Source organism: Thermofilum sp., assembly GCF_038871435.1.
Taxonomy (GTDB): Archaea; Thermoproteota; Thermoprotei; order Thermofilales; family Thermofilaceae; genus Thermofilum; species Thermofilum adornatum.
In genome coordinates this window covers 56,476-113,727 of record NZ_JAVZIC010000006.1, presented here as the reverse complement: position 1 = coordinate 113,727, position 57,252 = coordinate 56,476, and the positions used below count along the sequence as shown (strand labels likewise).

General features: G+C 45.7%; 61 protein-coding genes (2 of these 61 cut by a window edge). 38 read left to right on the top strand and 23 right to left on the bottom strand.

The window, feature by feature from the left end; genetic code table 11:
- On the bottom strand, positions 1-356 hold the start of the coding sequence (locus QXT17_RS08075) for a Clp1/GlmU family protein (RefSeq protein WP_342783796.1). The gene continues 922 nt to the left of window position 1, outside the view; the window shows 356 of its 1,278 coding nt (coding positions 1-356); it begins with the start codon at positions 354-356; its stop codon lies beyond the left edge, outside the window.
- A 45-nt stretch (positions 357-401) separates the two neighbouring features.
- Here QXT17_RS08075 and QXT17_RS08070 point away from each other — a divergent pair, with 45 nt between their 5' ends.
- A complete protein-coding gene (locus tag QXT17_RS08070) occupies positions 402-971 on the top strand; it encodes an ADP-ribose-binding protein (RefSeq protein WP_020962060.1) in 570 nt (189 codons plus the stop codon).
- On the opposite strand, the gene QXT17_RS08065 is transcribed toward QXT17_RS08070, so the two are convergent.
- Entirely contained in the window at positions 950-1,375 is a 426-nt protein-coding gene (locus QXT17_RS08065) for a phosphate-starvation-inducible PsiE family protein (RefSeq protein ID WP_187147039.1), read from the bottom strand. The two genes, QXT17_RS08070 and QXT17_RS08065, sit on opposite strands and share 22 nt — an antisense overlap.
- A 74-nt stretch (positions 1,376-1,449) precedes the next feature.
- Between QXT17_RS08065 and QXT17_RS08060 the strand changes: the two genes are divergently transcribed.
- Complete coding sequence (locus QXT17_RS08060; protein ID WP_020962058.1) at positions 1,450-2,088, top strand: molybdenum cofactor guanylyltransferase; 639 nt, start codon at positions 1,450-1,452, stop codon at positions 2,086-2,088.
- 6 nt (positions 2,089-2,094) lie between these two features.
- On the opposite strand, the gene QXT17_RS08055 is transcribed toward QXT17_RS08060, so the two are convergent.
- The gene (locus tag QXT17_RS08055; protein WP_020962057.1) at positions 2,095-3,114 is read right to left on the bottom strand and encodes a M42 family metallopeptidase; all 1,020 of its coding nucleotides are present in this window, start codon (positions 3,112-3,114) and stop codon (positions 2,095-2,097) included.
- A 116-nt stretch (positions 3,115-3,230) separates the two neighbouring features.
- Here QXT17_RS08055 and QXT17_RS08050 point away from each other — a divergent pair, with 116 nt between their 5' ends.
- The 6 genes from QXT17_RS08050 to QXT17_RS08025 all read left to right on the top strand — a co-directional run bounded on the left by QXT17_RS08050 (position 3,231) and on the right by QXT17_RS08025 (position 8,932).
- Positions 3,231-5,081, top strand: a complete 1,851-nt coding sequence (locus QXT17_RS08050) for an aldehyde ferredoxin oxidoreductase family protein (RefSeq protein WP_020962056.1) — start codon at positions 3,231-3,233, stop codon at positions 5,079-5,081.
- Between the two features lie 80 nt (positions 5,082-5,161).
- Positions 5,162-5,434, top strand: a complete 273-nt coding sequence (locus tag QXT17_RS08045) for a MoaD family protein (protein WP_020962055.1) — start codon at positions 5,162-5,164, stop codon at positions 5,432-5,434.
- A gap of 41 nt (positions 5,435-5,475) precedes the next feature.
- Entirely contained in the window at positions 5,476-5,772 is a 297-nt protein-coding gene (locus QXT17_RS08040; protein ID WP_020962054.1) for a winged helix-turn-helix domain-containing protein, read from the top strand.
- 127 nt (positions 5,773-5,899) lie between these two features.
- A complete protein-coding gene (arcC, locus tag QXT17_RS08035) occupies positions 5,900-6,826 on the top strand; it encodes a carbamate kinase (protein WP_020962053.1) in 927 nt (308 codons plus the stop codon).
- 62 nt (positions 6,827-6,888) lie between these two features.
- Positions 6,889-7,872 (top strand): transglutaminase-like domain-containing protein, encoded by a 984-nt coding sequence (locus QXT17_RS08030; RefSeq protein ID WP_020962052.1) that lies wholly within the window; start codon positions 6,889-6,891, stop codon positions 7,870-7,872.
- 1 nt (position 7,873) lies between these two features.
- Positions 7,874-8,932, top strand: coding sequence for a hypothetical protein (locus QXT17_RS08025; RefSeq protein ID WP_020962051.1), 1,059 nt, complete (start codon positions 7,874-7,876; stop codon positions 8,930-8,932).
- Here QXT17_RS08025 and QXT17_RS08020 read toward each other — a convergent pair whose 3' ends face one another.
- Positions 8,933-10,273: a TldD/PmbA family protein gene (locus QXT17_RS08020; protein WP_020962050.1), complete on the bottom strand. Its 1,341-nt coding sequence runs from the start codon at positions 10,271-10,273 to the stop codon at positions 8,933-8,935.
- The gene (locus QXT17_RS08015) at positions 10,270-11,715 is read right to left on the bottom strand and encodes a TldD/PmbA family protein (protein WP_020962049.1); all 1,446 of its coding nucleotides are present in this window, start codon (positions 11,713-11,715) and stop codon (positions 10,270-10,272) included. The genes QXT17_RS08020 and QXT17_RS08015 overlap by 4 nt, the downstream gene beginning before the upstream one ends.
- Positions 11,716-11,850: 135 nt before the next feature.
- Here QXT17_RS08015 and QXT17_RS08010 point away from each other — a divergent pair, with 135 nt between their 5' ends.
- A complete protein-coding gene (locus QXT17_RS08010) occupies positions 11,851-12,492 on the top strand; it encodes an adenylate kinase (RefSeq protein WP_020962048.1) in 642 nt (213 codons plus the stop codon).
- On the opposite strand, the gene QXT17_RS08005 is transcribed toward QXT17_RS08010, so the two are convergent.
- The 8 genes from QXT17_RS08005 to QXT17_RS07970 all read right to left on the bottom strand — a co-directional run bounded on the left by QXT17_RS08005 (position 12,489) and on the right by QXT17_RS07970 (position 18,033).
- Positions 12,489-12,971, bottom strand: coding sequence for a hypothetical protein (locus QXT17_RS08005; protein ID WP_148681967.1), 483 nt, complete (start codon positions 12,969-12,971; stop codon positions 12,489-12,491). The genes QXT17_RS08010 and QXT17_RS08005 overlap by 4 nt on opposite strands.
- Complete coding sequence (locus QXT17_RS08000) at positions 12,958-14,220, bottom strand: DUF58 domain-containing protein (RefSeq protein WP_020962046.1); 1,263 nt, start codon at positions 14,218-14,220, stop codon at positions 12,958-12,960. Before QXT17_RS08000 ends, QXT17_RS08005 begins: the two co-directional genes overlap by 14 nt.
- Positions 14,217-15,176, bottom strand: a complete 960-nt coding sequence (locus QXT17_RS07995; RefSeq protein WP_020962045.1) for a MoxR family ATPase — start codon at positions 15,174-15,176, stop codon at positions 14,217-14,219. The genes QXT17_RS08000 and QXT17_RS07995 overlap by 4 nt, the downstream gene beginning before the upstream one ends.
- Before the next feature lie 16 nt (positions 15,177-15,192).
- Positions 15,193-15,480: a hypothetical protein gene (locus QXT17_RS07990; RefSeq protein ID WP_020962044.1), complete on the bottom strand. Its 288-nt coding sequence runs from the start codon at positions 15,478-15,480 to the stop codon at positions 15,193-15,195.
- Positions 15,480-16,382: a DUF4129 domain-containing protein gene (locus QXT17_RS07985; RefSeq protein ID WP_020962043.1), complete on the bottom strand. Its 903-nt coding sequence runs from the start codon at positions 16,380-16,382 to the stop codon at positions 15,480-15,482. Before QXT17_RS07985 ends, QXT17_RS07990 begins: the two co-directional genes overlap by 1 nt.
- An 82-nt stretch (positions 16,383-16,464) precedes the next feature.
- On the bottom strand, positions 16,465-17,355 hold the full coding sequence (locus QXT17_RS07980) for an ArsA-related P-loop ATPase (protein ID WP_020962042.1): 891 nt from the start codon (positions 17,353-17,355) through the stop codon (positions 16,465-16,467).
- Positions 17,345-17,815, bottom strand: coding sequence for a methylated-DNA--[protein]-cysteine S-methyltransferase (locus QXT17_RS07975; RefSeq protein WP_020962041.1), 471 nt, complete (start codon positions 17,813-17,815; stop codon positions 17,345-17,347). The genes QXT17_RS07980 and QXT17_RS07975 overlap by 11 nt, the downstream gene beginning before the upstream one ends.
- Positions 17,815-18,033: a hypothetical protein gene (locus tag QXT17_RS07970; protein WP_020962040.1), complete on the bottom strand. Its 219-nt coding sequence runs from the start codon at positions 18,031-18,033 to the stop codon at positions 17,815-17,817. The genes QXT17_RS07975 and QXT17_RS07970 overlap by 1 nt, the downstream gene beginning before the upstream one ends.
- Positions 18,034-18,096: 63 nt before the next feature.
- Here QXT17_RS07970 and QXT17_RS07965 point away from each other — a divergent pair, with 63 nt between their 5' ends.
- From QXT17_RS07965 to QXT17_RS07890, 16 genes are all read left to right on the top strand, one after another.
- Positions 18,097-19,248 (top strand): glycosyltransferase family 2 protein, encoded by a 1,152-nt coding sequence (locus QXT17_RS07965; RefSeq protein ID WP_020962039.1) that lies wholly within the window; start codon positions 18,097-18,099, stop codon positions 19,246-19,248.
- A 93-nt stretch (positions 19,249-19,341) separates the two neighbouring features.
- Positions 19,342-19,908: a hypothetical protein gene (locus tag QXT17_RS07960; RefSeq protein ID WP_020962038.1), complete on the top strand. Its 567-nt coding sequence runs from the start codon at positions 19,342-19,344 to the stop codon at positions 19,906-19,908.
- Positions 19,909-19,927: 19 nt separating this feature from the next.
- The gene (locus QXT17_RS07955) at positions 19,928-21,469 is read left to right on the top strand and encodes an acyl-CoA carboxylase subunit beta (protein ID WP_020962037.1); all 1,542 of its coding nucleotides are present in this window, start codon (positions 19,928-19,930) and stop codon (positions 21,467-21,469) included.
- An 8-nt stretch (positions 21,470-21,477) separates the two neighbouring features.
- Positions 21,478-21,645 carry a hypothetical protein gene (locus QXT17_RS07950; protein ID WP_187147038.1) on the top strand — a complete coding sequence of 56 codons (168 nt, stop codon included), beginning with the start codon at positions 21,478-21,480 and terminating at the stop codon, positions 21,643-21,645.
- Between the two features lie 56 nt (positions 21,646-21,701).
- Positions 21,702-22,013 carry an acetyl-CoA carboxylase biotin carboxyl carrier protein subunit gene (locus tag QXT17_RS07945; protein ID WP_020962035.1) on the top strand — a complete coding sequence of 104 codons (312 nt, stop codon included), beginning with the start codon at positions 21,702-21,704 and terminating at the stop codon, positions 22,011-22,013.
- 40 nt (positions 22,014-22,053) lie between these two features.
- The gene (locus QXT17_RS07940) at positions 22,054-22,698 is read left to right on the top strand and encodes an MBL fold metallo-hydrolase (protein ID WP_020962034.1); all 645 of its coding nucleotides are present in this window, start codon (positions 22,054-22,056) and stop codon (positions 22,696-22,698) included.
- Between the two features lie 21 nt (positions 22,699-22,719).
- Positions 22,720-23,781: a phosphoadenosine phosphosulfate reductase family protein gene (locus QXT17_RS07935; RefSeq protein WP_020962033.1), complete on the top strand. Its 1,062-nt coding sequence runs from the start codon at positions 22,720-22,722 to the stop codon at positions 23,779-23,781.
- On the top strand, positions 23,774-24,388 hold the full coding sequence (locus QXT17_RS07930) for a restriction endonuclease (RefSeq protein ID WP_020962032.1): 615 nt from the start codon (positions 23,774-23,776) through the stop codon (positions 24,386-24,388). The genes QXT17_RS07935 and QXT17_RS07930 overlap by 8 nt, the downstream gene beginning before the upstream one ends.
- 38 nt (positions 24,389-24,426) lie before the next feature.
- The gene (locus QXT17_RS07925) at positions 24,427-25,857 is read left to right on the top strand and encodes a delta-60 repeat domain-containing protein (protein WP_020962031.1); all 1,431 of its coding nucleotides are present in this window, start codon (positions 24,427-24,429) and stop codon (positions 25,855-25,857) included.
- 133 nt (positions 25,858-25,990) lie between these two features.
- The gene (locus QXT17_RS07920) at positions 25,991-26,410 is read left to right on the top strand and encodes an Lrp/AsnC family transcriptional regulator (RefSeq protein ID WP_020962030.1); all 420 of its coding nucleotides are present in this window, start codon (positions 25,991-25,993) and stop codon (positions 26,408-26,410) included.
- 172 nt (positions 26,411-26,582) lie between these two features.
- Entirely contained in the window at positions 26,583-29,276 is a 2,694-nt protein-coding gene (locus QXT17_RS07915; protein WP_020962029.1) for an ABC transporter substrate-binding protein, read from the top strand.
- Between the two features lie 112 nt (positions 29,277-29,388).
- Positions 29,389-30,453 carry an ABC transporter permease gene (locus QXT17_RS07910; RefSeq protein ID WP_020962028.1) on the top strand — a complete coding sequence of 355 codons (1,065 nt, stop codon included), beginning with the start codon at positions 29,389-29,391 and terminating at the stop codon, positions 30,451-30,453.
- Positions 30,454-30,465: 12 nt separating this feature from the next.
- Positions 30,466-31,893, top strand: a complete 1,428-nt coding sequence (locus tag QXT17_RS07905) for an ABC transporter permease (protein WP_240366746.1) — start codon at positions 30,466-30,468, stop codon at positions 31,891-31,893.
- An 11-nt stretch (positions 31,894-31,904) separates the two neighbouring features.
- The gene (locus tag QXT17_RS07900) at positions 31,905-32,873 is read left to right on the top strand and encodes an ABC transporter ATP-binding protein (RefSeq protein ID WP_052885615.1); all 969 of its coding nucleotides are present in this window, start codon (positions 31,905-31,907) and stop codon (positions 32,871-32,873) included.
- Between the two features lie 5 nt (positions 32,874-32,878).
- Positions 32,879-33,871, top strand: a complete 993-nt coding sequence (locus tag QXT17_RS07895; protein WP_020962025.1) for an ABC transporter ATP-binding protein — start codon at positions 32,879-32,881, stop codon at positions 33,869-33,871.
- Positions 33,872-33,896: 25 nt separating this feature from the next.
- A complete protein-coding gene (locus tag QXT17_RS07890) occupies positions 33,897-34,451 on the top strand; it encodes a hypothetical protein (protein ID WP_020962024.1) in 555 nt (184 codons plus the stop codon).
- 10 nt (positions 34,452-34,461) lie between these two features.
- On the opposite strand, the gene QXT17_RS07885 is transcribed toward QXT17_RS07890, so the two are convergent.
- A complete protein-coding gene (locus QXT17_RS07885) occupies positions 34,462-35,805 on the bottom strand; it encodes an FAD-dependent oxidoreductase (protein WP_020962023.1) in 1,344 nt (447 codons plus the stop codon).
- A 13-nt stretch (positions 35,806-35,818) separates the two neighbouring features.
- The gene (surE, locus tag QXT17_RS07880) at positions 35,819-36,598 is read right to left on the bottom strand and encodes a 5'/3'-nucleotidase SurE (protein WP_148681963.1); all 780 of its coding nucleotides are present in this window, start codon (positions 36,596-36,598) and stop codon (positions 35,819-35,821) included.
- A gap of 85 nt (positions 36,599-36,683) precedes the next feature.
- Here surE and nth point away from each other — a divergent pair, with 85 nt between their 5' ends.
- The 3 genes from nth to QXT17_RS07865 all read left to right on the top strand — a co-directional run bounded on the left by nth (position 36,684) and on the right by QXT17_RS07865 (position 38,563).
- Complete coding sequence (nth, locus tag QXT17_RS07875; RefSeq protein WP_020962021.1) at positions 36,684-37,337, top strand: endonuclease III; 654 nt, start codon at positions 36,684-36,686, stop codon at positions 37,335-37,337.
- A 76-nt stretch (positions 37,338-37,413) separates the two neighbouring features.
- Positions 37,414-37,929, top strand: coding sequence for a dCTP deaminase (gene dcd, locus QXT17_RS07870; protein WP_020962020.1), 516 nt, complete (start codon positions 37,414-37,416; stop codon positions 37,927-37,929).
- A gap of 43 nt (positions 37,930-37,972) precedes the next feature.
- On the top strand, positions 37,973-38,563 hold the full coding sequence (locus QXT17_RS07865) for a DUF429 domain-containing protein (RefSeq protein WP_020962019.1): 591 nt from the start codon (positions 37,973-37,975) through the stop codon (positions 38,561-38,563).
- On the opposite strand, the gene QXT17_RS07860 is transcribed toward QXT17_RS07865, so the two are convergent.
- On the bottom strand, positions 38,560-39,717 hold the full coding sequence (locus QXT17_RS07860; RefSeq protein ID WP_342814493.1) for a DUF72 domain-containing protein: 1,158 nt from the start codon (positions 39,715-39,717) through the stop codon (positions 38,560-38,562). The two genes, QXT17_RS07865 and QXT17_RS07860, sit on opposite strands and share 4 nt — an antisense overlap.
- Before the next feature lie 110 nt (positions 39,718-39,827).
- Between QXT17_RS07860 and QXT17_RS07855 the strand changes: the two genes are divergently transcribed.
- From QXT17_RS07855 to QXT17_RS07840, 4 genes are all read left to right on the top strand, one after another.
- On the top strand, positions 39,828-41,402 hold the full coding sequence (locus QXT17_RS07855; RefSeq protein WP_020962017.1) for a GTPBP1 family GTP-binding protein: 1,575 nt from the start codon (positions 39,828-39,830) through the stop codon (positions 41,400-41,402).
- Between the two features lie 69 nt (positions 41,403-41,471).
- On the top strand, positions 41,472-42,002 hold the full coding sequence (gene ppa / locus QXT17_RS07850) for an inorganic diphosphatase (protein ID WP_342814492.1): 531 nt from the start codon (positions 41,472-41,474) through the stop codon (positions 42,000-42,002).
- Positions 42,003-42,076: 74 nt separating this feature from the next.
- Complete coding sequence (locus tag QXT17_RS07845) at positions 42,077-43,615, top strand: glycoside hydrolase family 57 protein (RefSeq protein ID WP_020962015.1); 1,539 nt, start codon at positions 42,077-42,079, stop codon at positions 43,613-43,615.
- Positions 43,608-43,889 (top strand): hypothetical protein, encoded by a 282-nt coding sequence (locus tag QXT17_RS07840; RefSeq protein WP_020962014.1) that lies wholly within the window; start codon positions 43,608-43,610, stop codon positions 43,887-43,889. Before QXT17_RS07845 ends, QXT17_RS07840 begins: the two co-directional genes overlap by 8 nt.
- Here QXT17_RS07840 and QXT17_RS07835 read toward each other — a convergent pair.
- Together QXT17_RS07835 and QXT17_RS07830 are read right to left on the bottom strand one after the other, a co-directional pair.
- Entirely contained in the window at positions 43,872-45,095 is a 1,224-nt protein-coding gene (locus tag QXT17_RS07835; RefSeq protein ID WP_342783026.1) for a cytochrome c biogenesis protein CcdA, read from the bottom strand. The genes QXT17_RS07840 and QXT17_RS07835 overlap by 18 nt on opposite strands.
- Before the next feature lie 40 nt (positions 45,096-45,135).
- Complete coding sequence (locus QXT17_RS07830) at positions 45,136-46,866, bottom strand: carboxypeptidase regulatory-like domain-containing protein (protein WP_020962012.1); 1,731 nt, start codon at positions 46,864-46,866, stop codon at positions 45,136-45,138.
- Between the two features lie 50 nt (positions 46,867-46,916).
- Here QXT17_RS07830 and QXT17_RS07825 point away from each other — a divergent pair, with 50 nt between their 5' ends.
- Positions 46,917-47,627, top strand: a complete 711-nt coding sequence (locus QXT17_RS07825; RefSeq protein ID WP_020962011.1) for a DUF72 domain-containing protein — start codon at positions 46,917-46,919, stop codon at positions 47,625-47,627.
- On the opposite strand, the gene ileS is transcribed toward QXT17_RS07825, so the two are convergent.
- Positions 47,624-50,809 (bottom strand): isoleucine--tRNA ligase, encoded by a 3,186-nt coding sequence (ileS, locus tag QXT17_RS07820; protein ID WP_020962010.1) that lies wholly within the window; start codon positions 50,807-50,809, stop codon positions 47,624-47,626. The two genes, QXT17_RS07825 and ileS, sit on opposite strands and share 4 nt — an antisense overlap.
- Positions 50,810-51,030: 221 nt before the next feature.
- Between ileS and QXT17_RS07815 the strand changes: the two genes are divergently transcribed.
- The gene (locus tag QXT17_RS07815; protein ID WP_020962009.1) at positions 51,031-51,270 is read left to right on the top strand and encodes a ferredoxin; all 240 of its coding nucleotides are present in this window, start codon (positions 51,031-51,033) and stop codon (positions 51,268-51,270) included.
- Positions 51,271-51,294: 24 nt separating this feature from the next.
- On the opposite strand, the gene QXT17_RS07810 is transcribed toward QXT17_RS07815, so the two are convergent.
- The gene (locus QXT17_RS07810; protein WP_342783027.1) at positions 51,295-52,788 is read right to left on the bottom strand and encodes a hypothetical protein; all 1,494 of its coding nucleotides are present in this window, start codon (positions 52,786-52,788) and stop codon (positions 51,295-51,297) included.
- 138 nt (positions 52,789-52,926) lie between these two features.
- On the opposite strand from QXT17_RS07810, the gene QXT17_RS07805 reads away from it, so the two are divergent.
- From QXT17_RS07805 to QXT17_RS07795, 3 genes are read left to right on the top strand one after another with little or no spacing between them, the layout of a single operon-like run.
- On the top strand, positions 52,927-53,550 hold the full coding sequence (locus QXT17_RS07805) for a hypothetical protein (RefSeq protein ID WP_342783795.1): 624 nt from the start codon (positions 52,927-52,929) through the stop codon (positions 53,548-53,550).
- Entirely contained in the window at positions 53,547-54,278 is a 732-nt protein-coding gene (locus QXT17_RS07800) for a purine-nucleoside phosphorylase (RefSeq protein WP_148681959.1), read from the top strand. The genes QXT17_RS07805 and QXT17_RS07800 overlap by 4 nt, the downstream gene beginning before the upstream one ends.
- Positions 54,275-54,868: a tRNA-wybutosine modification methyltransferase TYW3 gene (locus tag QXT17_RS07795; protein ID WP_148681958.1), complete on the top strand. Its 594-nt coding sequence runs from the start codon at positions 54,275-54,277 to the stop codon at positions 54,866-54,868. Before QXT17_RS07800 ends, QXT17_RS07795 begins: the two co-directional genes overlap by 4 nt.
- 3 nt (positions 54,869-54,871) lie before the next feature.
- Here the strand turns inward: QXT17_RS07795 and QXT17_RS07790 are convergent, their stop codons facing one another.
- From QXT17_RS07790 to QXT17_RS07780, 3 genes are read right to left on the bottom strand one after another with little or no spacing between them, the layout of a single operon-like run.
- Positions 54,872-55,261, bottom strand: coding sequence for a CopG family ribbon-helix-helix protein (locus QXT17_RS07790; protein ID WP_020962003.1), 390 nt, complete (start codon positions 55,259-55,261; stop codon positions 54,872-54,874).
- Positions 55,258-56,082 (bottom strand): metal ABC transporter permease, encoded by an 825-nt coding sequence (locus tag QXT17_RS07785; protein ID WP_020962002.1) that lies wholly within the window; start codon positions 56,080-56,082, stop codon positions 55,258-55,260. Before QXT17_RS07785 ends, QXT17_RS07790 begins: the two co-directional genes overlap by 4 nt.
- Complete coding sequence (locus QXT17_RS07780; protein WP_020962001.1) at positions 56,069-56,830, bottom strand: metal ABC transporter ATP-binding protein; 762 nt, start codon at positions 56,828-56,830, stop codon at positions 56,069-56,071. The genes QXT17_RS07785 and QXT17_RS07780 overlap by 14 nt, the downstream gene beginning before the upstream one ends.
- A gap of 100 nt (positions 56,831-56,930) precedes the next feature.
- Here QXT17_RS07780 and QXT17_RS07775 point away from each other — a divergent pair, with 100 nt between their 5' ends.
- On the top strand, positions 56,931-57,252 hold the start of the coding sequence (locus QXT17_RS07775) for a metal ABC transporter solute-binding protein, Zn/Mn family (RefSeq protein WP_020962000.1). Its footprint extends 596 nt past the window's final position; 322 of the gene's 918 nt are visible here — the first part of the coding sequence; its start codon is at positions 56,931-56,933; the stop codon falls past the right edge of the window.

Here is a 57,252-nt window from a genome sequence, read left to right as displayed (position 1 = left end):
ACTTTTTCGCCTTTCTCGGCGAACTTGTTTGCGAGGAAAGTAGCCACGGAAGTTTTCCCTGAGTCTAGTCCGCCAACTATCATTATCTTCTTGGCGTCTTTTTCGAGAATACGGAAGACTTCCTCACGCGAAGGCGGGACAGTGTCCCCCTTAACAAAGGATACTCTGCCAGTATACAGGTCTATCTCTGAATCCTTCAATGCGTAGAGTGGAACAGCTCTTAGCGGCTCCACGGTGTATTCGCGGTCCGCCTCAAGTATTGATCCATAGGCTCTAAGCTCTCCGCCTAGAACCCTAAAAGAAGACTCGCCCTCAACTATGAGCGTGTAGCCCTCAGGAATAGTAATCTTCGGCATTGGTTCTCCAATAACCTTTTTATCTCCAGTGAAATATTTTTTGTCGTGGTTCAAACCCGTTTTAAGATAGGAAATGTTACTGTGAGGCTTATCCAAGGAGACATCACCGAGCAAGACGTAGATGTCATTGTCAATGCGGCTAACAGCTATCTCAAGCACGGGGGCGGAGTCGCGTTAGCCATAGTCCGCAAGGGTGGAGAAATAATACAGAAAGAGAGCGATGAATGGGTGAAAAGGAACGGCCCTGTCCCAGAAGGCGAAGTAGCCGTGACCACTGCTGGGAAACTCAAGGCCAAATACGTTGTCCACGCGGTTGGCCCTAAGTTTGGCGACCCCGAGGGCGACGTCAAGCTCAGAAATGCTATACGCAACTCTATCCTCAAGGCCGAGGAGCTGGGACAATCGAGCATAGCCCTTCCAGCAATATCTACTGGCATCTATGGATACCCCTACGAGCGATGTGCACAAATAATGGCCGACATAGTCAAGGAGCTTTCGCCAAGCCTAAATAACTTGAAAGAGATAAGAGTTGTCTTGTGGGGGCAAGAAGCATTCGAGACGTTTAGAAGGATTTTCCACGAGAAGCTGTCGGGCTATACCTCGTCCTGTGACTGAATCCCTACCTGCCTTCTTCCAATTAGCCAAGCTACAAAAAGGGCCCCGAAAACAACTACATAGATGAGAAGCCTTGTTTCAGACACATCGCGGAGCTCCATGGTTATAATTTCCCTCACGATGAAAATGAGGGCGGCTTCTATGACGATGATCACGGAGATGTGTTTTTCCTGTATACCCGTTATCAGGGTGCGCATAAGGTCAATTGACACGATCATTAAGAGTGCCTCGTCTAGAAAGGTGACGAAGTGTTGGCGCTGAAAGGTAGATGTAACAGCAAGGTCGACGGCTTCTCCTGCAAGCTTGAAGAGGGACAGTAGAACGCTGACACCAAGCAAGATTGCTATTGCGAGTTCCAGGATAGATATGAAGTAATGGGAAATCCGCGCTATGCTATGACTCATAAGCACTAGCTTGCTCTTAAAAATATATGTTTTTTCCATAACCAATCATTACAAAACAAAAGTGGTGCACAGGGTTGCTTGAGGTAGCGATACTTGCGGGCGGCGAGGGAAAAAGACTGGGAAACAGCTACAAGCCACTACTACGCATATGTGGAAAACCAATACTCATGAACATGATAGAAAAACTCGAAAAACTAGAGCCAAGCATAATAATTGTTGTCCATACAGAGGAACAAGAAAACATGCTTAAAGTGGAGCTCGAAGCCCTGAAGCAAAGGACAAACATTAGAATAATAAGAGACGCGATAAACAGCCAAGCATCCCTTATAGGCCTCTATACTGCACTTACCAGTTCAACGGGTGACGCGGTCATAGTTATTCCCAGCGACACGCCTTTCCTTGAAGCCTCCTCGCTCCTTAGGCTTAGAGCAAAACTCCAGGATTTCGACGCGGCGATACCTATCTGGCCTAGCGGCTATATAGAGCCACTCATAGCAATATACAGGGTCGCACCAGCACTAGAAGCAGTAAAAGAATCATTGTCCAAGAACATGCTACAAATATCCAGCACTCTGAAAAGGCTGAGAATAAACTATGTCCCAGTAGACCAGGTATTCTCGAGACCAGAAATAGAGACATTCAATATCAACACGTATGAGGACATGGAAAGGGCAGAAAAAATCTGCAGAGAAAAATATGCCATCAATGAGTGACCCACGTCACGGGAACGGGTCTTCTATCAATAGTTGCAAAAGCTTAGTCGTGTTTTCGATGTCCCTCTTGCTGGCTAGAGACGCTGGCGAGTGGATATACCTGACTGGTACGGAGACTGCAGAGACAGTCGCACCGTGAACCAGGAAGCTTCCGGCATCGGTCCCGCTGTATGGAGATATCTGTAGCTGGTACGGCAAAGAGTTCTGCTCCGCGAGCGTCCTGATATGACGGAAGAACTCTACACCAGCAACCATACTCCTATCCATAATTCTGATAGCTGGGCCAGCACCCAGCCTAGTAACGTATTTTTCGGGCGGCACGCCTGGCACGTCGTTTGCAAGAGTACCTTCAACAGCAACAGCATAGTTGGGCTCAAGTTCTTTTGCAAGGACAGATGCCCCCCTCAGCCCCAGCTCCTCCTGGACCGTGAAGGCTACAATGACGCTGCCCCTTCTAGGCTTGGCCCCCTCTTCCAGTGCCTTTAGCAACGCGTAGCATCCAACCCTGTCGTCTAGGGCCTTGCTTATTATGATGTCTCCGAGGTCTCTAAAGTTTCCCTGGAAACTTATAGGTGTCCCTACCTCGACGCCCCTTTCTTCTGCCTCCTTCCTCGTGGAAACACCTATATCAACATATAGGTCATCAATTGAGAGCTCCTTCGAGGGCCCCGTCCTTAGATGCGGAGGAGTACTCCCTATCACGCCCTCTACGGTGCCCCTCGCTGTTAACACTTCCACGACCTGTCCCGGAAGCCCCTCTGGAGTAACCCCGCCTAGAGGCGTGACCCTAAGGAAACCATTATCTGTAATAAAAGACGTCAAAAGTCCAACCTCGTCCATGTGTGCCGCAAGCAGAAGGCTTGGCCTTTCCTCGCCCAACACGACGTACACGTTTCCAATATTATCTGTAACAGGCTCATAGCCGAGCTCGGTGAGCCTCTCGGCGATGATTTCCCGAACGTTCTTCTCGAAGCCCGAAGGTGCAAGAGCATTGGCTAAACTTGAAAGCAGGCCTGTGTCTATCACGCGGGTTTTTACATTTGGACAATTTTAAAATTTTCTAGGTAAAATTTTTGATATTCATGTTTAAAAATAACGGAGAATATAAATATTTCTAAGAAAAAAATAATACTTGACCAAAAATGAAAGCCGGCTACGTAAACAGGATTTTAACGGTAAACCTTTCTGACAATACCATTAAAGAGGAACCAATTGACCCACAAGTAGCAGAAAAATACATTGGCGGCAAGGGCTACGCCCTATACGTATTCTATCACAGATATCTCAAGGAGTACATGGCTAAGGGCATCTCTCCAAAGGACATTGACCCGCTAGGACCAGAAAACGTTCTAGCCTTTACAACGGGACCAATAACGGGCATAGCCGGAGTCCCATCTCCAGGCAGACACCACGTGATGGCTCTCAAGTCTCCACTCACAGGCTCTATTGCTAGTGCAAACTCTGGAGGAGAATTCGGCGCATACATGAAGTTTGCAGGCTACGACATGATCTTTATCGAGGGCGCCGCAGAGAAACCAGTCTATCTAGAAATAGTCAATGGACACGTAGAGATAAAAGACGCTTCTGACCTCTGGGGCAGAAACGTTTTCGACACTACACGTATACTGAAGAGCAGGGTCAAAGGCGAAAACGTCAGCGTTGCATGTATCGGGCCCGCAGGCGAAAACCTCGTTCTCTTTGCGAACATCATGAACGACGAGCACAGGGCAGCTGGCAGGACAGGAGTAGGCGCAATAATGGGAAGCAAGAAGTTAAAAGCAATAGTCGTCTCAGGAAACCAAAAACCACAAATCGCTAATCCAGAAGGGTTCCGCGAACTCTCAAAGAACCTAATAGAGAGGATCAGGAAGAACCCAGTTACCGGAGGAGGACTGCCAAAATACGGTACAGCCGTACTAGTAAACATTATCAACCAGGCGGGGATGCTCCCCTACAAGAACTGGCAATTCGGCTACAACCCAGAAGCCGACAAGATAAGCGGAGAGACACTTGAAAAGACATACCTAATAAAGAGGAGGCCATGCTGGGGCTGCCAGATAGGGTGCGGGAGAGTCGTGAAGGTTCCATTTGGACCGTACCAGATAATGTACAGCGAGGGACCAGAATACGAGTCCATCTGGGCGCTAGGCAATGATACAGGAGTAATGGATCTAGCCGCAGTCATCAAGGCAAACCACCTCTGCGACGAGCTAGGTCTCGACACAATCACTATGGGTAGCACCATTGCAACTGCGATGGAGCTGTACGAGAAGGGTTACATACCAGAGGAAGACCTGCAAGGCATGGACATGAAGTTTGGAAACGCCGCGGCAGTTGTTGAAGCTGTTTGGCGCACGGCCTACAAGGCAGGCTTCGGCGCAAAACTCGCCCTGGGAAGCAAGAGGCTAGCAGAAATGTACGGTGCACCAGAATTATCAATGAGCGTAAAGGGCCTCGAAATGCCAGCCTACGACCCAAGAGGCTCGAAAGGCATAGGGCTAAACTATGCAACCGCTAACAGGGGAGGATGCCACGTAACAGGCTACACAATCTCTCCCGAGATACTTGGACTACCGCAGAAGATCGACCCATTGACACCTGAAGGAAAAGCCCAGTGGGTCAAAATCTTCCAGGACCTTACAAGCGTCGTCAACTCAGCTGTAAACTGTCTCTTCACAACCTTCGAGATAGGGGCCAAAGACTATGCAGACCTCTTCAACACCATTGCAGGCTTTAACTTCACTGACAGCGATGTGTTGAAGATAGGTGAAAGGATCTATAACCTAGAAAGATACATAATGTCCCTCTACGGCTTTAGCGCCAAAGACGACACCTTGCCTCCAAGACTAACAAAGGAGCCAATGCCCGAGGGACCCGTCAAAGGCCAAGTGGTAGAGCTCGACAAGATGCTCGCGGAGTACTACAAGCTGAGAGGCTGGGTCGACGGAGTTCCAACAAAGGAGAAGCTCAAAGAGCTAGGCATAGAGCTCTAAAAAATTATTTTTCTTTTTTTCTTTTAGTCCTTCGGGGTAAAACTTTTTATTCCTTTTTTTTTAGATAGAAAGAGGGGAAAATGGTAAAGGTAAAATTTCTACTGTTTGCAACCCTGAGAGAAACATACAATACAAAAGAAATTGAGGTTGAATGCGACGGGACACTGAAGGATGCAGTTGTTAAGGCTTCTGAGAAGCTGGGAAAAGAATTCTACAATGAGATATTCGAGGACGGCTCCTACAGAAAAGACCGTATAATCCTTATCAATGGCCGGCACATACAGTTTGTAACAACACAGGAACTAAAGGATGGAGACACAATTGCGGTCTTCCCTCCAATAGCTGGTGGGTAGGCACGACACTAAAAGACTTCGGGATAGAAGTAAACTACAAAGTGTGGTTTACAAAAAACGGTAAACCAGTTCTGGGCAAAGGTGGCGTAGACCTTCTATTAGCAATAGATGAGGCGGGCTCGTTGCAAGCCGCAGCCCAAAAACTTGGATATTCATACAGCTTTGCATGGTCATACTTGAAAAAGCTCGAGGACAGCCTTGGAATTAGACTCGTAGAGCTCCATAGAGGTGGGGCCACAAAGGGCTGGGCTAGGCTAACAAAGGAAGGCAGAGAGCTTCTAGAACTATACAAGAAGATAGAGAACGAGATAGACAAGACTGTGAAAAGTTTTGAATAGTTTTCCTATATTATATAGTTCCCCATTTTTTGCCTGGTATTAATTATTGTATATCCTATTTTCCCAAATTATTTTTCTTCATAAATTTTCTGCTAAATATTTTTAAAAACTTCCCGCATATATTCATGTGAGCAAAGAACTAGTCGTAATTGCCCTAGGAGGTAACGCACTAATAAGGGCAGGACAGAGAGGCACTTTCGAGGAGCAGCTCTCCAACCTCTCTAAGATAGCTACCTACATTGTCCAGTTGGCCGAGAAGTATAGCCTTATAATAACACATGGAAATGGCCCCCAAGTTGGGAACTTGTACCTCCAGCAGGAGACAACAAAGGACGTGCCGCCCATGCCACTACATGCATGTGGAGCGATGACCCAGAGCCTCATAGGCTACATGATACAACAGGCCATTTCGACTGCTGATCCAAGCCTAGACGTGGCCGTTGTAACTACACGTGTAGAAGTTGACCCAAACGACCCAGCGTTTAGGTCTCCCTCCAAGCCTATAGGCCCATTTTATCCAGAAGACAGGCTCGAGGAACTGAAAAAGAAGGGATGGGATCTTGTACATGTACCAGGCAAAGGATGGAGAAGGGTTGTCCCCTCGCCGTTGCCGCGGAGAATACTCGAACTAAACGTTATAAGGAGGCTTATAGGAAACTCTGACATAGTAGTCGCCGTGGGGGGCGGCGGCATACCTGTTATAAAGCGTGGAGAGGGCTATGAGGGAGTAGACGCCGTTATAGACAAAGACTTAGCTTCCTCACTCCTCGCCTCCGAGCTTAACGCCTCCAGGTTCGTGATCCTAACTGACGTCGACGGGGTGTACCTCGACTATGGAAAGCCGACGCAGCGGGTGCTCCCGGAGCTTTGTGCAGGAGAAGCTCTCCAAATGGTTGGAAACGGCATGTTCCCTAGGGGGAGCATGGGGCCAAAAGTTGAAGCAGCAGCCCTCTACACACAGAAGACTGGGAAAGTGTCTGTGATCTCGCATCTAGACAAGATCCTCGACGCCGTAGATTTAAGGTTTGGAACTAGGATACTTCCATGTAAATAATTTGTCCAGGGAAGCAAAACATTTTTTAACACCTAAAATTCTCCATGAAATAGTGATACAAATTGAAGAAAGCATTATCCATTTTGCTTCTAATCCTATTGTCAAGCTTCATCACAGTCACGCATGAGGAAACTAGGGGCGTTATAATCACGGGACGTGTTACCTATACCATTACTGGAGGCTTCCTACTAAAAAACGACTATAATACGACTATTCGCGACTATGTCTACGTTTCCGTGCCTCAAAACACGTCCTACCAACAGAGCTTCGTTGTATCAATGAATCCCGCTCCTATCAGGTACGTGGTAGACGAGGATGGAAATACGTATGCGGTTGTATTCGTAGAGGCGGTTCCTGGCAGGAAATACTGGATAAATGTCACATACAGGGTTACAGTTTACAGCTATCAAGTAGACGAGTCTGCACATAAAGGCGCTTGGCCCCCCTTCGGCCTCGTCAAGAAATACACTACTACCTCTGGCTACTGGGACATATATAACCTAACCTTGATTGAGATAGCAAGAGAGGTTGCCTCAGCAAATACCCCCCTCGAGACAGTCACAAAACTGGCAAAATGGGTAGTCCAGAGAGTGAACTACCAAGTATATATGGGAAGGGCTGGTAGCGACCACGCATTAACGCGTACATGGATGGGCTACGCTATAACAGGAGACTGTGTGGAGGTTGCTGATGTCTACGTAACCCTAGCAAGGATTCTCGGGATACCCTCGAGGACAGCGTTCGGCATCATATTGGAAAAATACAACCAGGACATGTGGCTAAACTTCTCCACAATAGAAACTGAGGGGGAAAATCTTCTCCTCCACTGGGGAGGCCATATGTGGCCACAAGTATACGTCGACCCCTATGGATGGATAGACGTCGACATGCTTGACGGCCTCGTACCAAACGTCGGGATATACAGTGCGAGGCACATACTGTTTGGTGTCGAGGAAACCAAGTACTATGGGTCTTCTCTGTCTAGCACGGCGATACCAAGCTACCTTACACTCGAATATGTGGAGTACCACTTTAGAGGTGAATAATGTGAGGAAGCTCGGGGCAATACTGGCAACAGTCTTCATTTTGAGCCTGACGTTGCAGGCCATCAATATCCGGGCCCAGCCACGGTACTGGATAGGGCTCAACTTCCGTCTAACTTTTAACTCTGACGGAACCGTGACCGTAGACCAGAAGCTTCATCCATTCACGGTAGACGGGAAAAGCCTTCTCAACGATCCGGATGTGGCAAGAGACATGAATCAGTCTATTGCTCGGATGATAAGCTATTCGCTACTACTGTTTAGCGACAATCCAAAGCTTCTCAAGTACCAGGTATTAAAGTCGCTTGAGAAGAGGTATGGAGAGACGGTGCTATGTGACGTTACGGGCACGGGAAGAATGCAGGAGTTCCCAGGAGCCTATATTATCTCCGTAAAGATATGGCTAAACACGAGCAACTACGTGAGGCAACTCAATGGTTCACTTTTTGAAGTTAAGGTAAGGGACAGTTTTACGAGCACCGACCCGCGTAGCTGGCTGGACGTCCTGGAGGTCTATTTCAACGGGACAGTCTTGCAGGGCTATAGATGGGAGCCTCCCTACGCGCATGGTCCGCAGGAAACCCAGGGAAGGCTCGTGTGGGTAAACCATAACGAGCAAGAGGCGCCAGACTTCTATGTGTTTCAGCTAGTTATACCGGGTCTTGTAAAGGTGGGCGAGCCGCCGGAGGTTAAAGCAAAAATAGTTTCTGCAGAGGTTCTCGGCGACGGTCTGCATGTAGTGGTACAGAACGTTGGCACAACGAGTGGCTATGTTTACGTTAGGGCTCTTACGACCCCAGACCAGGCCAGGAAGGTATACCTCTATGTAAACGAGAAACAGGAACTGGTGTTTCCGGATGTGAGAAACGCCCCAGTGGAGGTTGAGCTCTACTCGGGGGACAGCATGCTTGACCGGGCAACCGCTACTAGGAGACAAGAAGTGTTTATTCCACCGGCTTGGCGTCCATACCTAATCATAATAATGGCCTTTGTAGCCGCCTTGCTAGTTTTTATCGTAATATTTTTTCTTCGTGAAGAAAAAGAGAGAAAAAGTAGTTTATAATTAGGCTGTGTGTTTAGAGGTGCCGACCTCCTTTACTAGGATGTATGGTGTCCTAGTGGGGGTCTCTACTTCCCACCAGTACATGTCATATGTTTCTTTTCCAAGTGCAACTATGTTTTGTAGTATTCTTGGGAAACTGTCCGCTATCCTAAGCTTTTTAGCGGCTCCAACTATTTCGCCGTTTTTGACTATGAGTATGGCGTCCCTGAGTATGGTGCTGAATGTTCCCTCTATGTAGTTCTGTAGCCTGGTGTACCAGTTGTTCGTGACTACGAGTCCCTCCTTCATCTCTGCGAGTAGCTCTTCGAAGCTGTGGTCTCCTGGATGTATATTTATGTTCCATACACGTGGGAATATCATGCCGGCGTTTCCGGTAGATTTGCCACCCATCTTGGACGCTGTCTTCGTGTTGTGGAGTATATTGCTCAATACGCCTTTCTCGATTATGGGTTTGCTGTAGGTTCTCAGGCCCTCGTCGTCAAACGAGGTGGAGCCTGGCAGTTCAGGGTTCCTTGGGTCGTCTAACAGCGTCAGTTTTTCTGTGGCCACTCTTTCGCCGGGCTTCTTGTTCATGAATATCGAGAAGCCCATCATTATGGAAGAAGCTGTAGCCATGTCGGCGATATAGTTAAAGAAGTTCCCGGCAACCATTGGTGAAAGCAGGATGTTTGTTTTGCCGGGTGGGTATTCTTCCTGCCTCCTAGACTCATATGCAAATCTGGAAGCGGTCTCGGCGACTTCTTCTATCTTCTTCATGTCTAGGCGCCTTGAGCCAAGGCTCCACTGTCCAGAACCATCTCCGGCAAAAGACCTTAGGTAGACCTTTAGGTATGTAGAGTCCTCTACGAGTTGTGCGTCTTTACTGTTTACTAGGCATTTTTGTTCATACGTGAGTTGTACCATGCCGGCGAAGGTGTCGATCTTGTACCTGTTGGCAGACTCGACAATGGCCTCTGAGACGGGCGACGGGTCTTCTATTGCCTTCAATAGCTTCTGGTCTACTAGTCCTGGTAGTGGTTCATGCTTTTCTGGGCTAGGCAACGGAGCGTAGAGCATCGAGGGCGGGATTTTTTCATGCATAGTCAACAGCGAGTCTATGGTCTTGTAGACCTGGTCGAGGTTGTGTATAGGGATGTCTGTTCCCAGTATCCTCTGGCCCTTGACAAGGTATACTCCAGCTACACGGTCTGTCCAGTTCTGGACAACGCTTGGCTCCCCGTTTGCAAACTTTACCATTACGCTTTCTCGGCTATACGTCATTACGGCTACTTCTTCGAAGCCAGCCTTCAATGCATGTTGCTTTATCTTTTCTCCAATCTCTATCAACATTTCCCTGCTCATCCTATCACCCTCAACTTAATGTTTCTTACACGAACATTTGGGCCACCAAACCAGACAGGTACACCCTGCATTGGCTCTCCTTTGCCGCATGTCCCCGCATAGAAGGCTAGGTTTTTGTCTGCGGCGTCCACGTTCGAGTAAAATGTCTTTGTTGTTAGTTCGAGCACGGGGTTCCTGACGAGCCCCTTTAGCTCTCCGTTCTCGATTAGGTATGCCTCCAGCCCACCGTACCGCTGGCTCCACCGCTCGTCGTCGATGTTCCACTCCATATAGCTCTTGATGTACACCCCGAACTTAATGTCCTCGATTAGTTCTTCAAACGTGTGGTCGCCGGGGGCAAAGTAGGTGTTAGCCATTCTAACAATCGGTTCTCCCTCGTGGCTCATAGCTCTTGCCGCCGCATTGCTGTGTGTATTGAAGATGGAGGCCGTCCACCTATTGTGCAGGAACTCGTTGATGATGCCGTTCTTGCAGAGGTACCTTGGCCTAGCTGGAACCCCCTCGTCGTCGTAGAGGTAGAAGCCGTTGCTCCCGGGAATAGTTGGGTCATCAATTACTGTTGCATATTCGCTTCCGATCCTTTCGCCCAGCATGTTAGGCTTTATGAAGCTTTTTCCAGCCTGTGCAGCTTCTCTGCCAAGTATCCTGTCTGCCTCGCTGGGGTGTCCACAGCTCTCGTGTACCATTAGCCCAACTATCTCGCTTCCAACAACGACGTCGACAGGCGTGTCTACTGGTGGCTTAGTTGCCTCTAGCAGTATTTTTTCAAATGTTTTAACGTCTTCTGGCAGATAGCCGTGTACATTCCACTGATTTATAAGTTCATATCCACCGGAGGCTGCATGCGAGAAGAATCTCTGTATCACGCCCTTGCTCGGCAAGGACACTACGACGTTGTATCCTAGGGAGAGCCTGGGTATCCTGCTCTTTATGTATGCCCCATCTGTGTTAACGATTATTTTTTCTTCGAGGCTTTCACCGTAAAAAGACGTCATGGTTGCGACTTTGGCCTGGCTGATAGCTGTGCTTACATTTTTCCAGAGTTCCTTGTGATAGTTGCTTTTCTCCTGGAAGTCGACGTCTTCAGGTTTAACCTTGGCAGTCGCCTCGTATGTGACTCTTCCAAGCCTTTCCTCGCTAAACACGATTGGCTTCTTCTGTAGCTTTGAATGAGACTTCGCCTTCTTGTATGCTTTTTCTACTGTTGCCAAGACGTCTTCCTGTGTAAGTGAGCTCGTAGAAGCAAAACCCAGCGAGCCATCAACAATTACTCTTACAGCTATTCCCTGGGAAAAAGACTTCTCTGCCCCTATAATCTCCCCGTTGCGGGCCGAGAGCCCACTCCTCGAAATAGAGTGGTAACGCGCCTCGACGTAGGTTGCGCCTAGCTTTTCGCCGTGAGAAACAGCTTTTACAACTAGGTCTTCAAAGTTCCAGGTCATTTTGTTCAAGAAAGTAAAATGCAAAAAACATATTTGTCTTTCCATGTTTTACACAAAGGAAAGCCTACAGCTGACATGTTATATCACACTTGTATATAGAAAAGTTAAAGAACATGGTCAACTCGCAAAACAGGTATGAAACTGGTCTTCATTGGTCCTCCCGGCGTGGGTAAAGGCACATATGCAAAAGCTGTCTCAGAAAAATTCGGGATACCCCATATTTCTACTGGCGACATCTTCAGAGAAGAAATAAAGAAAGGGTCTGAGCTCGGAAAAAGGGTAAAAGAATTTCTAGACAAGGGTCTACTCGTCCCAGACGACATAGTGATCGAGGTTGTAAAGCAACGCCTCTCTATGGACGACTGTAGGAAGGGCTTTATCCTTGACGGGTTCCCGAGAACACTTCAGCAAGCAGAAGCCCTTGAACAGTTTGCCAGTCCGGAGTGGGCTTTCCTTTTCCAGGCCAGGGACGAAACTATACTAGAAAGGCTGGGCGGGAGAAGGGTATGCCCAAAATGTGGCGCTATTTACCACATAAAGTACATGCCGCCAAAGGTTCCAGGGATATGCGACAAGTGTGGAACTCCACTCATCCAACGCAAAGACGATACCCCAGAAGTCATAATGGAGCGTCTAAAAATCTACAGGGAGCAATTTACACCAATAATCTTGTTCTATAAGGAGCGTGGAAGACTAGTCGAGATAGACGCCAACGAGCAAGCAGATAAAGTAGTCCCTGTAGTCATAGAGAGGCTCAGAAAACTATACAACGTCTAGTCCAGCCTCCTAAGGCTACGGACAGCGTAGATATAGATGAGGGCAATACCAACTGTAGCCACGACAATTGCCTGAATTGGAAGCCTTTTTGAAAGTTCTTGACTAATCGAGACCCAGAGGTAGAAGATAAGGATAATGACGGAGTAAAATGGCAAATAGTACCTTGCAAGATAGTAGACTCCCCGGACCTCACTGTACATGAGAATCTCAAAGAAGTCTCTAATAATCAGTATGGTGATTATTTGGGCAAAAAGAACCCCAGCCGGATAGTTTAATGCGCCTAGAAGCGCCAAAAATATACAGTAAGCGCTAGTAAACACGTTTAGCAGAAGAGGACTTTTATAAAAATAGGAAATTAAAGTCCCAGTAAATATTAGGATAAGTATAAGCTGAATCACCAGCGATGGAACAAGCACCACTGTCTCTAGGGCCACAATAGAGAAAATAGCTATAGCGGTGAAAAGTTCACGCATATGCACTTAACATCGCCTCAACCAATCTGAGCAACTGGAAGTCAATCTTCAGATCTCTACCTGAGCCAATTACTCCAATTATTCCTTTCTCCCAGACCTCGCTTAGTCTACTGACTACTTGTTTCTTCTCGCCCTTGCAGTATTTTTCAACGATCCTAAATGGATTAATAGCGATAGGTACAACTGTATAGCCCCTGGAAACCGCCTCTCTCAAAACACCGTTGCCGGAAGGCTCGGTGAAGGCCGAAACAACGAAGATCAGGGATCCACTCTTAGTTAGAAACGGGGAAGTAAGCTGAAAGACTTCAGAAAAGTCTACGAGCGGTTTAAACTCAAGGCACTTGACGTCAGCAAGTGAATGAAGAATCCTGAGCATGTGTCTCTTACCGAAGCCTGGCCTGACCCAGTCACGGTAGCTACCAGTCACGAGCAGGGATACCCTGTTCCCCCTCTTTGTCAAATAGTTTACAAGTGTGGCTGTCAGCTCCACCATCTTGTCTACAACTACGTTTGTCAATTCTTTGCCAAGCAATCTATTGCTTGGCACATCCAAGACAACTAGGCATTCCAGAGACTTCTCTACACGATATGTATTCACGAAAGGCTTTCTAGACTTTGCGACGGCCTTCCAGTTTATTCTTTTACCTGTCAGCTCATGCGCTTCTGCTACTTCCTGGAACTCGAAGCCCTCGCCCGGCGTATTTGAGGGTACCTCTCCAGCCATGTGGGTTGTCCGCGCATATGGCATTTTCAGATAGCTAACTCTATGCATACGGGGCAGGAAACCCACAGTCTCCGGTGGCACTTCTAAAACCTTTCTCCGAGTGACAAGAAACGGGTCCAACTGCCAGACCTCTAGGGGCCCCACTGGGAAATGGCCTCTCAGATCAGAAGACAAAGCGTAGACAAACGCGAACTCTTGGTGGGGCTTTAAAGCTATCAACACGTGGGGAAGCTTCTCGTCAACTTTTAAATTGATGGATAACTTTTCTTCGAGCTCGAGGAGGACGTCTCGTCCCGAAAGATTTTTCACAGCGATTTTTACCCTTATGGTGTCCCCTACAAATGTTGTGCTCGGAGTAATTTCACGACGAACTTGTAAAAGAGAAGGGTCTATGGGAGTCTGATAGATGGCTAGGAGAACGGGTAAGAATAACGGAATAGAAAGAAAAGACACAAACCATTTCTGGAGTATAATTGAAACGGTAAGGATTACAAGGCCTGTGAAAACAAGGAAAAACCCCTTGGGAGTCAAGCTTTTCCACCAAAGTCCCTTGGCACTTCAACCCTCTGCAGGACTCTATCGATAAGAATCTCGGGGGTCAGCCCTCTTACTAGCGACTCGGACTTCATGACTAGCCTGTGGGCCAGAACGCTGGGAGCTATCTCTTTAACGTCATCTGGCAAAACATAGTCGCGTCCCCTAATGAAGGCCAGTGCTCTACTTGCTTTTAGAAGGCTCTCGGTTCCCCTAGGGCTTACCCCTACCTCTACCTCTTTTAGTTCGCGGGTTGCCCGACAAATATTGACAATATATGTGAATATTGTGTCGTCCACGTATACATCCTCCACCTTCTTTACCAGCTCTAAAATGTCGTTTTTGCTTAGAACCTTTTCAACATCTGCCTGATCCTTCTTTCTCTCAACACGTTTCTTGAGGATCAAAACTTCCTCCTCATATGATGGGTACCCCATCCTTATTTTAAGGAGAAACCTATCAAGCTGTGCTTCTGGCAACGGGTACGTCCCCTCGTACTCAATGGGGTTAAGTGTAGCAATAACCATGAAAGGTGTCTCTAGCTGGAAGGTTACACCGTCGACCGTTACTTGTCTCTCTTGCATGGCTTCGAGAAGTGCGCTCTGTGTTTTTGGAGGAGCTCTATTGATCTCGTCGGCTAAAAGAAGATTGGTAAAGATTGGCCCCCGTCTAAACTTAAAAGTAGAACTATGCATATCGAAGATGTGGCTACCAGTGATATCTGCAGGCAGAAGGTCTGGAGTGAACTGTATTCTCCGAAACTCCAGGTCCAAAACCCTCGCGAAAGTAGATGCGAGAAGCGTCTTTGCTAGACCCGGATAGTCCTCGATTAGGACATGTCCGCCTGAGAGAAGAGCGACCAGCAATTTTTCGACCACGTTCCTCTTTCCGATGACAGCTTTTTCTATCTCGGTGAAGACTTTTTCCAATTTCTGTTTTTCGGGCGACGACATTTATTTCACTTTTCGTCTATTCTGTTTGAAAAACAAATTTAAGAAGTTTTGTCTCGTCTTCGACACTAATCTTTCCCTCTAAGATTTTGTCGATAAGCGAACTCTCTTTTTCTTCTACCTCGGGAATCATGCTGGGAGAATACTTGAGATATGGCGCTAGAAATTCGAAAAACACAAATGACAAAGCTAAAGCAGACATTAACCATAGGACAGTCCCCGGGAAATTGTCTATGAAAAAGCTAACGCCGCTAAGTCCTAGAAGAATTGCTATGTAAGCTGTCATTATTTTTTCTCGTTTTTTCATTAGATAGACACCCCTTCTGGGACATTTAACGTTGAATATATTCTACGGAGAGCGCTCAAGGCAAGAGCTCGATGCTGCTCACCTAGCGGGTAATTGCTGTACAGTGCCAATTCAAAGAGGCCTGTAAGCTCTTGAACTGCTTCTCGGGGGAGAGCCGGAATCAATGTAACAATTATAGACATGATTTCCCGGGCAGTCCATGATTTCTCAATCTTTACCCCGCGTCCCTCAACTGTCTTGCAAAAAGAATTATACAACCTTACGATTTCATGCCTGAGGTCACTTTCGGGCGCCTCAATTCTTCTAAGAGCTGTTTTTACCTCGCTTCTAACTTCCCTACTTAAACTGTCTTCTTCTTTTCCCTTTAACTCTCTTTGAAACTCTACATAACCAACAAACATGGCTAAGAGGACTACAAATCCAAACGAGACAATTGCTAAAATTAAAGGAATCTGGAAAGCAGAAACAGTCGAGCCCAGCTGTGTAGCTGAAGCATTATTCGAGACTACGAAAGGTCCACCTATAGAACTATTTTGGATGCTCATGTTACTTGTTGAACCAAGAAATTCAGTAGCTCTCCTACTCTTTTCTTGCTCTTCATATATCGCTAAGAGAATAGGAAGCATGGCAAGAAAGATCAATCGTTCCCACTTAGGCTTTCTAGTCTTAGATAGAGGCTCCTCATTCTTTTCTGACCTGAACAACTTGACTAGAATCTCAATGATTTCACGGCGATAAAAGACTATCACAAGGGCAAAAAAGACGAGAAAAAGGTCCGCCAGCCAGCTAAATACTACCACAACGTCGCTTCCCAACGGAGTGAATCCTGACTGGCTATAACTTGAAACCATAAGAACTAGGAGTATATAGAAAAATGCTATGAAAGCGGTTATTCGCTTCATCAACCCCTGGATAAAAACCTAGTCTGACCTTTTAAATTTTAGGCTTTCTCACAAGAAAAAAGCAAGAACCTTTGTAGCTTACCTAGAAAACGACTGACTCTATTTTCTCTAGGTCTTTTTCACTAATTAATTTCCTAAGAGCGTTAATTCCTCTTGGAGACGGATCAAACCTTGGGACTCTAAATATGTCTAGTTTTCCCTCAAAAGTTTCTTCAAATTTTTTGAGATATTCTTTCTCCTCCCCGGAGAAAGAAACCATGTTAATGAAGAGGAACCTTATGGGGACAAACTGGCTTAACTCTTGATATGCCCTTACCGCTACCTGAAAATCTATCGGGAATGGACGTGAAACAAGCGTAGCGAAATGAGAAGCATTTTTTAAAAAGCTTAGAACGTCCTGTGCCAGTAAACGCCAAGAATCGATAAGCTTTAGCGGCTCCTCGGAACCCGTCCTTATCTTGTCAAGCACGCCCTTAACCTTTAGGTAGAGCTTTACCGCCTCTCCGAGGTGCTCATAGAATTCCTTCTCGATTTTTAGCATCCTGAGTCCCCCTCCCGTAGCAACAGTGTCCCAAACAATGATGTCGCAGGTAAGGTTCCTAAAGAGCTCGTATATGTAATAAAGAGTGAACTCCTCTACTATCCCGGGGGCGCCAGCCACATAATCTATTATCTCGGGGCCCACTGGAAATATGCTGGAAGCAACCCTGTAAACCTCGTCTCCGAAACGCTTCTTCCACAAATCAATTATCTTGTCCTCGAAAAGCTGTTCCACGACAAGGTTATCCATTACCTTTACGGGCTCATATGTCAAGGGGAGCTCGAGAACGTCATGCAGAGAGGGCATAAAGTCAGACGACAAGAGATAAACACTGTAACCTCTCTCCGCTAAAGCGACGGCAAAAGCAGAAGAAATAGTTGTCTTGCCAACGCCCCCCTTCCCCCAGAAACTCAAAACCCTTTTAACGACCATTCCCATCACCACACATGCTTCTCTCTAAGTCGAGCAACATTTTCTTCACGTCTACACCCAACTTATAGCCTCCTAGACCCTTCACTGATACTACTCTGTGGCAAGGTATAATTATTAATATGTTGTTTTCAGAGAGGATTCTGCCCACAAGCCTGGGGGACCTAATCCCAGCGCTTACAGCGAGCTCTTTATATGTTATTGTTTTTCCGCAGGGTATGCGTGTAACTTCTTCCAGGACTCGGCGCCTCGAATATGGGCCCTGGACGACGGGCTTGAAAGAAAAAATTTGCCTCTTCCCGTCCAAATATTCGGTCAATTCTTTTTCGAGCAAACGTATAAATGAACCCTGGGGGTGCTTCCTGTATTCTGGGACATCCAGAGTATCCAAATAAAAAACCTTTCCTCCGTCGACTAGTCCACACAGCTTTCCAAGCTTCGTAGAGAAGCATCCATATTCCACTATTCCTCACTCCTCTCCTCAAAGTACACCTTCACAATATTGCCTACGACGCTAACACGGTACTTGGACGCCAACCTTTCTATGGAACTTGTCACAACGTCTCGGCTGAACCCTCTTTCCAAAAGCGTTGAAATAAAGACTCTTCCGACACCGTTAAGCTGGTCTCTCCTAGCCTCTTCTAGAATAACTTTTTCGCACTGTTCTACTAGTTCCTCCATCTATCTGATAGACACTAGAAAAGCTTATTTTATTTATCTAGTAGATGGTGTGGAGGCACATATATGTCGAGTACACTCTTGCAAGTTTACTCTTCACGTGAAGAAGCACAACAAAAGGTTTCCATAATTATACCGTCATATAGGGGCTCCGACAGGCTGTTGAAACTCGTTGAAAAAGTTGCTAGTCTCCCCTATCCCAGTAAAGAACTCATAGTCGTAGTGGACGAACCGACCCCCCTCGTAGCTGAAAAACTCAGAAAAATCCCTGGTGTGAAAGTGGTAATACGTGAAAAAAGGGCCGGAAAAGTCTCAGCGCTAAATACAGCTCTAAAAATGTCTACGGGAGACCTAGTCGTGTTCCTCGACGATGACGTCGCAATCGAGGACGAACTATTTCTCCACAAAATCGTTGAAAAAATGAGAGACTATGATATCGGCGACATCAAGAAAGTAATTGTAGCCTCGGGACTGCTATCAAAAATGGTTTACATAGAATACGTGTCCTACAACTTTGCAAGCATGCTAATGGGGAAACTCGCCAAGCGAACAATAGCCGTGAACGGTGCGGCCTTCGCTATGAAACGAAAAGCACTCGAAGAAATAGGCTACTTCCAGCCATCTGTCTCAGAAGACTTCGACATAGCTCTCAGGTCGTTCAAAAAGAAACACAGGTTCACATATATAGGTGAAACATATGTCCTGAACTATCCTCCAGAAAACATCTCAAAGTGGTTTAAGCAACGTAAAAGGTGGGCGATAGGCCTAGCAATATGGCTTCAAGAAAACTTCCTGGAAGCTTTGACTGCAACCCTGAAGATGCCGCATGTCATAATCCCAGCATTAATCTATGCTTTGCCATCCCTACTGACAACTCTCTTAGCATTCTCCCTTTACAACCACTCTATAGAAAAAACAGCCTATCTGGTAGCACTCACCCTCTCCACGTTCATCAACCAGTTCCTCCCATTCGCGTCAATCATAGCCATAAACATACATCTCTCATATCTCTTAACCGTTGGAGCTTTCTTTATTCCACTTGTTCTATTCTCTCTATGGCATTACATTGCGGCACGAGTAGTAAAATCAAAGACATATTTGTATCTTTACCCATTGTACCTATACATATACCAATTGTTCTGGCTGTCAATACTCCTCGCAGGCTTTCTCAGAGTATTGATCCTTAGAGACAGGAAAGTAGAAGACTGGGTCGTCTAGTCTTCGCTCAGAGCTTTCGACAATTGTTTAACAAAAATTGCACAACCGTTTTATACCACAAACAATTTACAACAAAAAACAGGTGCGCTCCAGATGACGATCGTCATACGTTCATCCCACAGGTCCTATATCTCACCTAATCCACTATCATCCGTAGACAAATACCTCCATGCATCAGCAAACCTCCTAGTATTTAACCCGCCGACGGCTCCAGTAATCGAGATACGTCAAGGATCAATAACCCTCGAACTACAGGAAAAGGTAGTCTTCGGCACCACAGGCAAAGCAGAGATTCTAGCCGATGACAAGCAAATGGAATCCTGGAGGACAGGCACAGCACAAAACACCCTAACAGTTAAAACCAGCGAGACAGCTTACCTAGCTATCAAGGGCCTAGTCATTCCAACCAGCTCACTACAGCCGCTGAATCCGGGAACTACACTTACAACAGTCAACCCGAACAGCGTTCCCGACAAGATTCTCGCCGCTCTAAAAGTTCCACAGGGTCTACGTGCACCCAATGGAGACTGGCTGGAGGCCGTTTCAAAGTTGCAGAGACATTTATCCCTTGTATCAGACGCGGTTCAACGTGGAGCCGAGCTAGTCAAGATAAGGGTTAGCGGAGGGGAATTTGAGGCGTGGGTTCTTGAACTCGAATAAATAGGTCGAGGTAGGTGCAATGTCGAGTTTTCCAGATATTCTAGATAAGAGAATGCAGACGCTAAGGCCTCCCGAAGACTTCTTAAAGAAAATCCACGAGCAGGGCCGCCTCTCAGCCCACGAAAGGCTAGAAAAGTTGCTGGACAAAGACTCCTTTATACCCCTTCACCGCTACATAACTCACAGGGCGACAGGCTTCGGAATGGAAACAAAGAAAGCCTATGGCGACGGCGTCCTGGCTGGTCTAGGGACAGTAAATGGACGTAAGATAGCTGTGTATGCACAGGACTTCAGCTTCATGGGTGGAAGCGTTGGAGAAATGCATGCATCAAAAATTGCCAGAACAATAGAGCTAGCACTCAAGCTCGGGGTCCCGCTCATAGGTCTCAATGATTCGGGTGGAGCAAGGATACAGGAAGGCGTCGACTCGCTTAAGGGCTATGGCGAGATCTTTTACAGAAACGTGTTAGCAAGCGGAGTAGTCCCCCAAATAGTAGCAATAATGGGACCAGCCGCAGGAGGCGCGGTATACTCTCCGGCCCTTGCAGACTTCATTATAATGACAAGGAAGAGCTACATGTTCATTACTGGGCCAAAAGTTGTCAAAGCATCTATAGGGGAGGAGGTCACATTTGAAGAGCTAGGAGGCGCGGAGGTACATGCAACAAAAAGCGGGGTAGCCCACTTCCTGGCAGAAAACGACGACCACGCAATAGAAATCATAAAGACGCTCCTAAGCTACCTGCCAAGCAACAACACAGAGGATCCTCCCTGCATCGATACAGGAGATGACCCGTTCAGGGAAGACCCACAGCTAGATAGCATTGTCCCAGAAGACCCGCTAAAACCGTATGACGTCAAAGAGGTAATCGACAAGATATTCGACAAAGGCTCATTCTTGGAGGTCCATGCGCTTTTTGCAACAAACGCCGTTGTAGGATTCGCGAGGCTCGGGGGGTGCCCTGTCTGTGTCGTGGCTAACCAGCCGGCGGTTGCCGCTGGAAGCCTAGACATAGATTCTGCAGACAAGATCTCTAGGTTCGTCATGTTTTGTGACGCATTCAATTTTCCAATAGTCACGCTGGTAGATGTCCCAGGCTTCCTGCCCGGAACATTCCAGGAGCATGGAGGCGTCATAAGGCACGGAGCTAAAATCATCTATGCATATTCCGAAGCTACGGTTCCCAAGATAACCGTCATTATGCGTAAGGCTTACGGTGGAGCCTACATAGCTATGTCAAGCAGGCATCTAGGTGCAGACTATGTATTAGCATGGCCCACTGCAGAAATAGCAGTCATGGGTCCCAAGGAAGCCATAGAGATCATATACAAAAAGGAACTTGAAAAAGCACAAAATCCAGAAGAGCTAGCAAAAGAGTTTGCAGAAAAGTACCGCAGAGAAATCACTACCCCATTCTTTGCAGCTTCAAGGGGATACGTCGACGACGTTATCCTGCCGCGGGAAACAAGAGGATACATATTCAAGGCGCTGGCTTTCCTGAGGGACAAAAGAGAGAAACATGCTAGGCCGCCACGTAAACATGGAATACCTCCAGTATAGTGATCAAGATGGAGCCAAACAGGAGGGCAATCATACTAGCGGCCGTCATAGCCTACCTAGAGACAAAGAAGAGAAGAACCAAACACACCCTACTCCAGCGGGAAGCTGCATTCAACGCTTGGAGAATAGGATATTACATTGACATATCTGAGCAGGACATTTTAGCTGCATACTAAGGTGGTCGCCTACGAGAAAAAAGTTCCTAGTAATATTTGAAGGAGAAGCATACGAGGTGGAAGTAGAAGTACCAGAAGGAGAGCCTTCCCTACAAACAGTCTTATCTGTCTTCCAGACAGGCGTAATAAAGAAAGTCGAAGCTCAGCCGACAGCCAAAGACACAATAATCGCCCCCATCACGGGAAAAATTAACCAGATAGTCGTTTCTCAGGGGCAAAAAGTCTCCAAGGGAGACGTAATTGCAAAAATCGAGGCAATGAAGACACTCATCGAAGTCAAATCCAACCTTGAGGGAACAGTTGCCGAGATATATGTTAAAGAAGGAGACGTCGTGAAACAGGGACAGCCCATACTAAAAATTGTTTGACACGCAAAGAATAAATTTCTGGCAAGTCTAAAATGTTAACATGGGTACAATAGAATACAAAGGAATAACCATCACACACTTTTTACACGCGTCCTTCAAAATAACAGGCCACAACACAACCATCTACATCGACCCTTTCCAGATATCCTCAGAGCCCCATGACGCCGACATAGTTATCTGCACACACGACCACTATGACCACTGCAGTCCCGATGACGTGAAAAAGGTGGCCAAAAAAGACACCGTCATCATCGCAAGCACAAACTGCATGGCGAAGGTGAAACAGCTTGGACTAGAATACAAGCTCCTCAACCCCGGAGACAAGATAGAGGTCAGGAACGTTGCAATCGAGGCGGTTCCAGCATATAACATTGGGAAAAGGTTCCATCCCAAAGAGTATAGGGGGATAGGCGTAGTGGTCAGGATAGGTGGAGTAGCAATATATCATGCCGGCGACACAGACCTCATCCCAGAAATGTCTAACCTGAGAGGAAAAGTCCAGGTAGCACTCTTACCAGTGAGTGGCACCTACGTAATGGACTGGAACGAGGCCGTTAAGGCCGCAGAAACAATCATGCCGGAAATAGCGATACCAATGCACTATGGAGCAATAGTCGGCAACAAGAACGATGCCGAAAACTTTGCGAAAAAGCTCGCAGGCAAGGTCCGTGTAGAAATAATCTAGAGCAAAAGTGAAGCCTCCGTGATGGAGAGATACCCCGTTTTCAATTCTGGCCAGCTTGTAGGCTATGTTAGGACCTTCTCGGACTTCGTCGAATACACACATGGAGACGTGGCAAAGATATTTCTTTGGTCTAACGACTCTGGCTCACTCTATACTGGAAATGGGCCATTCTATAATGCCGTATACGAGCCGCCCACAAACGAGAGTCTCGCGAAACGCTTCGACAACGTAGACGAAAGAATTAACTACATTCTTGCAAAGTACGGCAAGAACATCGAAGGAAAACACATAATGGCAGACCTCAGCGGCGGAAAAGACAGCACAGCTAACCTAATCCTTCTGACAAAGCTGAGAGAAAAAGTCAGCTTCAAGCTTACAGCTGTATACATCCACATGCCCCTACTAGAGCCCACCGAGAACTACAGCTTCGTGGAGAAGATAGCCTCAAAACTAGATGTCCCCCTCGAAACAACCACGCCGGACAAAAACAAGCTACTCTACTATATGGCTACCCAGGGGCTCCCGAAGAGGGGAGACAGATGGTGCACATACCTTAAAACACGGAGCCTTAGAGAAGTAAAAAAGAAGATAAAAGCAGAAATAGAAGCTAAGGCAGAGAGGGCGCTTGAGGCCGGCAAAAGATACGAGCGTCTGTCCAGCCTAGCAAATAAGGGCATCTACCTTAATGGGGGAGTAATAAACCTCGTACACGACCTGACAATAACCGAGATAGCAGAATTACTGAAAAAAGAAGGCCTCGTCCACCCCCACTACATCCAGGGCTTGCCGAGGGTTAGCTGTAGATTCTGTCCCTACAGGGGCCTATACGAGCTCAAGCTGTCCGAGAAACACGAAGTAGAAGACGAGGGAACCATAGACTCGATCCTAGCAAGGACATATAGAGAATACTATTCACAAGTGTCAACACTAGAAGAATTCCTTACCTATCATCTATGGCGCTTCACCCCATCAGTGGCAAAGCTGAGGCTACAAGAAGAAAAGGAAACTCTACACAGCGAAAAGCTCACACTGGACCAAGCTCGAGAAATGTTCTCAAGCCTATGGGTGGCCAGCCGTGGCTAGCAAAGGACTATGGGTGGAAATGCTTGCACAGCTCATACTAGAGCTAGAAGGCTACACAGTGGAAAAGACCAGACACACTCTTATTGTAGACGGGAGACCCATAGCGGAGATAGACCTCGTAGCAAAGAAGGAAGGAGAAACATACTACGTAGAAGTAAAGTCAGGAAAAATCTCCGTCACGGACATCCGGCAAGCATACACCAATGCGAAGCTAGCCGGAGGAAAACCACTCATAGTTGCCAGGGGATTCTCCGACGAAGCGGCCAGAATCACGGCTAGGGAACTAGGAATAGAGGTTCTACTCATCCCAGACTATTTCCACCTCATAGACACCGAGGAAATAATGCAAATAGTGGAAGAAACAGTATATCTCACACTAGAAAAACTATTTCCCACGCCAACTAGCCCCCTTAGTGAAGAAGAGCTAGCAACAGTCAGAGCACTGGCAAACTCGAACACATTCGAGGAAGCCGCAGACAAACTAGGTGTCTCCAAACAGGAGCTCGGACAAAGAATCAGCAAGCTCAAAGAAAAAGGAGCAATAACAAAGACATCCCCCTACCGTCTACTCAGACTACAGTCCAAGTTACTCCTCTTGTCCCAATAGCTTTATATACTTTATGCTCATTCACAACACGGGAGGAAATGGAGAAACATAAATTTCTCTTGCTGTTCTTGTTATTCGTATTAACCTTGCCACAGCAACCTTTGCTCCTCCAGCCAGCCGAGCAACAAGCACCAGAAATATTCTTCTCAAATATTGAAAACAACACAATACTCTTCGGAGGAACAGTCAAAACCTATGAAAACAGCTTCCCGTTTTTTGGAATAACCAGTGGCGAATGGAGAGCGGCATACCTTGGTCAAATGCCTGGATACATAGTGAACGCGGCTGAATGTTGCAAAAAATTCTTCTACGTTGGAACAATATATATCTATGAGTTTCCAGCTATTCTCCTTGTCGATGTTTCTCCGGGGGAAGAGCCAAGAATCATACTAATTTATGCGGACTTGCCTCTCTTCGGTGTTGACCTATTACCCCTTAACGACACGCTCTATATCTCTGGCTACATTTACCGCTACAGACCAGTCAGCGAATCAGACATCATAGTAATCAGGTACAACATTACAACAGAAAAAATCATTGACTCTATAGTCTTTGGAAGCGAAGCTTTCGACGACTATCCAAAAAGGATGCTTTTCGACGGGAAAACCATAGTTATAGCAGGAGACACCTATGCTTACAACGTCTCACAGAGCGACATACTCATAGCAAGACTTACACCTGACCTCAAGCTATTAGGCGACATGGCGGTTGGAGGCGCGGGGCGAGAAAACCTAGAAGACGCTTTATTGGCGAGAGATGGGTCTATAATTCTCGTTGGAACAACAGTCGGTGGAGACGGAACCCCAGATGCCTTTATCGCCAAGGTCTCAGATGTCGGGGGAATACAATACTTGGAAGCAGTTCCTGGCTACAGAAACATGTATGCCATCTCTGCGTCAACATTCAACGATTCATATATTGTAACTCTATACGGAGAGCTTGAGGAGGAAAAAATCTACACCCTTCTATTAAGCTATCCACAACAAGCCTACTGGAACACAATGCCACAAACAATTTACATTGTAAATTCTAGCCTTGGAACCCCTACACCACTCAAAACCCACTATAATGGATTTGCGATCCAGGCGGGCAACATACTTGTTACAATCACCGAAGAGAAGAAAGCATTATGCCTAGACAAAAACTGCTCAACAATAACAATACATTTTCTCGACTTCAAGAAATATGCACCAGCTTACTTCTCCACGTTGCACGGCTGGAGAGCAACATATTCAGTAACAAAGACAAGAGAAAAACCACAACTCTACATAGCTACACTAGTACAGCCACTCAAAAAAATAAACCTAGCCACTGCAGACTTCCACATCGAAACCCAGCAATATGAGAAAAAAATCGACATACTAAGAGAATTGGTAAAACTGATAGAAAGAAACATGCTTCTACTAGTCTTTGTCCCCGTAGTAGTTGTATTTTTCCTTTTATTCTACGAGATAAGAAGGAAAAAATAGACAAAACCTTAAAGAAACGAACACAAAGGATCTTCTAATCATCCTGGCGAAAACAAAGATACCTCGTTAAAAAATTTGAACATTTCTAAAAGTTTAATAGACACCAAAGTTTACTCTCCAAACAGGGACAAAAATGGACGAGAAAGACATCGTACTGGTAAACGAACTCATAGAAAACAGCAGAGCGCCGCTTACACATCTAGCCAAAAAGCTGGGCATGACAGACGTAGCAATAAAAAAGAGACTCAAGAAGCTCGAAAAAGAGGGAGTAATAAGGAAATATACAATAGAGGTAGACCCCACAAAGCTGGGCTTCAAACACGTAGCACTCATAGGCATAGACACGGAGCCAGAAAAAATACTAGACGTCTCGACACAGCTGGCATCAAAAGAATATGCCTATAAGGTTTACTTGACGACAGGAGACCACATGCTTATGCTCGAGGCATGGGCAAAAGACAACAAGCACCTGACTCAGATAATAGAAGACATAGGAAAAATACCAGGCGTAAAAAGGGTCTGCCCAGCAATAATCCTTGAAAAACTCAAGTAGAGAAACACCCTTTCTTATAAAAGTTTTTCAGAAATGTTTTTATATGATATAATTCGTATTTAAAGCTATATCTATGTCAAATTAGTAAGCAGAAATAATACCCAGAATCTTTTCCAGCAAAATCCAGAGCAAGCTTTATATAGACATAGATACAAAAAATAATCGACAAACCATGAAAAACAAACTTTCATTACTACTTGTAGCCATCTTCCTCGTAGCTCTCATTGCTCCACTCCTAAACGCACAGCCACAGCCCCTCCAGGGACCATGGGTAGACCAAGTAGCTTTCTCAAAGGAGTCGGATCCGGCAAAAGTTATAGACATGATCGACAAGGGAGACGCACAGGTCTACTTCAGCGACGTCCGTGTAGACGCGTCAATAGCCCAGAAGCTAAAAACAGACCCCAACATAAAATACAAGTATGCATTCGGTCTATACTTCGAGCTAACATTTAACCCTGTTGGACCAGAGTTCCCGAAGACAGGCAAACTCAACCCATTCAGCAACCCGAGAATAAGGGAAGCAATGAACTACATCATTGACAGAAACTACATTGTAAACGAGATAATGCTCGGCTTCGCAGTTCCCAAGTATTTGCCGCTAGTTTCACAGTTCCCAGAATATGCAAAACTCGCAGACACAGTAAAGCTCCTAGAAGCACAGTACAGCTACAACTTTGAGAAAGGCAAAGAGATAATATTCGAGGAAATGGCCAAAATGGGAGCAACCTATAAAGACGGCAAATGGTACTACAAGGGAGAACCAGTCGTAATCAAGTTCTTGATAAGGGTAGAAGATCAGAGGAGGCAAATAGGAGACTACGTGTCCGACCAGCTAGAGAAACTCGGCTTCACAGTTGAAAGGATGTACAAAACCTCTAGAGAGGCAAGCCCGATATGGATACGTGGAAACCCAGCCGATGGACAGTGGCACATCTACACAGGTGGATGGATAACCACTGCTGTGAGCAGGGACGACAGTAGCAACTTTGGATACTTCTATACACCGCTGGGACGCCCCGAGCCACTCTGGCAGGCCTACAAGCCTGACCCAGTATTCATGGATGTAGCTACAAGGCTCTGGAATGGACAATACAAAACAATCGAGGAAAGGCAAGAACTAATGGCAAAAGCAGTTACCTTGGCTTTAAAGGACTCCGTCAGGGTATGGCTCGTTGACCAAATAAGCCCATACATCTACAGCGCTAAAGTAGACTTAGCGGCCGACCTCTCTGGAGGATTCAGCAACCCAATAGCTCTAAGAACTCTCAGGTACGTCGATAAGGCTGGAGGCTCTGTAAATGCGCTAATGAGAGAAGTCCTAGTCGAGCCATGGAACCCAGTAGCCGGGTCAAACTGGGTCTACGACAACATACTGGTAACAGCTACCTTAGGGTATGCATTCCTAACAAGCCCCTACACAGGGCTGCCTCTGCCAGAGAGAGCTGTTAGCGCAGAGGTGTACGCGCTCAAGGGAACACCGACAACAAGCTCGAGTGACTGGTGCAAGCTCACCTTCGTGGACAAAGTAGAAGTCCCAGCAGACGCCTGGTACTCTTACGACGTAAAGGCAAACAAGGTCATCACAGCCGGAGAGGCAGGCGTAAAAGTTGCACAGTTCAAGATTGTCGTCAACTATGGCGACGTTATTGGGAAGATTAAGTACCACGATGGGACAACGATGAGTATGGCTGACTGGGTCATAGGGTGGCCGCTGACATTTGCAAGGGTAGATCCAAGTAGCCCGCTATACGACGAGGCGGCTGTACCAAGCTTCCAGGCCTGGAGACAGTACTTCATAGCACAGAGATTCGTCAGCACCTCTCCACTCGTAATCGAGTACTACGTAAACTACACCAGCCCCGACGTTGAGCTCGTAGTTTCAAACTTTGCTGGATGGGCTAACTTCCCGTGGCACGCATACGCTATTGGTATCAGGGCCGAGGAGAAAGGAAAGCTGGCATTCAGCGCTGACAAGGCAGACAAAATGGGTGTCGAGTGGATGAACTACATTGGAGGCCCAAGCCTAGAAGTGCTTTCAAAGATGCTTGACGAGAGCATAGCCGAGGGATACATTCCATTCAAAGACTTCCTCAGCAAGTACACCACAGTAGACGATGCAAAAGCAAGATACAACGCACTCAAAACATGGTACACCCAGCACAAACACTTCTGGGTAGGAGACGGACCATACTACCTAGACACAGCAGACTTCAACGCCCATGTAGCTGTGCTTAAGGCCAACAGGAACTACCCAGACAAGTCCGACAGGTGGGCCTGGCTAAGCTCTCCACCAATACCTGAACTTGCAATACAGCCGCCAGACAACGTTGTACCTGGGCTTGACGCAACTTTCACTATCAAGATCTCCTATAAGGGTCAGCCGTACCCCAACAGCCGCATGGACTTCGTGAAATTCCTAGTAATGGATCCAGCTGGAAACGTCCTCGCTAAAGGCGTAGCAACACCATCCGCAGAAGGCACCTGGCAGGCAAAGCTTAGCCCAGAAGACACAGGAAAGCTGACGCCTGGCTCCTACAAGATCATGGTGATAGCACTAAGCAAAGACGTAGCCACGCCAGCAATCAAGGAGACGCCCTTCACAGTCATTCCACAGATAGCATACTTCCAGACAATGGTAGCAGGAATCAGGAGCCAGCTAGAGTCGAGAATTGCTGGTGTAGAGTCAGGTGTAACCGAAGTTAGAGGCAAAGTCTCTGACCTTGCAAACAGTGTCTCGGCACTCCAGGGCACAGTCAACATGGTCCTCGCGGTCTCGGTCATCAGCTTGATCATAGCTCTCGTTGCTGTCTTCCTGGCAATGCGCAAGCCAAAAGAAACCAGTAAGGCCAGCACTGGACAATAAATCGAGTATTCACAACAAAAATTAACCTTTTTTTGTTTTTATTTTTTCTAGATCTAACTGCTTATTTATTTATGGAAAAATATTTAATTATCTGTTTAGACTCGTAATTGCTATGGTTTCAAAGAATTTGCTAAAGTACATAGCTATCCGTGCCATAGCTATCTATTTAACAGTAGTTGTAGCCATCTACCTTACCATTATTGTTGCAAACATGGGCGGCAAGATTGATGAATTCATTCTAGGCGACCTTTACACTCAAATAACTGAGACTGTGAATAGAAATCCACAGTATAGGTCGTTGCCAGGTCCCGAAAAGGACAAGCTCATTAGGCAAATGTTTGAAAACGAGGTAAAAAGGCTAGGATATGATAGACCATTTCTCGAGAGGAGCCTTATCTACCTCAAAAATGCCTTAACGCTGGATCTGGGTAGAGCCTTATTTATGGTGAGCGATAGCGGGTCTAGGTTTGTCCGCAATATAATTCTCGAGAGATTGCCAAATACTGTGCTCCTCTTTACAACTGTGACTGTGCTTAACTTTTTCATACATCTATTTCTGGGGCTCTACCTTTCCCGCCACTATAACAGTTTCTTTGATAGGCTAGTTGTTGCCTTATCTCCAACGTCTACTCTTCCCGGCTGGTTTTACGGAATATTCCTTATACTTATCTTCTACACCTGGCTCCATCTCTTGCCACCGGGCGGCCTAGTAGACGTCCCCCCGCCACCTGACCCTGTGTCCTACGCGCTAAGTGTTCTGAAACACATGATTCTCCCCATGGCTTCCTGGATCATTTCAGGCTTCTTCTTAGGCGTTTATGGTACGAGGACATTTTTCTTGATATTCTCTACAGAGGACTACGTTGAGGCCGCAAAGGCTAAAGGGTTGCCTCCCAGACTAATAGAAACACGGTATATTCTCAGGCCATCTCTGCCACCCATAATTACAAGCTTCGCGTTATCTTTGATAGGTTCATGGGGCGGAGCCACAATTACTGAGACTGTTTTCCAGTGGCCTGGACTTGGGCTTGTCACGTGGCAAGCGATACAGAGCTTTGATACCCCAGTGCTGGTGGGAATAACCGTTATCTATGCTTATCTCCTAGCTGCTACTGTCCTGATACTCGACATTGTGTATGCGTTTATTGATCCACGTATAAAGGCTGGTTTCGCATAGGTGGGTGGAGACATGTCGAAACGAATGGAGTCTGGGATAAAAGCGACCATAAAGGAACTGCTCACTTACAAGTCCGGCGTCCTAGGTATTGCTATTCTTGTTTTTCTGATAGGGCTCTCTATATATGCGATGGTAGCGTTACCATACGACCAGGCAATCAAGCTCTGGAGGGGGGCAGAAGGCATCTGGCTCAATAATCCGAGAAATGCACTGCCAGAATGGTGGGAAATATTTGTAGGTAAGAAACTTCCCAGAACAATAATTCTTGACTCTAAAACTGCTACCTTTGGCGTGTCAAAAGCGGTCACACCTGTAGCAGGTACAAACATGAAACTAGTAACCATCAATTATCTATTCGAATTTAACTATGACGATTTTCCATCCGAGATGAACATCTTTTTCTATGCGAAGTACCAAAAAGACCCACCATTAGTAAAAATCACGCTTAAAAAACCTGGCGGTGACACAATTGAATTTCCCAGGTTCGCACTTAAAGCTCCCAACGATACCCTATACTACTCCATTAGCAACGATGTTTTGAATACACTTCTAAGCCACTATGTTTCAAAATATGGGAAAATCAATATATCCGAGAAATTGTCGCCACTGGAGCTTACTTTTGGCAAGGATACAGCTGAAGGCCTCGAAAAGGGCACTCTAGATGTTGAGAAGGGGGTTTACAGGCTAACCATTGAGGCCACATGCTTTGGCGAGGATTCAGATCTCGATGCACGTGTCGTAGTGTATGGCAAGGTTTATGGGCCAGCTGGTACAGATCATCTGAGGCGTCCCCTAGAAATAGCACTATTGTGGGGCACTCCTATCGCGCTAGCTTTTGGACTCACCGCTTCGCTTGTAACCTCACTTCTGCAACTCATAATTGCCACTATTGGTGCATGGTACGGAGGCATAATTGACAGCGCCATTCAGAGGATCACTGAAATATACTTAATTTTACCATTCCTACAATTCCTTATACTCATAGCCGCCTTCTACAAGTTGGACATCTGGGTGATACTAGCAGCCGTTATCGTGCTTAGTATTTTCGGTCCCAACATTAAGAGCACAAGGGCACTTGTATTATCACTCAAGGAGTATCCATACATAGAGGCAGCAAAGACCTATGGAGCCTCTAACCTTCGCATAATCTTCCTCTATATTATTCCCAAGATACTGCCGCCAATAGTTCCAGGCCTAATCTCAGCAGTTCCAGGATACGTTTTCCTAGAAGCAGCGCTCTCTTTCCTCGGTCTAGGCGACCCGTTCCTACCCACATGGGGCAAGATTCTCAACGATGCGCAGAATGCAGGCGCGCTTTACCGTGGCTACTACTACTGGGTCCTGGAGCCATCAATACTACTCATGCTGACTGCATTCGCGTTTGCATTTCTCGGCTTTGCACTCGATAGGATAGTTAACCCAAGGTTAAGGGAAATGTAGAGGTGAAAAATGTGAGTACCGTGTTGACCGTTAAAAACCTAAGGCTTTACTTCACGACCAGGAAGGGCGTGGTCAAGGCGGTTGACAATGTAAGCTTCGACCTTAAGAAGGGAGAGACCCTTGCCATTGTAGGCGAGTCCGGCTGTGGCAAAAGTTCACTTGCCAAGGCACTTATACGCCTCCTGCCCAGAAACGTCCACACGTATAGCGGCGAGATATTGATTGATGGAAACGACGTGATGAAGCTTAGCGACGAGATGTTTCGCAGGCTCATCAGGTGGAGAAAAATCTCCATGGTTTTTCAGGGGGCACAGAACTCTCTCAATCCAGTCTTAAAGGTGGGCTTCCAAGTCGCAGAGCCACTTATGATCCACAACAATGTTTCGAGGGAAGACGCGTTGGCAGAAGCCAAAAAGTACCTGAGGCTTGTAGGTATACATGAATCTTTTGCCGACCGCTACCCGTTCGAGCTTAGCGGTGGAATGAAGCAGAGAGCAGTCATTGCTATGGCGCTTATAACCCACCCAGAAATAATTATCCTGGACGAGCCGACCTCCGCGCTGGACGTGATTACGCAGGCAAACATAATCAACCTCTTAAAGAAGATCAAGAACGAGCTTGGACTCAGCTACATCTTTATTACGCACGACATAGCAGTAACAAGCGAACTGGCCGACCGCGTTGCAGTAATGTATGCAGGCGAGATAGTCGAGATAAGCGACGCCGACGAGTTCTACTACAGGCCGAAGCACCCCTACGCCGAGAAGCTCATGGCAAGCGTGCCCACACTCAGAACAGACAAGAAGCTCGAATTTATACCAGGAGCCCCACCGAGCCTAATAAATCCGCCTCAGGGATGCAGATTTAATCCAAGGTGCCCATATGCCTTCGAGAAGTGCCTGAAAGAGAGTCCGCCCCCATACGAGATAAAAAGTGGAAATATTGTTAGGTGCTGGCTTTATCATGAGGGTAAGAGGTGAAAACCATGAGCGAAGACAGGATAGTATTGAAGGTTGAGAACCTCAGGAAATGGTTCACCATACGTAGAGGTTTGTTTGGCGCAACCGCCCAGGTAAAAGCCCTTGATGGAGTCACCTTTGAACTAGGCACTGGCGAAGCGGTCTCTGTCGTAGGAGAGTCTGGAAGCGGCAAGACTACGCTTGGAAAAACAGTTCTGAGATTGTATGAGCCTACGGATGGGAAACTAATTTTCAAGGGGAAAGACATAACGCATACACCAGAAAAGGATCTAATGTGGTTTAAGCGCGAAACGGGTCTGGTTCAGCAGGATCCATATGGAGCGATGCCATCCTTCATGAATATCTATAGGATACTGGAAGAGCCCCTAATAATACACAAAGTAGGCACCAAGGAAGAGAGGGCAGAAATGGTCTTTAAAGCCCTTGAGGAGGTTAGGCTTACCCCTGTAGAGGACTTTGCATTCAAGTATCCACATATGCTTAGCGGTGGCCAGCTCCAGAGGGTCGCAATAGCCCGTGCACTGATACTTAGGCCAAGCCTAGTAGTTGCAGACGAGCCTGTCTCGATGCTCGATGCCTCTGTTAGGGTGGAGATCTTAACTTTGATGCGGGAGATGCAGGAAAAGAGGAACATCAGCTTCATCTACATAACCCACGACCTCTCAACTACCAGATACTTCAGCGAGTGGATCTTTATAATGTATGCTGCACAATTAATTGAAAGAGCTCCCACGAAGACACTGTTGCAAAACCCACTGCATCCATACACCCGTGCACTCCTCTCGGCTATTCCCGACCCGGACCCAGAAAATAGGAAGAAATTTAGAGAAGTTCCTCCCGGCGAACCTCCAAGCCTAGTCAACCCGCCTCCTGGATGCAGGTTTGCTCCTAGATGCCCCTTTGCATCAAGCAAGTGCAGAACCGAGGAACCCCCAGAAGTAGAGGTTGAGCCCAAACACTTTGTAAAGTGCTGGCTATACGCAGGAGCAAAGGCTTAAATCCAGGATTTTTCTTATCCACGTGATGAAGTACAAGTTATTTATCTCTTTGGGATTCGTTTTTTTGGCTTTAGGTCTTTTTTCATCTCTCTATGTATCTTACCTTGCGTCGCCAAGTACGAGGACGACTTTACACATCTCCCTGCCAGACCACAATATAAATGGTTCTTTGCTCGGCCACAACATAGCTGAAAAAGTCTACTACAACATTTCTATTACCGGCGACAGACACGTCAATCTAAATATTTCCTTCTACAATGACAGAGATATCCTTATTGGAGGTCTATATCTTGAAGACGCCTCGAGAAACTCGAGCGGATGGATTATATTGCCTGAGAGCCCATACAGGGTTCAGGCTGAATCGACCTGTGCCACGTGTAGAAGCAGGCTTGATATTTCGCTTTATTACGCTAGATTTGACAGGAACGTGACAGATGTACTTACACTTTTTGGGATGTTTACTTCTATTCTGGGTATGTCTCTCTTAACTGGGGGTCTCTACGAGTATCTAGCAAAGAAAAAGCTCGAGCAGAAACAAAATACAAAAGAAAATACAACTGAACCTGGCTATACGTATTGAGGCCCGTTTGTTATTGACCCTTGATTTTTCCCATTAGCACTCTCGCTGCCACTATTAGTGGGTCCCATACAGGGGCAAAGGGTGGTGCATATCCTAGATCCGCGAAGAATGCATCCTCTACCTTTGCCCCCATGGCTAGTAGTGTCGCAAGGGTATTTATCCTTGCGAGGATGTCTTTGCCCACGATTTGTCCTCCTAACAAGCGGCCGGTCTTGGCGTCCGCGATTAGCTTTACTGTGACTTGTCCGGCTCCCGGGATATATGAGGCTTTAGTATTACTTGTGATAGTGGCTGAAACAGGCTCGAAGCCTTCCCTCCTTGCCCTTTCTTCTGTCAGTCCTGTTCTCCCCACCTCGAGACCAAAAACCCTCGTAACAGACGTTCCAACTGCGCCTGGAAACTCCGCGTCTATGCCAGACATTGTCGCACCGGCTACATAGCCCATCTTGTTCGCTACTGGCGCGAGCGGGAACCAGTCTGGCTTTCCTGTTACAAGGTTTATGGCTTCAGCGACGTCTCCAGCGGCAAATACATTTTCGACATTTGTACGCATAGCCTTGTCTACACTGAGAGCACCTGTGGCACCCTTCTTGACTCCAAGCATCTCGCCGAGGCTTGTTTCAGGAGCGATACCAGTAGCAATGAATACTGCTTCCACTTTGTATTCTCCATTTGTGGTTTCTAGACTTTCAACTCTTTCCTTTCCGTGGATAGCCTTTAGGCCCTCCCCTAGGTGAAGCTCAACCCCGTTACTTACGAGTTCCTTCTCGATTTGGACGGCTATATCTGGGTCCACAGCGGGCAAAACATGGGGCAAAAGCTCAAACAGTAGGACTTTTTTACCCAAGTTTTTCAGGTTTTCGGCGAGCTCCAGGCCGATGTATCCGCCACCCACGATTGCGACCGTGTTTACGTTTTGAAGGTATTTTCTTGCCGATTCGCCGTCTTCTAGAATTCTCAGAGTAAAAACTCCTGGCAAATTGATGCCGTCTACCTTGGGAATCTTTGGTCTTGCGCCCGTTGCTATTAAGAGCTTATTCCACTCATATGTTTTCTCTCCATCACTGTTTCTCGCCTTCAAGTATCCGGGGCCAAGCTCAGTAACAGTAGTCTTAATGTGTACTTCTATTCCTCTTTCCTCGGTGAAAACCCGCAACGGGTAATGAACTAGCTGGTCCAATTCCTTGACGATTCCTCCCAGGTAATAGGGTAATCCGCATGGGGCATAACTCACATAGTTGCTTCTCTCGAAAACAACTACCCTCAGCTTTGGGTTAATTCTCTTTATCCTTGAAGCAGCTGTCATCCCAGCGGGGCCTCCACCAATTATGGCTACGTCTACTTTTTCTGTCATACAGCTTCACCATTTAGAATCTCTTATTTAAAAATAAGTTTTGAAGCTTCTCAACTATATCCATGCCTCTTTTTCCGAATGAATCTATAAAGAGCGGCGTAACAGATATTGCTCCATTTTTAACTGCACATATATCGCTAATACTGTCTACACAGGGATAGCTATTGTCTAGACTCCAATGACCCATTCTACATGCATTATCTTTGCACATGTAAAGGTTTCTGGGGGGAGTTCTCTCGGGTATAGTTACCTTTACTTCTCCACTTCTCTCCAAGGGTATATTTATGTTCAGAGCATCACATGGAAAACTCCACTCTAGAAAATCAAGGATCCTTAACAGGACGCCGGCGGCATTTTCATATTCAGTAAAGCCGAGTTTTTCGTATTTTGAGCTATTCTCTGCTACAAGTGAGACAGCTACACCGGGCTTTCCAAACAAGGCCCCCTCTAATACTGCTCCAACTGTTCCCGAAGATAGTATATCCCATAGACCCAGATTGGGTCCAAGATTTATACCGCTAATGATTATGTCGGCCGGCACCCTCAGGACTGTTAGCGCTATTGTAACAGCACTGGCTGGCGTCCCATCAACAATCAACGCTTTATAGCCGTTGAGCTCCCCCAAAGAATAACGTACCTCAAAAGAAACTGATTTTGAAGAACCACTCTTCTGGGTCGAAGTAGTAGCAATGAATACGTCGTGTCCAGCATTTCTTAGAACTCCAGCTAGGGCCAATAAGCCTGGGCTTTCGGGGCCGTCGTCGTTAACCAGCACGATACGTTTATTGTCCACAGCCTAGAATGAAACGGGGGATATGAAAACTTGGCGCCAACATAGTCAATGTCTACATGATGAGCCCGAAGTTGGAGATAGACTGTTGGAAAAGCTTAAACAAGAACTAAGGATTGAGCAGGGAGACTTTATCGCTTACGAGCTGGCCCAGACAAAGGACTACTTCAGGACACTAATAGCTACAATAATTTCCCAAAACACCAACGAAAAAAACACATACAGAGCCTTCGGCGAGCTTGAACGCCGTATCGGCGTAGAGTGCGCCAAGCTTTCACAGACAGACGTGCAGAAAATAGCAGAAGCCATTAAACCTGCAGGGCTCTATGCGCAGAAATCCCAAGCCATAAAATCATTAGCATTGTTTCTCATGGAAAACTATGGTTGCCAGATAGAATTGCTCCTTAAACAGGGACCAGAAAAAGTAAAGGAGGAACTGGGAAAAATTCGCGGAATAGGCTCAAAAACAATAGACGTTCTCCTTGCAAACTATGGCTACCCCGTTTTACCAATAGACACCCACGTAAAGAGAACATCAATTAGAATAGGTCTAGCGCCACCAGGTAGCTACGAAAAAATGCAAGCACACCTACACAAAGTTTTCTCGCCAGAAAAACGTCTAGAGGCGCACCTCTACTTGATAAAGCTCGGGAGAACCTTTTGCCTGCCAAGAAATCCCAAGTGCAATGTTTGTCCTGTGTCAGCTCTATGTTGCTACTACAAAAACAAGCCTCAAAAGTGAGTACTGTTTCGTCACCCTTCGGTTTTAACGAAAACCTTGAAATTCGAGGTCTGTTTTAACCACGATGTGAAGAGCCATGCTTTCAGGAGCCGAGATAAAGAAGCTGATAAAAGAGGGCAAGCTCAAGATTGAACCCTACAGCGAGGAAATTGTCCGCGAAAACGGCGTCGATCTTCGTATAGGAGATGAAATAGCAATTCTTCTTAATAATCCAGAGCCAATAGACCCAGAAAAACTCAGGGAAATAGATCTCTCCCAGTACTATAAAATCTTCAAGGCAGACAACTTCGTGTTACAGCCCTATATGAAGGTTCTCGTCACCACGCTTGAATACATCAAGATGCCCGAAGACGTAGGTGCACTAATAGGTGTCAGGAGCACCTTCGCCCGGCTCGGAGTCTCTGTCCCTCCAACATTAATAGACGCAGGCTTCGAAGGCCAGGTGACAATTGAGATACATGGAGGAGCTTTCCCAATAATCCTGAGAAAAGGACAAAGATTCGCCCATGTAGCCTTCTATAAGCTTGTTGGGGAGCCAGTTCCATACAAGGGCAGATACCAGGGACAAAGGGGAGTAACTCTTCCAAAATAGCGCCAGCTAAACTTATTTTTGCATGCTGACCAATTCTCCATTTATGAAGACCTTTTTTGGAGTAGACTTGTCTGCGTCACTTAAAAAGAAGTCTGCATATGCTGTTCTCTACGAAGACCTTACGTGTGTAACTGGCTTTTTCAAGCATGACGACGAATTGGTGGAAAAAGTTGAAGAATATTCCCCAGAAGCTGTAGGTATAGATGCTCCTCTCTCGTTTCCACAGAAAGGATACTATAGGCTCTGTGAAAAGGCCTTGCGGAGGCTTGGTATAAGGGCTTTTTCACCCCTGTTTGAAGGTATGAGGTCACTAACGCTTAGGGCTATACAGCTTAGAAGCGAACTAGAAAAAAGAGGGTACGAAGTCATAGAGATATATCCCGGGGGCACACAGGACATGCTTGGTCTTCCAAGGAAAAATAAAAGCCGAGAGAAACTCTACCTGGGTTTGAGGCGTTTGGGCTTAAGGTTCCCAGAATCAAGAGATGGAGACCTCTTGGATGCAGTTACGGCAGCCCTCACGGTCTTTGCCTATAAGAAAGAAGAATACATTTTAGTTTCCTCTAGTGACGGATGTAGGCTTGTGTTAGCAAGCCCATCCCTGAAGGAAGCACTCTTGCAAATAAAAGGCTAATATTCGAAGCTCCAGTCATCAATATTGCCGGCGATGTCCTCAAGGATTTTGAGGGAAATATCGCGTGGCATTTTTAGAAAAAGCTTGACGAGGTGCTTGCAGAAGCGTTTCGACTCGGCGGACTTTTTCCAATCCTCACAGTCATGAAAAATTCTCCTGTTCTTAACGTCTATTTCAACCCTGTAGTTCTTTACTGTTGCTACAATACTTTCGCCCTTGATCTTAAAACTCACATTCTCATCACTTATTTCTTTGGAACGTTCAAACCTCTTCTCACCGGCGAGAAACACGAGAGCACCCTCAAGGTCTCCCTTTGCAACAATTTCTCTAAGGCTTTTTAAAACCTTCTGAGGCAGAGACTTAAAGTATTTATCCATTTCTTGAAGCTTTTCTCTTTGCCTCCTATTCGTAATCCCAAGTAATGTCATCATTTGCAAGGCGTTGTGGGGAGCAAATCCTCTGAAGTGGTTATTGAAGTATCCTAGAATAAGGTCTACGTTTTCTCTGCTGAGAAAGTCTTGGAGTCTCTTCGCCCACTCGCTGAGCTCTTCGATTGAATAGTGATAATAATACCAGGGGCTTTCTCCCCTGCCATGCCACCTAATGTAGAGAAAGTTTGAAGTTTTCAGAATCAGTGGAGGCAATAATGGTTCATCTACGACTGTATAGGCGATTCCCCGTTCTTCTAGTGTCTTGTAAATGTCTTTTTCAAGCCAAGAGGGGTCCCTGAACTCTACAGCATATCTGTAGCCCTTCGGTAATAAATCCAGGAAAGAATCGAACCAGGGTACTTTTTCCCTTGGTACTGGAGGCATCTGTATAAGTATGGCTCCGAGCTTTTTTGCCTCTTTAAGCGGCGCAATAGATTTGAAGAAAGCGTCGAACTCGTCGCCTATAAGCTTGGGGTTAAGCATGTGTTTATGCGTTACTCCTCTATGCATTTTTAGAGAAAACAAGAACTCGCTTGGCGAGGACTCGGACAGCCCCTTATAGAACTTCTCGCTTAGGAGAGTATAGAAAGAAGAGTTTATTTCTACTGTGCTGAAGTACCTTGTATAATAAGTGAACATTCCTCTATCTGTCTCATAGAATATATCTAGCCAGTCATCGTAGTCCCAGCCAGATGTCCCTATTAGAATTCTTGGGTAAAGCAATTTGCATCTAGACTATACTATCGCTGGGAGACTATTTATATTTTTAAGCATATAAGACAAAAGCCTAATTAGATTCATTGTAGTTTCTATTTTCGAGATAGTGGCAAGCAATGTCCTCTAAACTTCCAAAAGAAAATGAGACGGGAGCCATCGAGTACAAGTCTAGGCTCTCGTGTAACAACCCAGAAAGAATAGAGAATCTAGCTTCACAGATGCGTTACAGGCTGTTTGAGGGCGGGGGCGAGGCAATATATCTTCTTGGGTTTGACGATGATGGGACACCAATTGGTTTGACGCCACAAGAGGAAGAAGAAACCCTCCAAATATTAGACGACGTTGCAGGAAAAATAGGGGCAAAAATAAGAGTCCTCGAGAAAGCCCCAGTCGGAAACAGGAGTCTAGTTAGAGTTCTCGTGCGGGTAGGCAGGGAGGAGTCTCCACCTGTTCAGACAACGATAGCTGTTATGGGGAACGTGGACGCGGGGAAAAGCACAACGATAGGTACCCTCTGCACGGGTGAACTTGATGATGGAAGAGGAAGAAGCATGAGAAAAATTGCAAGGTTCGAACATGAAATAGTCACGGGTAGAACTTCCTCCGTTGTTGTAAGACTGCTTGGATTCGACATGGACGGCCGGCCAATAAACTGGAACCTTCCAAACCCACTAGATGAAGCACAGATATATTTGTCTTCTAAGAAGGTTGTCTACTTTGTAGATGTTGGAGGGCACGAAAGGTATCTGAGAACTGCGCTTAGGGGAGTAATGGCGCGTCTACCAGACTACATAATGCTTGTTGTCGCCGCTAATTCTGGTTTACAGGTGATGGGGAGGGAACATCTAGGCGTAGGACTTGCCCTACGTATCCCAGTCTTCATCGTGTTGACAAAAATAGATTTGGTGGATAAAAAGGTTCTAGAAGCCACCCTCATTGATACGGTTGAAACTCTCAGGAGGGTAGACAGAAAGCCTGTCGTCGTAAAGACTTTAGGGGATGTGTACAGGCTAGTCGAATTAATGCCGAGTGGACGCGTCGTCCCAATATTTCTAATATCAAACACAACAGGCGAAGGACTAAGCATCTTAACAGAGTTTTTAAACCTTCTACCACCCAGGCTCAGGTGGAACGAGAACATCGACAAGCCACTTCTAGCATATGTTAGCGATGTATACGATGTGAAAGGCGTTGGACCCGTAGTGGCTGTAACAATTGAAAGGGGAGTAATCAAAGAAGACGACGAGGTGTACATCGGACCCCTTCAGGATTCTTCATGGAAAAAGATACGTGTAAAATCCATTCACATAAACAGGACTGTAGCGTCCAAAGCTAAGGCTGGCGAAGAAGCTACTCTAGCAATTTCTGGAATAAGCTATGAGGAGCTGGAGAAAGGGCTTGTAGTAACTCAGCAAGAGTTAAAGCCTGTATGGGAGTTCGAGGCACACATCGTCGTGCTAAAACACCCTACGACTATTAGAAGAGGATACCAGACAGTTTTACATGCCCACTCGATTAGGAGCCCAGTAATGTTTATTTATATGAGCCTTGAACCCATGAGGACAGGGGATTCGGGGATTGTTAGGCTAAGGTTTCTCTACCATCCCTGGTACCTGGAAACCGACACAAGGATAATACTGAGAGATTCTAGGACGAGAGCAATAGGACGGATAACAAGGCTAATTGACTAATTTACGCCTGTCATGATCTAACACAACATTTTTTAAAGTCTTCCAGAGATTGTATCCATTGGTGAGAAAATGCCTCTGAATATTCCCCCAGGGAAAAACCCTCCAGAAGACATTTATGTTGTCGTTGAGATCCCCCTTGGGAGCAACATAAAGTACGAGCTCGACAAGGAAAGCGGGATGATATTTGTCGACAGGGTTCTTTTCACGAGCATGGTCTTCCCCTTTAACTATGGCTTTATCCCCAAGACGCTAGAAGAGGACGGCGACCCAGTAGACGTGGTTTTACTCAGCTACGACTCAGTGGCTCCCGGAAGTGTCGTCCGCGCTAGACCAATAGGTCTCCTCGAGATGGAAGACGAAAATGGACCCGACAGCAAAATCATAGCTGTGCCCCACGAAAAAATAGACAACAGGTTTGCAAAAATAAAGGACATCAACGATGTAGACGATGTAGTGAAAGAGCGTATTAAACACTTCTTTGAGCACTACAAGGAGCTAGAGAAGGGGAAATGGGTCAAAGTCAGGAACTGGAAAGGACGCGAAGCTGCCCTCGAAGCCATACAAAAAGCAATCGATAGGTACAATAAGTCCCAAAAGTAGGGCTTCCACGCAACATCTATAAATTTTTATTTTCTATTATAAAACTTGGTGGAAGATTGAAGCATATCGTATTTATGTTTGAAGTTCACCAGCCGTATAGGCTCCGCAGAAACATTAAATCTCTTCTCCTAAGCAACCTCATAAGAAAGGGAAGATTGACCCCAGAAGACCTAGAAAAAATATACTTTGATGAGGATCTAAACAGGTATGTTTTTGAGAGGGTTGCGAAGAGATGCTATTTGCCTGCAAACTATACAATAAAGCAGCAGATCGAGTACTTCAAGGACTCTGGGAAAAAATTCAAAGTAGCCTATAGCGTGTCTGGCGTCCTCTTGGAGCAGGCTTCTAGATGGTTCCCAGAGCTTGTTGAAAGCTTTAGACAGCTTGCCTCGACAGGGCTGGTTGAGTTCTTAGACCAAACATATTATCATAGTTTGGCTTTTCTAGTGGCAGAAGAAGAGTTTATATATCAGGTCAACGAGCACAGGAGGCTTATCAAGAAAGAGCTAAATTACGAGCCCAGAGCTATAGAAAACACAGAGTTCATTTACAACAACTATGTTGGTTGCCTCTTTGACAGGCTTGGATACAAAGTTGTATTAACGGAAGGCGTCGAAAGAATACTTGGCTGGAGGAGCCCCAATTACCTATACAAGGCAAAGAACTGCAATATACGTGTCCTAATGAGGAACTACAGGCTGTCGGACGACATAGGCTTCCGCTTTGGCTCTACATGGTGGAATGAGTATCCACTTACCGCTGAAAAATACTCGGCATGGCTAGCGGCGACACCTGGCGACGTCATACTAATAGCCATCGACTATGAAACCTTTGGAGAACACTTCCCCGCCGAGACAGGTATATTTGAGTTCCTAAGGTGGCTTCCAGGCGAAATACTAAAATGGGAAAACCTAACTATTTCAACGCCTACAGAGGTAGCGGAGCATCTACAGCCGAGAGACGAGATAGACGTTCCAGAACACATGACGATTTCATGGGCAGACCTCGAGAGAGACCTATCTGCATGGATCGGCAATTTTATGCAACAGGACGCTTTTAACAGGCTGAGAGATCTCTGGCTACAGATAAAGGCTCTACGCAACCCTGGCTATGAAAGGCTTTGGAGACTACTATCTATAAGCGACCACTTCTACTACATGTCAACTAAAGGCGGGGGGCCAGGCGACGTTCACTCCTATTTTAGTCCATATAAAAACCCGTATGAAGCCCACATGCTCTTCTCAGAGGCTATAGGAGACCTCGAGACAAGGACGCTCCTCGCATTGGAAAACGATAAAAAAGCACTTATGAGATACGCGTGGATGCGAAGCCTCCCAGACGAAAACAAGTTCTACTTCTATGCGGGTCCGGGAAAACCCCTAGGAAAACAGGCATGGAACATGTTTTCATTCATTGAGGCACTACGCGAAGTGCCCCCAGAAACCATAGTTCACCACCAGTCCCTGCAGGATTTCGCAAACTGGATTGAATATGTTGTAGGCGACGTAGAGCTTGCCAGAAAAATTAGAGAAATAAACGTAGCAAGCCCCGAGGAAATTAGAAAACAGCTTCTAAGCGTCCTCGAGAACAGGAGGGCCGAGCTCTTTGGCTGAACTGATAAAGCTTGGAAACTTTCTTGAATATCTAGGCGAACTATTCCCAGAGGCCAGGTCTACGCTTAGAATCCTTGCACTTTTCCTTAAAAACCCCGAAGAAACATTTACGCGCTACCGAGTCGAAAAAGAAGCACTGGTTAGCCACGCGCGTCCAATTTTACAGCGTTTTGTCTCGCTCGGTATCCTGGAAATTGTCGATGAGAATCCGATATCGTACAGGCTCAATAAAAACAGTTACGTATTGAGACAAATGCTAGACCTCTTGGTATAGTTTTAGAACAGTATATTTTGTGGATAGTTTTCTTCCAGCCAGAAATACGCCGAGGCTGCTCTCAATAGCAAAAACAGCACTTAGAACGTAAATATAGTCAGGGAGGAGCATCGCAACGTCTTTTAAAAACAGGTAGAGAACAAATAATAGTAGGAACCGTGTTTCTTTATCCCTCTTGGTGATTGGAAGCATGGTAAAAAAGAGTAAAGCATCTATGCCTGTTTTGAGGGGGATACCAATGGGAACCACCTCTAGGAACCGTGTCTTTACCGCTAACAGGCTGAAACTTGCCAATAGGAAAATTTTCCCGAGGGTTCCAATTATGTCCAAAAGAAACGATATTTTATCGGATGGAGGACCTCTAATAATGGCGTCCAAGTAGTCGAGGTTAATCAATGTAAAAGAGGCGAGCAAAAAGCCAGCACCCCCTAGTGTCAGCTCGGTTGCCTCAAGATAAAAACCTACCTTTAGCTGTGAATAAGCATAGTAAATAATTGCAGTAAAGAGGAAGATTTCTAGCACAGGAAGAAGGCTCCTAGACACTACTGGAAGAATTACGTCAAAGTTTTCAATAGTATAGATCGAGAAAACTCCAAAAATTATCAAAAGTCCTCCACTAATTGTTTCGCTATGTTTCAAAAAGAAGTTTCTTAACGATTTTCCTCTGTAGAATGTCTTCACTAGATCACCTAAAACACCGACAACTAGGAAAGGCGTGGCTGTACCCAAACCATAGAGCAACATAAGAAGCAAGGGCTCGAATAGACTTGTCAATGCATATAAAAGCACCTGTGAAAGCGCCGCCGTCATCAATGCAGCTGCACAGGGGGCTGCAGCTAGGCTGAAAAAGAAGCCAAAGAAAAGTGAGTCTAGGCGCCCAGATATCTTGCTTACAGGTGTAGCCGAGGGTAGCACTGTAAAAAATTCTCTTAACGGGGTCAGCAATGATATTCCTAGCGCTATTAGGACTATGCCCAGAGCAATATTTACAAATTGTTGATTTAGACTTGTCAAGAAAATCCTGATAATACCTCCTCCGACTACGAGTAGAACCCCGTACAAGATAAAGCTAAGAACAACTCCCACGCTAAAAAATATGCCTGTCTGCCACGTCTTTGCGTTTTTCCTAGTTGACAACGCAAGGAACACAGGGAATACGGGCAAGTAGCATGGCGTCAGAGCTGTCTGCAGCCCTAAGAAGAACATTAAGAAATATTGAGCTACGTTGCCCAAATATGGTCCCTTCTTATTTCCGCTGTCTCTTATTTGAATAATATACAACTGCTAGGCTTGTTACGAAAATGCCTACAGCCATAAGTGGATAGCTTAGTCCCTGTTCCGCCGTTACCTCTAGGACTATGATCCTGTTTGTCTTTATTTCTCCAGCAATAATTGTGAGGGGTATATTGTACATTCCCTCAGTTACATTTTGAGAAATGTATATTGACAAGTCAAAGCTGGCAGTTGAATTCGGCGGCAAAGAGAGGCGCGTCGGGTTAAAGCTTACACTAATATCCTTGCTTGGAGAGTCGACCTGCAAAACAACATCCTTGAGTGTTACAGTTCCCTTATTGGCCAGCACTAATTTAAATGTAGCTACAGATCCGGGCCTACCTGTAACTTTAAAGTTGGTAGTTAAGACTTCTAGCCTCCTTGTTCCAGAGACCACTATCGTTATTCCTTGAGTAGCAGTACTTGTTGTCCCATTCGCACTTAAGGTGAGAAGGTAGACGCCTGGAGGAAGAAGGGTGTCAAGCTCAATAACAAGCGATAGTGTCTTTTTCTCTCCAGGCATAAGGTATATAGAAGCCAGGTTTTCCCCCGAGGTAGAGATGTATACGCGTATCAGGGGCGAGTTAGCGGAGGCCTTTACAAGTGCGACGGTGGGCATGTTTCCATCGTTTTCTAGGATAAACTTTAGCGATAATGTTGACCCAGAGGTTGCATTCAGCGATGCGGCATTTACGTTTATCTTTAACAAGTCGTAGGAGCTTTCTACATCAACTTGTATGTTTTCGATTTGTTGGGCAAAGCTTGTTTTTGCAACAAGTTTTATGGTGTATGTGGAGAGCTGGGCGTTGGGTGAAACATATAGGATGAGCTGAAGCCTTCTTGGCATGGACGGCTTTGCAATGACTGTCTGGACGGCTAGACCGTTTTCGTCTACAAGTGTTGCTATTATGTTTGGAGGAGTTATGAGGTAGAGCGTGACAGGTATATCGTTACTTAGTGGGCTTGTGATATTTATCGGGATTGCGATCTGTGCTCCTGGAAAGCCCTTGATCACAGCGGTCGGTACGTTGAAGAACTTCCAGTTTTTCTGGGCTATCCTGAAAGTAAAGTCTATTCTTGAGGATAGATTCGCCCAGTAATAATAGAGAGACACCAGGGAAAGCTCCGTAGCATTCAAGGGGACATTGGCTACCAGTGTTAGCGTCTTGTTTTCTCCAGGATTCAGGTATACATTGTTCACAGCGAGACCCTTAGAGTCTACCAGAGCTATTTCCCAGTCTCTAGGAGCAACGAACGAGAAATTTACGAGTAGAGGGTCGAGGCAAGAATTATAGATCCTCAAATTTATCCTAACGTTGTCGCCCTGAGAGGCAGAGATGGATGTGGCTTCTGGCACTACGCTTACCCCCTTCTTTAAAACTATGAGTCCGAGACTCCCGCCTTTCTCGGGCGTAACCTCGAAGGAATAATACAAGGGAGAATATCCCTTCTTGTATATGACTAGAGTGTAGCTTCCCGGCTGTACAAACAAGGAGAAGCTTCCATCATTTTTAGTCGTAGCTGAAGTTACTATGTAGATTCCCCTGTAAACAGTGAGCTGGGCAGAGCCTATTGGTGAACCATTTTCGTCTACCACCTGCCCGTAAAAGAAAACACTTCCCTGGCTATACACAGTCCTGAGGCTGAGAAACAAGGTTAAAGCAAAGATTATGGCTACAAGCTTTTTTAGGCTGTCCCCAGACATATGAACCGCATACTATATTTGACTGTTCTAGTAATTATTAGTTACGGGCTATGTTGCTGTACGTTGGCACCTCTGGATGGAAATATGACTGGAACCCTAACGGCTTAGAGTGGTATTCTAGGGAGAGCGGTTTCAACGCTATAGAGCTTAACATGAGTTTCTACAGTTTCCCCCAAAAATCAGCAGTTGAAAGGTGGAGCGAAGAATCGGGAAGGCTAAGGTGGTCGATAAAGGTTCATAGGAGTATAACACATTTACGTAGGCTAAACGAGAAAGCCATCCCGACCTGGGAAAAGTTTGTCTCAGTTTTTGAGCCGCTAGAAGACAAAATTGATTTCTACTTGTTCCAATTGCCGCCAACATTCCAATTCAACAATGAGGCAAAACAACGTCTGTCGCGGTTTTCCTCTATGTCCCACAAGGTAGCTATAGAGCCTAGACATGAGTCCTGGTTCAACAAGGAGGTCTACGAATTTTTTGAAGAAAAAGGAATACACTTTGTAACTCCTGATTCTCCAATCTTCGAAGGACTACCACCAGACGGCGTTGTGAAAATCAATGGAATAGTGTATGTCAGGATGCATGGCAGGCTAACATGGTACAATTACGGCTATCTCGATGAAGAACTAGAAGAGGTAGCAGAGAAAATTATCCAGGTAGCTCCCGAAAAAGCCTACATATTCTTCAACAATAATCATGACATGCTGGGTGATGGGAGAAAACTCATAGAAATATTTGCAAGTAAAGGGGTCAAGATCTAGGAGGCCCGCGTAATACCGATAACGACTCTCAGGTCTCCGACTTCCCATTCTCTAACCAGTTCGCCCCTAACGTTTTCTGGAGAATCGACCAGCGAGAAGCTTTTGCTTCTAGACTCATTTTGGAGGTACTCTTGAAACTCGATAACGTATTTTTTGACCTCGCTGGGAACCCACATATAAGTTATAATGTTGGCATCCACTGGGAGGGACAACTCTTTACGCATGAACTGTATACGTCTAAGTAGATCTCTGGCAAGCCCCTCAGCGAGCTCGCGCTCACTGAATCTTAAATCCAGGACTATGTATCCAAAGTCATTTTTCTCGCCGAGGAACCCCTCGTTCCAGTTTTCCAGCACGTTTACCATTTCCTTGCGTATAGTCACCTTTTCGCCGTCTATTTCTAACTCAATATGGCCTTCCTTTAAAAGTTTCTCGGCAATAGAGGGATCACTTATAGATGCAAGTTTCTCGACTATCTGTTTGGCTTTACCCTTAAATACAGGACCTATTTCCTTGTATACCGGCTCCAAAACAACTCTTCTGTAACTTTGTACCTCTTCTAGCGGGAGAACCTTTATACTCTTAACATTAACCTGTGCCTCTACCACGTGTTCAAAGGTCTTTACGGCTTTCTCGACAAGGCTGTCAGATGTGAAGACATAGAGGGCCGGCAGAGGCTGTCTTATTTTTATGCCCTTCTTCATCCTCAGCGACAAGGCTCTCTCTACTATGTTCCTGACTTTTTCCATCTCTGTTTCTAGTTCTTCATTAATGAACTTGTCTAGCCCGCTAGGCCACTCGTACATGTGTATAGATATGGTTTTCCCTGGACTATAGAAAGAGGACTGATAAATTTTCTCAGTAGTGAAAGGCAGTATAGGTGAAGCCATTATAAGGAGGTTAAAGAGGACTGTATAGAGGGTCGCGTATGCAGAGTATTTTTCTGTAGCGCTCTCCTCGATCCATACCCTGGGCCTGACGAGCCTTACGTACCAGTGGCTAAGATCCTCGACAACAAAGTCTCTAAGGTCTCTGGCCGCTTTGTGGATATTGAGGCTCTCAAAGTTTTGAGTAAATGAGAGATAAAGCTTGCCCAGCCTGGAAAGTATCCATCGGTCTTCAGGCTTTAAGGAATTGAGGTACTTTTCGAGGCCGTGGGATTCTTCACTGTAATTGTCAAGGTTCATGTAGAGGGTTGCGAAGTAGTAAACATTCCAGAGAATGTTTAGATCGGAATATGTCTCCTGTAGTCCAGCCCAAGAGAACCTCAGGTCTTCCCATATAGTGTTCTTCAGTACAAACCATCTAAATACGTCTCTAGAGCCGTATTCATATTCCAGTATCTGCCGGGGCTCCACATAGTTTCCCAGCGACTTATGCATCTCTCTACCCTGCTCGTCCAGCGCGAATCCATGCATCAAGACTCTCTTGTAGGGACATTTGTCAATAGTTATCAGACCACTTCTAAGCGTCGAGAAGAACCATCCAGCTATCTGGTCGTGCCCCTCTATTATGAGGTCTACAGGCATTAATGAATCGAAAAGCTCGCGTCTCCGAGGGTAGCCCAGCGACGCATAAAAAGCGACTCCACTGTCGAGCCAAACATCAAGGACATCTGGTACCCTGTGCATCTCTCCTCCACACTTGGGACACTTCAATGTTATTCTGTCAACCCATGGCTTGTGGAGATCCTTCAGCTCCAGCTTTTGGCCGGCAAGCCCCTCCAGCTCTTTCCTAGAGCCAACTACAACCCTATGCCCGCACTTATCACATATCCATATAGGGGCAGGTGTCCCCCAATACCTCTGCCTAGAGATAATCCAGTCTCTGAGCCCCTGCAACCAGTTCTTAAACCTCGAATAACCAGCCCACTTTGGAACCCAGTCAACGTTGTATGCCTCCTCTAGGAACTTTTCTTTAAGCTGTGTTACCCTAATGTACCATTGCCGGGTAGCTCTGAGAACCAGCGGAGTCTTGCATCTCCAACAGACGGGATACCTGTGCTTGATTGTTCCATAATGGAACAAGTAACCCTTCTTCTTTAGATCCTCCACTATGAGGCTGTTGGCGTCTCGATGATAGATTCCAGCATACTTTCCTGCATCCTTCACCATTACGCCTTTATCATCAAGAATAGAGAAAACGGGAAATCCATGATCAACTCCAACCTTGTAGTCTTCTTCTCCATGGCCAGTCGCCATATGAACTAGCCCTGTACCCTCTTCAGAAGTCACATATTCGCTTGACAGAACTACCCTATGGTAGTCTCTCAGTAATTTCTGTATTGTTACTTCCTCCTCTAGGGGATGAATATATTTTAACCCCTCGAGGTCTTTTCCCTTGACGCTTTTCACAACTCTGTAGTTTTGAATCCCGGCTTCCTTCATCACTTCACTGACCCGTGTAGATAGCATGAGCAATTCTTCGCCGTTGACTTCTACCCAAACGTATTCCAGGTCCGGATGAGCCATTACTGCTACGTTTGCGGGCAGAGTCCAAGGCGTGGTAGTCCATATCAAGAGATACTTGTTTTTCTCGCCGGCAACTGGGAACTTTACGTAGATCGATGGATCTTCAAGCTCCTTGTATTCGGTCACCTCGTAGTCTGCTAGAGTGGTTTCACATCTTGGGCACCAATGAACAACCTTTAAACCATAGTCGAGTAACCCCTTTTCTTCTGCCTTCTTGACTAGCCACCACGCGCTCTCTATGTATTCATTGTTCATTGTAAGGTAGGGATTATCCCAGTCCATAGAAACTCCGAAATTCTTGAAGTGCAGGTTCATTTCTTCGAGGTTTCTCTTTGCAAAATTCTTACACTCCTCGATGAACCTTTCAACGCCGTAGTCTTCTATTTCCTTTTTTGTCTTAAATCCAAGTCTCTTTTCTATCTGAACCTCTATGGGCAGGCCGTGACAATCGTACCCGGGCTGGTCGTTAACCCGATAGCCTCTCGCCCTATAATATCTGACAATGGAGTCTTTAAGTATCTTGTTCCAGAGCGTTCCAACATGTGGAACATTACTCGATGGATACGGGGGACCGTCAAGGAAATAGAACTTTCTGGGCGAAGACATGTTTTTCTCTTTTATTTGCTTGTAGACTTTATTCTCGTCCCAGAATCTAAGTATCTCTTCTTCATACCTTTTAGGATCAAACTTCTGCTCTAAGCTTTTTATCATACAACTCCACCCCACAAAATGAATACAAAATGTTTTCGCCTAAAGAATGTCTAGTTGGGGATCCGCCCTTCCAGGGAATTACATAATTTGGCGGTGCAAATTCACCCCCATTCCTCAACTTAGGTACATTTTTATAAATCTTTTCTACAAGACTTTATCCCATAGGAGATATATGCAAAAATTTTATATTTCTTTAAAAAAGAATCTATCGGCGAACAAAAATGGCCAAATTAAAGGTAACAATTGATAGGGATCAATGCATAAGCGACATGGCCTGTGTTTCTCTTTGCCCAGAAGTCTTCGAAATGAACGAAAACGATGGAAAAAGTGCCATTGTTGCCAAATACCGTGTGGGCGGAAACCTCGGCGAGGGAGAAGTACCCGTAGAACTAGAAGACTGTGTCAAAAGCGCGGCAGAAGCCTGCCCAGTCTCAATTATAAAGGTAGAAAAAGTCGAATAAATATTTTCTCTTTTGTTTTCTTTTTTAAAGCATCTCAAAGATGCCCATTTTCAGTTTCTGGTTGATTTCAAAATTCCCGTAGTATACGACGAGAAATATTAAGAGGCTGAGCCCTAGGGCTACTATAAGAGACATGTAGCTACTCAGTGTGGGTGTATCCTTTGTTGTCACGGTGTTTCCAGCACTTGGCGTAGGTGACCAGTCTTGGATGTTGCTGAAACCTAGGCTTCTGAAAAATGGCGCTAGGTTTCTTCCTGCTGCTTGGCTTAGGACAATTACAATATCGCTACTCGTAGATACGGGGTGTTTTCTTAATTCTGAGAATACTCTCTGAGCGTAGGATAATCCTCCATGGCTGTCTGAGATATTGGCTATGATGTAAAAGCTTGCGAGATAGGCTTCCTGCTCACTTACGTCGTCTGAAGGCCACTTCTGGATGAATCCAAATTTTCCTCCTGTATAGTAGTATAACGCTTTAGAAGAATTGTACATGTCGTTCTTATATTCAGACACGTTTATTCCGATGGCTTCTGCTATCTTTATTGAGAGGTACTGTGCCATGCCCTCATGGAACCACCTTGTAGCATCGTTAGCTTCTACTCCAACTATCCCAAGGTAAACATGTACAAGCTCGTGTATAATTGTTGTCTCCATATACCCGGGCGCATACCTTGTCAATGCAAGATTCAGATATATTGGGCCCTTACCACCAGCATTCACGTCCTCGCCAAGTACGAAGCCCAGTGCATATATGCCGCCCATCTTTTTCTCTGGAAGATAAAATACAAGTGTGACGTTTCTCGGCGTGACTCCCGTCAAGTTGTTTAAGTACTGGATACTTTTTATAGCAGTTTTCAGCGTGTTTTCAGCAATGTTCCTGTAGAAGACTGGATACCTCACAGTTATAATTGTCTGCGGGGTCTTTTCCTGCAATATGTTTTCCTTGACGTTTTCCTTGAGGTCGAACTCTATTGTCACCCTGTTTCCTATGTCTTGAGGAATCCCGGCCGAAAGGGTATAAACCCTATAATTTCCCGAAATTGATGTCGAAACTGGGCTTTCATATGTGATTTTCTTTGCCATGGGCAAACTAACGTAGACGCTTACTTTGTCGAGGTTGGTCCACAAGAGAGGAGAAATAAACCAGCCACGCGTGCCGGCCATTAGAACGGCGCTTGGGAATGAATAGCATAATACGAGTCGTCCAGGGTTATCGTCGTTTATTGTAATTGTTGAGTTGTAGTAGAAATAGGCCGAGGAGGTTTCGTTCTGTATATTAAGCTTGCCAATACCTGTCTCGTTGCAGAGGTATACTGGCTGAAACTTTGGCAAAGTCATGAAAAATGTGGCTCTGCCCTTGTATTGTATTGCTATCTTTACAGTTGCATTGCCATCGCTTGAAACATCTATGTATGCAGACAGCTCTACCTTGTTTCCTGCTGGCTGAGCAGTGAGTAGCGGTTCGAGGAAAGCGAAGGCAAAGAGTGCAATAATGAATATGCTAATTTTTGCCTTCATGTCTCATCTAAGATTTTAAAAGACAGCCTCGCATAATAAATGTCACGCATTCCTATAGAGGCTGTTAATATGGAAGGTGGCAACCATAGAAAGACAGGAGACCTAATTTCATGTAGAAGTGCCCTTATGACTTCTGATATGCATTGTAAAAAAGGCTCAAAGTGTCCCCAGCTAGAAGCCATAGCTAGGACTGCCTCTAAGCTAGGCACCGAATGCCTAGTTGTTGCCGGGGACCTTTTCGACGATTTCCACGAGGCGGCCGATGCTGAACTTTTTTTCAAAGAGTTTGGCAAAATTTGTAGCATCGAGAGTCTACCCGCGAAAACAATAATAGTTCTAAGTGGGAGCTCACACGACCCGATACTTGACAAATTAATTGTGAAGACCACTAGCGGAAAAACCTTGTTTGTAGCTAGACAAATAACTCCGCTCTATACCTCTAAAGGTAAAGTCGTAGTCATCCATGGCGATATAATTATCAGGAGTGGCGCACTCGCATTCATCATAAATTATCTTGCAAAGATTCTCGGTCAAAACCTATTCCTAGAGAGGAAGTTCCGAGAAAAAATTAGGCTTGAATCAGGGTGGCTTGTGGCTGGTCATACGCATATATATGGTGTGGATGACAAGGAAAAAATAGTAAATCTTGGCTCGTGGAAAAAACATTGGTTTAAAAATCTGCCTTACTGGCGTAGATCTAAACCTGTGGTCTTAGTCATTGGCGAAAAGGGTTTAAAGCTCCATGTGGTTGACTACTTATGAGTTTTAGGAATCCGCTTTCGAAACGAGTTTATCACTTGAAGGCCAGGCCTGAACAACTCTCTCCTAAAGTGCTTGTAGCTGGAGACCCCGACCGCATAGAGATCGCGTCCTCGCTACTAGAAGATCCCGTACTCGTAAGCAGGCATAGAGGTTTCCCAGTAATCACTGGAACATATAAGGGAGAAAAAATAACTCTAGCATGCCACGGTATAGGCGCCCCCTCGGCCGCCATCGTTTTTGAAGAGCTTGCAATGTTGGGTGCAAAGATTGTTATAAGGGCTGGCACGTGTGGCGGGTTGTCGCCTGAAGCCGAGTCTGGAAAAATAGCAGTGATAGAGGCTTCAGCATATGAGAATAGTGGCACTTTAAGGCAATATTTTGGAGAGGTCTCTATGCCTGCCTACGCCACGCCAGAGGTCACACTAAAGATAGTTGAGGTTTTGGGAGAAATGGGCCTCGAGTATCATAGGGGAGTTGCATTGTCGCATGATGCCTTTCACAAAGTCGAGGAAAACGCATCCAGATGGGGAAAGCTCGGCATAGATTTTTTGGAGATGGAGTCTGCGGCACTGTTTACGATTGGAAGGTATCGCGGCTTAAAGACGGGGGCAATGGCCCTAATCGTTGACAACATGATTAGTGGTAGCGAACTGACCGAAGGCAGAGAAGAACTAGAGCTAAAAATGATGAAAGCTGGGCTGGAGGCTCTAAGAAGGCTACAAATATGAAAACCAGACTGGATGATAAGTGGGAATATTATCGCTCCAAAGCACTGAAGCAATTTGAGATACATCTTCAGGAGGGACGCGTAGATCAAGACATAGTAGACTTCTTGAAAAAAGTCAACTCCACTAGCAACTGTTATACGACGTCCAGTTGTAGCGGGAGAATACAATTGTCAGCTGGTCAGTATCCAGGAGCAAAAGGAGAAATATTGGTGATAGCTAAATGGCACAGGACAATAAGCACAGAGGAGCTAAACTTTGTCCTCGCAAATTGTGACTATCCATCTCTCTGGCTCTCGGTTCATCCACCGATCTTCCACATTGTAGCAAAAAACCTGAAGGTTGCCTGGAAGCTGGTAGTTACCGCACGGAACACTGGATTTAAGCATAGCGGCATACAGGGTCTCGGCAAGAGAATAGTAGTGGAAATAATGTCCATGGAGAAGCTGGAAGTTCCGCTAAGATACCAGGGCGAGAACATAATCGACCTCGAGAAGCTTCCGACGCTCGTAGATATAGCTAACTTCATGCTTACAAGGGGCAAGGAGAGGCTTCACAGGCTAGAAAAGGAATTAATGGATGTCTGCAAATAATAGTTATGGTTTGTGGCTAGGAATATATCTACACATTACACAATAATTCTCGACCTCTTTTTCAAGCGAGAAAATTCTTTCAGAATCCCCTCGTACAAAGAGAACCTCCAAGCAATTATCGTCCATAGTGTGGAAATGGCTCCTGCCGAGAATTAACTCTCTGTATTTTTCTACTATGCTATTGACCTCCTCGCCTTTTTCATGGTGATAACCCATAATCATTACGCCCTCGCATTGATGCGGCTTCGCATAGTGAAACTTCTCAAGGATAAAGTACCTTGTAGCCATGTTCACAATGTGTGAACGGTCAGTTTTGAGGGCTCTGCAAAGATCTGTCAACTCCTCGAAGAGTTCTTTATCCATAGAGACTCCAAACCTTTCCTTTCTGCTCATTCTGACCCCCTTCTCATAAGCAGGATTGAGTAAATTCCTACCAGGAGGAGGCCATATACTGCTGATGGAGCTAGATTAAGCCAGATAGACAAAAGTAAAGAAAGTATTCCAGCAAAAGCGGAGACAAGGACACTGTATACTAGGAACATTTTTGCGTCCTTTGCGATACCAGCGGCAATGACCGCCGGCATTAGGAAAGCAACGTGTTCAATTACAAATCCAACTGTTTTAAGCATGGTGACTGATGCAACGGTTAGGGTTAAGATGACTAGGTAATCGTGAAGCTTGACGTTTATTCCTAGCACTTGGGCCACGTCCCTGTCCTGCCCAATAACTATCTCCTTCATGTAAATAGGTAGCACTATCAAGATTATTAGAATGCATACTGCTAGAGTGAGAAGTGTATCCTCCCAGGAGACAAGCAGAGGGTCGCCTAGGATATAGGACCATAGACTAGTCTGTGCAGGAAAATTTGTTAAGATATAATACATTGCCGCAACGCTTGCAGAGACAGAGAAACCGACAAAGACCGAAGTTGCACTATCTTCGCTTACACCCCGATGAATAATGGCAACAAGGAACAGAGACAGAACAATGCTTACAGGCACTGCCCACAAGACCGGATGGGTTCCAGTCAAAAAGCCAAGCATATAGCCGATTGTAACGGCTAAAAGCGAGGAATGAGGAAGCGTGGAAGCAAAAAAGTTGAGTTTCCTGGCATAGATAATTGGACTAAGAACGCTGAAAGATATGGCGCTACCAAGTATCACTATAAGCCAACGTGGGTCAAAGTACATCCAGACCACCTCAGCCCACGACATGGAGGCATCTCTCGATCATCAGGACACTTGAACCATAGGCCTTTCTCAATAAGTCTAAAGTGAATATTTGGTCGGGAGAGCCATAAGCCTTGACCCCCTTATTAAATATCACTATCATTTTGCTAGAGTTAATAGTCAATACCGGATCATGAGTGGTTAGGAGAATCAGTTTTTCTCTAGAAGTCTTCCTTAAAAAATCCACGATATATTCCCTGCCGCCTGGATCGATACCAGAAAAAGGCTCATCCAATAACAGTATGCTTGAACCAGTTGCAAGGGCCCTTGCAATCAGTATTCTCTGCAACTGGCCTCCGCTCATTTCGCTTAACTTCTTTTTATAATAGTTCTCAGCTCCTACAATTTCCACAAGTTCTCTAAGTTTCTCCTTGCAAGACTTACCTGAACACTGCCTCCTACTTCTGAGAACAAACTCGATTATCTCTGCACCTGTAACAGGCAAGTCTCTCCTCACTGCTGTCAACTGCGGAACCAATGCTGCGTGTCTTCCGGCTTTCACTGGGTTTCCTGTCACTTCTTCTCCATTGAGAAAGATTTTTCCCGTCTGTGGTTTAAGAAGTCCTAGTATGACTTTGAAAAATGTTGTTTTGCCTGAACCATTAGGTCCCAGTATTGTAACAAGCCCTGGGCCGTGGACTGCTAGATTTTCATTTTCGAGGATTTTGTCATCTTCGTCATAGTGAAAAGTCACATTTTCTACTACTAGCGATGGGCTGTGCACATTACTCATAGAGTACCACCTTAATTACTATGCACAATTATATTAATTTTGCGGAACACATGCGAGAAAAGAGGAAATATTTATATGGAGGTTTTCTAATTGTGCACATATGAGCAGAGACAATACTAAAAATGTGCACACATCTAAATCAATCTTGTTAGTAGTTATAGCAATAGTCATAGTCGCGGGCCTCCTAGCATATCTGTATATGAATAATCCAACGACAGCTCCTACTCATGGTTTAAAAATAGCTGTAACGTTTTACTCCTTGAAGCCAGATATAGATCTACTGACCTGCACAGGCGACGTGGTATTTTCAATTACGCCTTCTGGTGTCGACCCCCACGAATACCAGTTAACACCTGCAGATGTAGCTAAATTGAAGGAAGCAGACATTATCATTTCAACAGCTCATGCACCCTTTGAAACGA

Coding starts and splice junctions, on each gene's coding strand:
- QXT17_RS08065 (WP_187147039.1), bottom strand. CDS start 1,375: ATGAGTCATAGCATAGCGCGGATTTCCCATTACTTCATATCTATCCTG.
- QXT17_RS08050 (WP_020962056.1), top strand. CDS start 3,231: ATGAAAGCCGGCTACGTAAACAGGATTTTAACGGTAAACCTTTCTGAC.
- QXT17_RS08045 (WP_020962055.1), top strand. CDS start 5,162: ATGGTAAAGGTAAAATTTCTACTGTTTGCAACCCTGAGAGAAACATAC.
- QXT17_RS08020 (WP_020962050.1), bottom strand. CDS start 10,273: ATGAGCAGGGAAATGTTGATAGAGATTGGAGAAAAGATAAAGCAACAT.
- QXT17_RS08015 (WP_020962049.1), bottom strand. CDS start 11,715: ATGACCTGGAACTTTGAAGACCTAGTTGTAAAAGCTGTTTCTCACGGC.
- QXT17_RS08010 (WP_020962048.1), top strand. CDS start 11,851: ATGAAACTGGTCTTCATTGGTCCTCCCGGCGTGGGTAAAGGCACATAT.
- QXT17_RS07995 (WP_020962045.1), bottom strand. CDS start 15,176: ATGTCGTCGCCCGAAAAACAGAAATTGGAAAAAGTCTTCACCGAGATA.
- QXT17_RS07990 (WP_020962044.1), bottom strand. CDS start 15,480: ATGAAAAAACGAGAAAAAATAATGACAGCTTACATAGCAATTCTTCTA.
- QXT17_RS07985 (WP_020962043.1), bottom strand. CDS start 16,382: ATGAAGCGAATAACCGCTTTCATAGCATTTTTCTATATACTCCTAGTT.
- QXT17_RS07980 (WP_020962042.1), bottom strand. CDS start 17,355: ATGGTCGTTAAAAGGGTTTTGAGTTTCTGGGGGAAGGGGGGCGTTGGC.
- QXT17_RS07970 (WP_020962040.1), bottom strand. CDS start 18,033: ATGGAGGAACTAGTAGAACAGTGCGAAAAAGTTATTCTAGAAGAGGCT.
- QXT17_RS07965 (WP_020962039.1), top strand. CDS start 18,097: ATGTCGAGTACACTCTTGCAAGTTTACTCTTCACGTGAAGAAGCACAA.
- QXT17_RS07960 (WP_020962038.1), top strand. CDS start 19,342: ATGACGATCGTCATACGTTCATCCCACAGGTCCTATATCTCACCTAAT.
- QXT17_RS07955 (WP_020962037.1), top strand. CDS start 19,928: ATGTCGAGTTTTCCAGATATTCTAGATAAGAGAATGCAGACGCTAAGG.
- QXT17_RS07950 (WP_187147038.1), top strand. CDS start 21,478: ATGGAGCCAAACAGGAGGGCAATCATACTAGCGGCCGTCATAGCCTAC.
- QXT17_RS07940 (WP_020962034.1), top strand. CDS start 22,054: ATGGGTACAATAGAATACAAAGGAATAACCATCACACACTTTTTACAC.
- QXT17_RS07935 (WP_020962033.1), top strand. CDS start 22,720: ATGGAGAGATACCCCGTTTTCAATTCTGGCCAGCTTGTAGGCTATGTT.
- QXT17_RS07925 (WP_020962031.1), top strand. CDS start 24,427: ATGGAGAAACATAAATTTCTCTTGCTGTTCTTGTTATTCGTATTAACC.
- QXT17_RS07920 (WP_020962030.1), top strand. CDS start 25,991: ATGGACGAGAAAGACATCGTACTGGTAAACGAACTCATAGAAAACAGC.
- QXT17_RS07915 (WP_020962029.1), top strand. CDS start 26,583: ATGAAAAACAAACTTTCATTACTACTTGTAGCCATCTTCCTCGTAGCT.
- QXT17_RS07910 (WP_020962028.1), top strand. CDS start 29,389: ATGGTTTCAAAGAATTTGCTAAAGTACATAGCTATCCGTGCCATAGCT.
- QXT17_RS07905 (WP_240366746.1), top strand. CDS start 30,466: ATGTCGAAACGAATGGAGTCTGGGATAAAAGCGACCATAAAGGAACTG.
- QXT17_RS07895 (WP_020962025.1), top strand. CDS start 32,879: ATGAGCGAAGACAGGATAGTATTGAAGGTTGAGAACCTCAGGAAATGG.
- QXT17_RS07890 (WP_020962024.1), top strand. CDS start 33,897: ATGAAGTACAAGTTATTTATCTCTTTGGGATTCGTTTTTTTGGCTTTA.
- QXT17_RS07885 (WP_020962023.1), bottom strand. CDS start 35,805: ATGACAGAAAAAGTAGACGTAGCCATAATTGGTGGAGGCCCCGCTGGG.
- dcd (WP_020962020.1), top strand. CDS start 37,414: ATGCTTTCAGGAGCCGAGATAAAGAAGCTGATAAAAGAGGGCAAGCTC.
- QXT17_RS07865 (WP_020962019.1), top strand. CDS start 37,973: ATGAAGACCTTTTTTGGAGTAGACTTGTCTGCGTCACTTAAAAAGAAG.
- QXT17_RS07855 (WP_020962017.1), top strand. CDS start 39,828: ATGTCCTCTAAACTTCCAAAAGAAAATGAGACGGGAGCCATCGAGTAC.
- ppa (WP_342814492.1), top strand. CDS start 41,472: ATGCCTCTGAATATTCCCCCAGGGAAAAACCCTCCAGAAGACATTTAT.
- QXT17_RS07845 (WP_020962015.1), top strand. CDS start 42,077: ATGTTTGAAGTTCACCAGCCGTATAGGCTCCGCAGAAACATTAAATCT.
- QXT17_RS07835 (WP_342783026.1), bottom strand. CDS start 45,095: ATGTTCTTCTTAGGGCTGCAGACAGCTCTGACGCCATGCTACTTGCCC.
- QXT17_RS07830 (WP_020962012.1), bottom strand. CDS start 46,866: ATGTCTGGGGACAGCCTAAAAAAGCTTGTAGCCATAATCTTTGCTTTA.
- QXT17_RS07825 (WP_020962011.1), top strand. CDS start 46,917: ATGTTGCTGTACGTTGGCACCTCTGGATGGAAATATGACTGGAACCCT.
- ileS (WP_020962010.1), bottom strand. CDS start 50,809: ATGATAAAAAGCTTAGAGCAGAAGTTTGATCCTAAAAGGTATGAAGAA.
- QXT17_RS07815 (WP_020962009.1), top strand. CDS start 51,031: ATGGCCAAATTAAAGGTAACAATTGATAGGGATCAATGCATAAGCGAC.
- QXT17_RS07810 (WP_342783027.1), bottom strand. CDS start 52,788: ATGAAGGCAAAAATTAGCATATTCATTATTGCACTCTTTGCCTTCGCT.
- QXT17_RS07805 (WP_342783795.1), top strand. CDS start 52,927: ATGCATTGTAAAAAAGGCTCAAAGTGTCCCCAGCTAGAAGCCATAGCT.
- QXT17_RS07800 (WP_148681959.1), top strand. CDS start 53,547: ATGAGTTTTAGGAATCCGCTTTCGAAACGAGTTTATCACTTGAAGGCC.
- QXT17_RS07795 (WP_148681958.1), top strand. CDS start 54,275: ATGAAAACCAGACTGGATGATAAGTGGGAATATTATCGCTCCAAAGCA.
- QXT17_RS07790 (WP_020962003.1), bottom strand. CDS start 55,261: ATGAGCAGAAAGGAAAGGTTTGGAGTCTCTATGGATAAAGAACTCTTC.
- QXT17_RS07785 (WP_020962002.1), bottom strand. CDS start 56,082: ATGTCGTGGGCTGAGGTGGTCTGGATGTACTTTGACCCACGTTGGCTT.
- QXT17_RS07780 (WP_020962001.1), bottom strand. CDS start 56,830: ATGAGTAATGTGCACAGCCCATCGCTAGTAGTAGAAAATGTGACTTTT.